54 protein-coding genes and 1 pseudogene (2 of these 55 running past the window's edge) are annotated in these 54851 nt (G+C 70.8%); 19 read left to right on the top strand and 36 right to left on the bottom strand.

Annotation, left to right across the window (positions count from 1 at the left end):
- On the bottom strand, positions 1-53 hold the beginning of the coding sequence (locus tag BT98_RS22805) for a glycosyltransferase family 2 protein (protein ID WP_019461299.1). It extends 961 nt beyond the left edge of the window; 53 of the gene's 1014 nt are visible here — the first part of the coding sequence; it begins with the start codon at positions 51-53; its stop codon lies beyond the left edge, outside the window.
- 217 nt (positions 54-270) lie between these two features.
- Positions 271-630 carry a hypothetical protein gene (locus tag BT98_RS27555; protein ID WP_019461298.1) on the bottom strand — a complete coding sequence of 120 codons (360 nt, stop codon included), beginning with the start codon at positions 628-630 and terminating at the stop codon, positions 271-273.
- 249 nt (positions 631-879) lie between these two features.
- On the opposite strand from BT98_RS27555, the gene BT98_RS28335 reads away from it, so the two are divergent.
- Both BT98_RS28335 and BT98_RS0101315 read left to right on the top strand, forming a co-directional pair.
- Positions 880-1596: an SH3 domain-containing protein gene (locus BT98_RS28335; RefSeq protein WP_019461297.1), complete on the top strand. Its 717-nt coding sequence runs from the start codon at positions 880-882 to the stop codon at positions 1594-1596.
- 375 nt (positions 1597-1971) lie between these two features.
- A complete protein-coding gene (locus BT98_RS0101315) occupies positions 1972-3447 on the top strand; it encodes an ATP-binding protein (protein ID WP_019461296.1) in 1476 nt (491 codons plus the stop codon).
- 21 nt (positions 3448-3468) lie between these two features.
- On the opposite strand, the gene BT98_RS0101310 is transcribed toward BT98_RS0101315, so the two are convergent.
- Positions 3469-3879 (bottom strand): GFA family protein, encoded by a 411-nt coding sequence (locus BT98_RS0101310; RefSeq protein WP_019461295.1) that lies wholly within the window; start codon positions 3877-3879, stop codon positions 3469-3471.
- A 42-nt stretch (positions 3880-3921) separates the two neighbouring features.
- A complete protein-coding gene (locus BT98_RS0101305) occupies positions 3922-4671 on the bottom strand; it encodes an SDR family NAD(P)-dependent oxidoreductase (RefSeq protein ID WP_019461294.1) in 750 nt (249 codons plus the stop codon).
- 237 nt (positions 4672-4908) lie between these two features.
- Between BT98_RS0101305 and rutA the strand changes: the two genes are divergently transcribed.
- Positions 4909-5991 (top strand): pyrimidine utilization protein A, encoded by a 1083-nt coding sequence (gene rutA, locus BT98_RS0101300; RefSeq protein ID WP_019461293.1) that lies wholly within the window; start codon positions 4909-4911, stop codon positions 5989-5991.
- 121 nt (positions 5992-6112) lie between these two features.
- On the opposite strand, the gene BT98_RS0101295 is transcribed toward rutA, so the two are convergent.
- Positions 6113-6775, bottom strand: coding sequence for an isochorismatase family protein (locus tag BT98_RS0101295; RefSeq protein ID WP_019461292.1), 663 nt, complete (start codon positions 6773-6775; stop codon positions 6113-6115).
- Between the two features lie 141 nt (positions 6776-6916).
- Between BT98_RS0101295 and BT98_RS0101290 the strand changes: the two genes are divergently transcribed.
- The 6 genes from BT98_RS0101290 to urtE all read left to right on the top strand — a co-directional run bounded on the left by BT98_RS0101290 (position 6917) and on the right by urtE (position 14103).
- Positions 6917-7912 carry an SDR family oxidoreductase gene (locus BT98_RS0101290; protein ID WP_019461291.1) on the top strand — a complete coding sequence of 332 codons (996 nt, stop codon included), beginning with the start codon at positions 6917-6919 and terminating at the stop codon, positions 7910-7912.
- Positions 7913-8208: 296 nt separating this feature from the next.
- The gene (urtA, locus tag BT98_RS0101285; RefSeq protein ID WP_019461290.1) at positions 8209-9507 is read left to right on the top strand and encodes an urea ABC transporter substrate-binding protein; all 1299 of its coding nucleotides are present in this window, start codon (positions 8209-8211) and stop codon (positions 9505-9507) included.
- Between the two features lie 74 nt (positions 9508-9581).
- The gene (gene urtB, locus BT98_RS0101280) at positions 9582-11159 is read left to right on the top strand and encodes an urea ABC transporter permease subunit UrtB (RefSeq protein WP_026033220.1); all 1578 of its coding nucleotides are present in this window, start codon (positions 9582-9584) and stop codon (positions 11157-11159) included.
- Entirely contained in the window at positions 11156-12283 is a 1128-nt protein-coding gene (gene urtC, locus BT98_RS0101275; protein ID WP_019461288.1) for an urea ABC transporter permease subunit UrtC, read from the top strand. The genes urtB and urtC overlap by 4 nt, the downstream gene beginning before the upstream one ends.
- Positions 12284-12626: 343 nt before the next feature.
- Positions 12627-13409 carry an urea ABC transporter ATP-binding protein UrtD gene (urtD, locus tag BT98_RS0101270; protein ID WP_019461287.1) on the top strand — a complete coding sequence of 261 codons (783 nt, stop codon included), beginning with the start codon at positions 12627-12629 and terminating at the stop codon, positions 13407-13409.
- The gene (gene urtE, locus BT98_RS0101265; RefSeq protein ID WP_019461286.1) at positions 13399-14103 is read left to right on the top strand and encodes an urea ABC transporter ATP-binding subunit UrtE; all 705 of its coding nucleotides are present in this window, start codon (positions 13399-13401) and stop codon (positions 14101-14103) included. Before urtD ends, urtE begins: the two co-directional genes overlap by 11 nt.
- A gap of 19 nt (positions 14104-14122) precedes the next feature.
- Here urtE and BT98_RS0101260 read toward each other — a convergent pair whose 3' ends face one another.
- Positions 14123-14968: a fumarylacetoacetate hydrolase family protein gene (locus tag BT98_RS0101260; RefSeq protein ID WP_019461285.1), complete on the bottom strand. Its 846-nt coding sequence runs from the start codon at positions 14966-14968 to the stop codon at positions 14123-14125.
- A 187-nt stretch (positions 14969-15155) separates the two neighbouring features.
- On the opposite strand from BT98_RS0101260, the gene BT98_RS25830 reads away from it, so the two are divergent.
- Complete coding sequence (locus BT98_RS25830) at positions 15156-15662, top strand: DoxX family protein (protein WP_157223111.1); 507 nt, start codon at positions 15156-15158, stop codon at positions 15660-15662.
- Here BT98_RS25830 and BT98_RS0101250 read toward each other — a convergent pair.
- From BT98_RS0101250 to BT98_RS0101215, 8 genes are all read right to left on the bottom strand, one after another.
- Positions 15656-16087 (bottom strand): VOC family protein, encoded by a 432-nt coding sequence (locus BT98_RS0101250; RefSeq protein ID WP_019461283.1) that lies wholly within the window; start codon positions 16085-16087, stop codon positions 15656-15658. The two genes, BT98_RS25830 and BT98_RS0101250, sit on opposite strands and share 7 nt — an antisense overlap.
- Before the next feature lie 115 nt (positions 16088-16202).
- Complete coding sequence (locus BT98_RS0101245; protein WP_019461282.1) at positions 16203-16541, bottom strand: four-helix bundle copper-binding protein; 339 nt, start codon at positions 16539-16541, stop codon at positions 16203-16205.
- Positions 16542-16635: 94 nt separating this feature from the next.
- Positions 16636-17829, bottom strand: a complete 1194-nt coding sequence (locus BT98_RS22790) for an MFS transporter (RefSeq protein ID WP_019461281.1) — start codon at positions 17827-17829, stop codon at positions 16636-16638.
- Between the two features lie 60 nt (positions 17830-17889).
- Positions 17890-18666, bottom strand: coding sequence for an ABC transporter ATP-binding protein (locus BT98_RS0101235; RefSeq protein ID WP_019461280.1), 777 nt, complete (start codon positions 18664-18666; stop codon positions 17890-17892).
- Positions 18663-19448, bottom strand: coding sequence for an MlaE family ABC transporter permease (locus BT98_RS0101230; protein WP_019461279.1), 786 nt, complete (start codon positions 19446-19448; stop codon positions 18663-18665). The genes BT98_RS0101235 and BT98_RS0101230 overlap by 4 nt, the downstream gene beginning before the upstream one ends.
- A 293-nt stretch (positions 19449-19741) precedes the next feature.
- The gene (locus BT98_RS22785; protein ID WP_019461278.1) at positions 19742-20977 is read right to left on the bottom strand and encodes an OmpA family protein; all 1236 of its coding nucleotides are present in this window, start codon (positions 20975-20977) and stop codon (positions 19742-19744) included.
- Complete coding sequence (locus tag BT98_RS0101220; protein WP_147292446.1) at positions 20958-21857, bottom strand: hypothetical protein; 900 nt, start codon at positions 21855-21857, stop codon at positions 20958-20960. The genes BT98_RS22785 and BT98_RS0101220 overlap by 20 nt, the downstream gene beginning before the upstream one ends.
- 193 nt (positions 21858-22050) lie before the next feature.
- A complete protein-coding gene (locus tag BT98_RS0101215) occupies positions 22051-23556 on the bottom strand; it encodes a replicative DNA helicase (RefSeq protein ID WP_019461277.1) in 1506 nt (501 codons plus the stop codon).
- 271 nt (positions 23557-23827) lie between these two features.
- Here BT98_RS0101215 and BT98_RS0101210 point away from each other — a divergent pair, with 271 nt between their 5' ends.
- Positions 23828-25060, top strand: coding sequence for an acyltransferase family protein (locus BT98_RS0101210; RefSeq protein ID WP_019461276.1), 1233 nt, complete (start codon positions 23828-23830; stop codon positions 25058-25060).
- A 270-nt stretch (positions 25061-25330) separates the two neighbouring features.
- On the opposite strand, the gene BT98_RS0101205 is transcribed toward BT98_RS0101210, so the two are convergent.
- The 7 genes from BT98_RS0101205 to alaS form a co-directional block, all read right to left on the bottom strand.
- A complete protein-coding gene (locus tag BT98_RS0101205; RefSeq protein ID WP_019461275.1) occupies positions 25331-26563 on the bottom strand; it encodes an SAM-dependent methyltransferase in 1233 nt (410 codons plus the stop codon).
- A gap of 350 nt (positions 26564-26913) precedes the next feature.
- A complete protein-coding gene (gene rplI, locus BT98_RS0101200; RefSeq protein WP_019461274.1) occupies positions 26914-27480 on the bottom strand; it encodes a 50S ribosomal protein L9 in 567 nt (188 codons plus the stop codon).
- A 13-nt stretch (positions 27481-27493) separates the two neighbouring features.
- A complete protein-coding gene (locus tag BT98_RS0101195) occupies positions 27494-28366 on the bottom strand; it encodes a hypothetical protein (RefSeq protein ID WP_019461273.1) in 873 nt (290 codons plus the stop codon).
- 49 nt (positions 28367-28415) lie between these two features.
- Positions 28416-28697, bottom strand: a complete 282-nt coding sequence (rpsR, locus tag BT98_RS0101190) for a 30S ribosomal protein S18 (RefSeq protein ID WP_019461272.1) — start codon at positions 28695-28697, stop codon at positions 28416-28418.
- Positions 28698-28703: 6 nt separating this feature from the next.
- Positions 28704-29168 carry a 30S ribosomal protein S6 gene (gene rpsF / locus BT98_RS0101185; RefSeq protein ID WP_027297127.1) on the bottom strand — a complete coding sequence of 155 codons (465 nt, stop codon included), beginning with the start codon at positions 29166-29168 and terminating at the stop codon, positions 28704-28706.
- Positions 29169-29354: 186 nt separating this feature from the next.
- On the bottom strand, positions 29355-30530 hold the full coding sequence (locus BT98_RS0101180; protein ID WP_027297126.1) for a zinc-dependent alcohol dehydrogenase: 1176 nt from the start codon (positions 30528-30530) through the stop codon (positions 29355-29357).
- A gap of 133 nt (positions 30531-30663) precedes the next feature.
- The gene (alaS, locus tag BT98_RS0101175; RefSeq protein ID WP_027297125.1) at positions 30664-33309 is read right to left on the bottom strand and encodes an alanine--tRNA ligase; all 2646 of its coding nucleotides are present in this window, start codon (positions 33307-33309) and stop codon (positions 30664-30666) included.
- Positions 33310-33658: 349 nt separating this feature from the next.
- On the opposite strand from alaS, the gene BT98_RS0101170 reads away from it, so the two are divergent.
- The gene (locus tag BT98_RS0101170) at positions 33659-34660 is read left to right on the top strand and encodes a Bug family tripartite tricarboxylate transporter substrate binding protein (protein ID WP_027297124.1); all 1002 of its coding nucleotides are present in this window, start codon (positions 33659-33661) and stop codon (positions 34658-34660) included.
- A 10-nt stretch (positions 34661-34670) separates the two neighbouring features.
- The gene (locus tag BT98_RS0101165; RefSeq protein WP_027297123.1) at positions 34671-35384 is read left to right on the top strand and encodes an SDR family oxidoreductase; all 714 of its coding nucleotides are present in this window, start codon (positions 34671-34673) and stop codon (positions 35382-35384) included.
- Here the strand turns inward: BT98_RS0101165 and BT98_RS22780 are convergent.
- Both BT98_RS22780 and BT98_RS0101155 read right to left on the bottom strand, forming a co-directional pair.
- Positions 35342-35758, bottom strand: coding sequence for a DUF488 domain-containing protein (locus BT98_RS22780; RefSeq protein ID WP_051544231.1), 417 nt, complete (start codon positions 35756-35758; stop codon positions 35342-35344). The genes BT98_RS0101165 and BT98_RS22780 overlap by 43 nt on opposite strands.
- Positions 35755-36258, bottom strand: a complete 504-nt coding sequence (locus BT98_RS0101155) for an Rrf2 family transcriptional regulator (protein ID WP_027297122.1) — start codon at positions 36256-36258, stop codon at positions 35755-35757. Before BT98_RS0101155 ends, BT98_RS22780 begins: the two co-directional genes overlap by 4 nt.
- Before the next feature lie 78 nt (positions 36259-36336).
- Here BT98_RS0101155 and hmpA point away from each other — a divergent pair, with 78 nt between their 5' ends.
- Positions 36337-37551: an NO-inducible flavohemoprotein gene (gene hmpA / locus BT98_RS0101150; protein ID WP_026032887.1), complete on the top strand. Its 1215-nt coding sequence runs from the start codon at positions 36337-36339 to the stop codon at positions 37549-37551.
- Between the two features lie 386 nt (positions 37552-37937).
- On the opposite strand, the gene BT98_RS0101145 is transcribed toward hmpA, so the two are convergent.
- Complete coding sequence (locus BT98_RS0101145; RefSeq protein ID WP_019463395.1) at positions 37938-39212, bottom strand: NAD(P)/FAD-dependent oxidoreductase; 1275 nt, start codon at positions 39210-39212, stop codon at positions 37938-37940.
- A 303-nt stretch (positions 39213-39515) separates the two neighbouring features.
- Here BT98_RS0101145 and BT98_RS0101140 point away from each other — a divergent pair, with 303 nt between their 5' ends.
- Positions 39516-39893: a DUF427 domain-containing protein gene (locus BT98_RS0101140; RefSeq protein WP_019463396.1), complete on the top strand. Its 378-nt coding sequence runs from the start codon at positions 39516-39518 to the stop codon at positions 39891-39893.
- 6 nt (positions 39894-39899) lie between these two features.
- Here the strand turns inward: BT98_RS0101140 and BT98_RS22775 are convergent, their stop codons facing one another.
- The 10 genes from BT98_RS22775 to BT98_RS0101090 all read right to left on the bottom strand — a co-directional run bounded on the left by BT98_RS22775 (position 39900) and on the right by BT98_RS0101090 (position 48986).
- Complete coding sequence (locus BT98_RS22775; RefSeq protein WP_239371139.1) at positions 39900-40739, bottom strand: creatininase family protein; 840 nt, start codon at positions 40737-40739, stop codon at positions 39900-39902.
- Between the two features lie 39 nt (positions 40740-40778).
- Complete coding sequence (locus BT98_RS0101130; RefSeq protein WP_019462668.1) at positions 40779-42383, bottom strand: ABC transporter substrate-binding protein; 1605 nt, start codon at positions 42381-42383, stop codon at positions 40779-40781.
- Between the two features lie 298 nt (positions 42384-42681).
- Positions 42682-43728 (bottom strand): recombinase RecA, encoded by a 1047-nt coding sequence (gene recA / locus BT98_RS0101125; RefSeq protein WP_019462667.1) that lies wholly within the window; start codon positions 43726-43728, stop codon positions 42682-42684.
- Between the two features lie 199 nt (positions 43729-43927).
- Entirely contained in the window at positions 43928-45514 is a 1587-nt protein-coding gene (locus BT98_RS0101120; RefSeq protein ID WP_019462666.1) for an ATP-binding protein, read from the bottom strand.
- Positions 45515-45659: 145 nt separating this feature from the next.
- Positions 45660-46697: an EscU/YscU/HrcU family type III secretion system export apparatus switch protein gene (locus BT98_RS0101115; RefSeq protein WP_019462665.1), complete on the bottom strand. Its 1038-nt coding sequence runs from the start codon at positions 46695-46697 to the stop codon at positions 45660-45662.
- Positions 46698-46701: 4 nt separating this feature from the next.
- Positions 46702-47475, bottom strand: a complete 774-nt coding sequence (locus BT98_RS0101110) for a flagellar biosynthetic protein FliR (protein ID WP_019462664.1) — start codon at positions 47473-47475, stop codon at positions 46702-46704.
- Positions 47476-47503: 28 nt separating this feature from the next.
- On the bottom strand, positions 47504-47779 hold the full coding sequence (locus BT98_RS0101105; RefSeq protein ID WP_019462663.1) for a flagellar biosynthetic protein FliQ: 276 nt from the start codon (positions 47777-47779) through the stop codon (positions 47504-47506).
- A gap of 41 nt (positions 47780-47820) precedes the next feature.
- Complete coding sequence (fliE, locus tag BT98_RS0101100; protein WP_019462662.1) at positions 47821-48126, bottom strand: flagellar hook-basal body complex protein FliE; 306 nt, start codon at positions 48124-48126, stop codon at positions 47821-47823.
- Positions 48123-48533 carry a flagellar basal body rod protein FlgC gene (gene flgC / locus BT98_RS0101095; RefSeq protein ID WP_019462661.1) on the bottom strand — a complete coding sequence of 137 codons (411 nt, stop codon included), beginning with the start codon at positions 48531-48533 and terminating at the stop codon, positions 48123-48125. Before flgC ends, fliE begins: the two co-directional genes overlap by 4 nt.
- 30 nt (positions 48534-48563) lie before the next feature.
- Positions 48564-48986, bottom strand: coding sequence for a flagellar basal body rod protein FlgB (locus tag BT98_RS0101090; RefSeq protein WP_019462660.1), 423 nt, complete (start codon positions 48984-48986; stop codon positions 48564-48566).
- Positions 48987-49119: 133 nt separating this feature from the next.
- Here BT98_RS0101090 and BT98_RS22770 point away from each other — a divergent pair, with 133 nt between their 5' ends.
- The 3 genes and pseudogenes from BT98_RS22770 to BT98_RS28520 all read left to right on the top strand — a co-directional run bounded on the left by BT98_RS22770 (position 49120) and on the right by BT98_RS28520 (position 51664).
- On the top strand, positions 49120-49368 hold the full coding sequence (locus BT98_RS22770; RefSeq protein ID WP_019462659.1) for a flagellar biosynthetic protein FliO: 249 nt from the start codon (positions 49120-49122) through the stop codon (positions 49366-49368).
- Complete coding sequence (gene fliP, locus BT98_RS0101080; protein ID WP_019462658.1) at positions 49365-50129, top strand: flagellar type III secretion system pore protein FliP; 765 nt, start codon at positions 49365-49367, stop codon at positions 50127-50129. Before BT98_RS22770 ends, fliP begins: the two co-directional genes overlap by 4 nt.
- Positions 50130-50245: 116 nt before the next feature.
- Positions 50246-51664, top strand: a pseudogene (locus BT98_RS28520) (carbohydrate porin).
- Between the two features lie 47 nt (positions 51665-51711).
- Here BT98_RS28520 and BT98_RS0101065 read toward each other — a convergent pair.
- Both BT98_RS0101065 and aspS read right to left on the bottom strand, forming a co-directional pair.
- A complete protein-coding gene (locus tag BT98_RS0101065; protein ID WP_019461938.1) occupies positions 51712-52593 on the bottom strand; it encodes a cell envelope integrity EipB family protein in 882 nt (293 codons plus the stop codon).
- Positions 52594-52624: 31 nt separating this feature from the next.
- Positions 52625-54490, bottom strand: coding sequence for an aspartate--tRNA ligase (gene aspS / locus BT98_RS22760; RefSeq protein ID WP_019461939.1), 1866 nt, complete (start codon positions 54488-54490; stop codon positions 52625-52627).
- A gap of 297 nt (positions 54491-54787) precedes the next feature.
- Here aspS and rnd point away from each other — a divergent pair, with 297 nt between their 5' ends.
- Positions 54788-54851: the start of a ribonuclease D gene (gene rnd / locus BT98_RS0101055; RefSeq protein ID WP_019461940.1), read on the top strand. The gene runs 1121 nt beyond the window's last position; the window shows 64 of its 1185 coding nt (coding positions 1-64); its start codon is at positions 54788-54790; its stop codon lies off the right edge, out of view.

The raw sequence follows: 54851 nt of genomic DNA, 5'->3' as shown, positions 1-54851 counted from the left end.
TGGCTGGTGATAATGACACTGACATGGGACCCCGTGGCCCGGCCCGTGCCCATCCACGCAGCCGCCGTCGCAGCGCCCCCCTGGGAGGCATCTGCGCGGGGGATGGCCAGCCGGTCTTTCATCGGGCCTGCTTTCTGCACCGACCTGCCCTTCTTCCAGAGTAGCGGCCGAAAATTACCCGAAAGCCATATTAAAAAATAGTTCATTCCAATGAAAAGGAGACAGGCGGATGCGTTCCCGCATCCGCCCGCGCTCCGGCCGGGAAGGCGATCAGCGGGCCGGGTTGGCCGCGTTGAACTTGTCGATCAGGGTCGAGGCCGCGGCCACGCAGGCCTGGGTCGACTCGTTCTCGGCGCAGCGGATGCTCATCTCGGTGCCGTTGCGCTCGATCCGGAAGGACGCGGCGCGCGAGGGCGGCGGGCCCATTGGCCGCATCATCGGCGGGCCGCCGCGCCAGCCATGGTGGGGGCCGGGGCCACCCTCGGGCCCGCCCGGGCCACCGGGTCCACCAGCCCCCTGGGGCCGCTCGGCCTGCGGGCCGCCCGGAGGCGGCGGCGGGGTCTGGGCGATGGCCATGCCCGCCGCGCCGAAGAGAGCCAGACCGGCGCCGAGAAGCAGGATCTTCTTCATGGGAAATCCTCACCGTGTTCCTACGGCAGGTCGGCGATTCCCGACCCATCCGTGGAATCGGAAATAAGCACCCTCATCTCTTCTGTCCCGGCCAAAGTTGCGACAGATTGTTTCTGTTCCGTTCTACGTAAACACCCTGGATTTCCCATGCGGCTTTTCGAGGAAATCTTTGCCTTGCTTTCGCCATGCCAGGGAGTTTGCTTCGTCACGACATGAGAGCATGGTCATGCCCAGGATTGAAGCGAAAGCATGCCCACCCGCGTTCATGCCGTCACCTCAAGGGAGCAGCAGACGGTGAAACACCGGATCACGGCCCATACGATGGCGCTGGGTCTCGGACTGGGGCTGGCGCTGGGCGTCGTGGCGCCCGCCTCGGCGGCCCCCGGCTACGCCACCGGCGATGTCAACCTGCGCGCGGGGCCCGGCACCGCCTATCCGCGTGTCGCCACGATCGGCGCCGGGGCACCGCTGGAGATCTTCGGCTGCCTCGACGGCTACAACTGGTGCGATGTCGGCGCCGGCGGCATGCGGGGCTGGGTGTCCGGCAGCTACCTGCAATATGCCTATCAGGGGCGGCGGGTGCTGATCCCGGAATACGGGCCACGCATCGGCGTGCCGATCGTCACCTTCGACTTCGGCGACTACTGGGGCCGCTACTATCGCGGCAGGCCCTGGTACAGCCCACATGACCGCTGGGGTGGCCCGCCCCCGCTGCCCTACCGCCCCGGCCCGCCGCCGGGCCCGCCGCCCGGCTGGTACGGGCACCCAGGCGGCGGGCCCGGTGGTGCGGGCTGGGAACGTCCCGGGCACCCGCCCGGTCCCGGCTATGGCCCCGGGCCCGGTGCCGGCCCCGGTGGCGGCCCCGGCCCTCGCCCCGGCCGCCCACCCGGGCCGGAATGGGAGCGCCATGGCCCCGGGGGACCGGATGGGGAGCGCCGCGGCCCTGGCGGGCCGCCGCCCTACTGATGCGCCCCGCGCGTGGGGCAGGTCCTCGCGCGCGGCAGGCGATCCTGGCTCTTGCCACGCCCGCTCAGGAAAAGGTCCTGGGTTCCGCGCGGTCCGCTCTTGCCCGCTCCCCCTGACGGCCGGCTGCCAAGGGCGGCCCCCCGGGTTGCGCCCAAAGATCACGCCAAGCGGCCATCCCGGGCCGGCGACCTCGCGCCTGGGTTCCGGCCGGCAGTTCCGCCCCTGGCCCGTCCCTGCCCCGACTCTCCCTCCCCGGCTCCATCCGGCCCTGGGCGCCTTACCCCGGCGCGGCTATAAGCGCCCCTCGCCAGCGCCCCGTCCGGCCCCCGCCCCTGGCGCTTTCCCCCCCACCCGGATCGAGGAACCCGTCCCGGCATGACCATCGCGATCGACCTCGGCACCACCACCGCCGGCTCGCCCGCGACCCTCGACCTGGAGGAGCTCCTCGCCACCCGCCTGCTGGTCCAGGGCAATTCCGGCTCCGGCAAGTCGCACCTGCTGCGGCGGCTGATGGAACAGTCCGCCGCCTGGGTGCAGCAGGCGGTGATCGACCCGGAGGGGGATTTCGTCAGCCTCGCCGAGAAGTTCGGCCATCTGGTGATCGACGCCGCCGCCCAGACCGAGCGCGGCCTGCAGGCCGCCGCCGAGCGGATGCGCGAGCACCGGGTCTCCGTGGTGCTGAACCTGGAGGGGCTGGATGCCGAGGGGCAGATGCGCCAGGCGGCGGTCTTCCTGAACGGCATGTTCGAGGTGGACCGCGACCTCTGGTCCCCCGTGCTGGTGGTGGTGGACGAGGCGCAGATCTTCGCCCCCGCCGCCGCGACCGAGGTCTCGGACGAGGCCCGGCGCGCCTCGCTCGGCGCCATGGCCAACCTGATGTCGCGCGGCCGCAAGCGCGGGCTCGCGGGGATCATCGCCACGCAGCGCCTGGCCAAGCTGGCCAAGAACGTCGCTGCCGAGGCCTCGAACTTCCTGATGGGGCGCACCTTCCTCGACATCGACATGCAGCGCGCCGCCGACCTGCTGGGCATGGAGCGGCGGCAGGCGGAGCAGTTCCGCGACCTGCCGCGCGGCAGCTTCGTGGCGCTCGGCCCGGCCCTGTCCCGCCGCCCGCTGCCCATCCGCATCGGCGTGGTGGAAACGCAGACCCGCTCCGCCGGGCCGAAGCTGACGCCGCTGCCCAATGCACCGGAGGAGGTACGGGAACTGATCCTCACCCCGCCGCCCGAGCCCGTCCGCCCCGCGCGCCGCGCGCCGCCCCCGCCCGCGCCGGACATCCTGGCGCAGCTCGCCGCCGCCCGCCCGCCCGCCGTGCACAGCCGCGCCGAGCCCGCCCCGCCCAGCCCGGAGGAGCTGGCGGAGCGCGAGCGCCGGCTGGAGGAGGTGCTGCACGCGCTGCTGGAGGACCCGGAGGCAGCCTTCCGCCCGGTCAGCGTGCTCTATGGCGACTTCCTCGTGCGCTGCCGCATCCGGGCGGTGGCCGGCAAGCCGATGGAGCTGCCGGAATTCCGCGCCCGCCTCGCCGTGGCACGCGCCGGGGTGGATGCCGGCACCGCCGAGAACCCCGAATGGGACGCGGTGCGGAGCCGCGCCGCGGCGCTGCCGGAGGATGTCCAGGGCGTCTACCTGATGCTGGCCCGTGCCGCGCTGGAGCGGCGCCCCTGCCCCTCCGATGCCGCCATCGCCCAGGCCTATGGCACCCGCTCCCTGGGCCGCGCCCGCCGCGTGCTCGCCTATCTGGAGGAGCAGGGCATGGTGGTGCAGCAGCAGGATCGCCAGGGCCGCCGCGTCGCGCTGGTGGAGCTGGGCTGGGAAACCGCGCCGGGCGATGCCAATGCCGAGGCGGCCTGACCGGCCCCCGGCCGCCCATCCCTAACCGCCCGGCCGGCCCTGCGGGAAGCGCGGCAGGCCATCCGCCGCCAGCGCCCAGGGCAGGGCCTGGGAGGTCCAGAGATGCAGCTCGGGCGGCACCACGCCCGGATCGTCCAGCGTCGCGGTGGCGACGTCGATCTCGTCCGGCGAGTCCTCGCTGCGGAAGGTCAGGCCGGTGCCGCAATCCGCGCAGAAGCCGCGCAGCGCGGGCGGGCTGGAACGGTATTCGCGCATCTCTCCGCGCAGCAGCCGGAACTCCTTGAGCCGGACACTGAACCAGGCGACCGGCGAGGCCCCCAGGACCCGGCGGCAATCGATGCAGTGGCAGAGGCTGGCATGGAAAGGCGTGCCCTCCGCCGCATAGCGGACCGCGCCGCAGGCGCAGCCACCTTCCAGGGACAGGGTCGTCATCGGTGACCTCGCGGGCTTATCGGCACGGGAGCGTAGCGCGGTTCAGGCGAGATAGCCGCCCCCATTCACGTGGAACACCTGCCCGGTGATCCATTCCCCCAGGGGCGAGGCGAGGAACAGCGCCATGCCGGCAATATCCTCGGGCCTGCCCATGCGGCCCAGCGGCACGGCGCGGCCCATCTCCGCCAGTTCCTCCTCGGTGTTGCCATGGCGCGGCTGCGCCGTGTCGGTCAGGCCCGGCGCGATGGCGTTCACCCGGATGCGGTGCGACGCCAGGGCGATCGCCATGGAGCGCGTCAGGCCGACCAGTCCGGACTTGCTGGCCGCGTAATGCGCGCCCACCGGCGTGCCGCGCATGGCGGTGGAGCTGAGGTTGACGATCGCCCCCGGCCGCCCCGCCGCGACCATGCGCCGGGCCGCCGCCTGGGCACAGAAGGCGCTGCCCTTGAGGTTGATGTCCAGGGTGCGGTCCCAGACCTCCTCGGTCATCTCCAGGAAGGGCGCGCGCGGGAAGATGCCGGCATTGTTCACCAGCACGTCCAGCGGCCCGAGCGCCTCCTCCGCCTCCGCCACCAGGCCAGCGGATCGTGCCGGCGCGGCGATATCGGCCTGGAGCGCCACGGCGCGGCGCCCCAGTGCCCGGATGGCCTCGCAGACCGCCTCCGCCGCCACGGCATCGTCGAGATAGTTCACTGCCACATCGGCCCCCGCCCCGGCACAGGCCAGAGCGATGGCGCGCCCGATCCCCTGCTGCGCGCCGGTCACCAGCACCACCTGTCCCGTCATCTCCATGGCCGATCCCCTTTCCCGTGCCGCCATCCGCCACGACAGGAGCATGGCCCCGCCGCCCTGGCCATGCCGCCCGGCCCGTTCCGCTGCGTCCGGATTGCGCGTTCTGTCCAATTCCCAGGCATTCCAGACACCTCAAGGACAATAAAAGCCAGAGCTGATGCACCTGCATGCATTCAAACCCCGGGGACGATAGGTCTAGCGTCCCTGCCTCGCCTCGCATTGCGGAAGGAGCGTGCCATGGACCTCGGAGTCTTCATCCCCATCGGCAACAATGGCTGGCTGATCTCCACCACCTCGCCGCAATACATGCCGAGCTTCGACCTGAACCGCGAGGTGGTGCAGAAGGCGGAGCGCTTCGGCTTCGACTTCGCGCTTTCCATGATCAAGCTGCGCGGCTTCGGCGGCCCGAGCGAGTACTGGGACCACAACCTCGAATCCTTCACGCTGATGGCCGGGCTGGCGGCGGTGACGACGCGGATCAGGCTCTTCGCCTCGGTCGCCGTGCTGACCATCCCGCCCGCCATCGTCGCGCGCATGGCCGTCACCATCGACAGCATCTCGCATGGCCGTTTCGGGGTGAACATCGTGTCCGGCTGGCAGAAGGCGGAATACGAGCAGATGGGCATGTGGCCCGGCGCCGAGCATTTCGAGCGGCGCTACGACTACTGCTCCGAATACGTGCAGGTGATGAAGGACCTCTGGAGCACCGGCCGCTCCGACTTCAAGGGCCGCTTCTTCCAGATGTCGGACTGCCGCCTCGGCCCCATCCCGCCCAAGCCGATCGAGATCGTCTGCGCCGGGCAGAGCGGGCGCGGCATGAAGTTCGCCGCCGAATACGGCGACTACAACTTCATCAGCGGCGGCGGCATCAACACGCCGCAGACCGTGGCGCCCTTCGCCGCGAAGCTGCGGGAGCAGAACGCGCAGACCGGCCGCGAGGTCGGTGCGCTGGCGCTCACCATGATCATTGCCGACGAGACGGACGAGGCCGCCATGGCGAAGTGGGAGCACTACAAGGCCGGCGTGGACCTGGAGGCGCTGGACTGGCGCGACACCCAGGCGGCGGCGGATGTGAAGGCGGAGAAGACCTCCACCGTCGGCCGCATGGTGCATGCGCCGGAAAAGCTGCCGACCAACATGCTGCGCCTGATCGGCTCCTACGCCAGCGTGGCGAAGCTGCTGGACGAGATGGCGGAGATCGAGGGGCTGCGCGGCGTCATGCTGACCTTCGACGACTTCCTGGTCGGCATGGAGCAGTTCGGCACCCGCATCCTGCCGCTGATGAAGTGCCGCGCGGAACGTCCCGCCATCGCCGCCTGAGGCAGCCCGGCAGGGGCCTCTTCCCGACCGCGTTGCGCTTCGTGGCCAACCCCGGGGGCAAGGCAGCGCCTTTCCCCCGGGGACGCACGACGCCGGCCGTGATGCGGAACCGGCGGTCGTCTCAGCCCTGCCCGTCGAGCCAGGCGAGGACTTCCGCCACCGGCAGCACATCCGCGTATTTCACCGCCATGTCGTAGAGGCTGGCGAAATGCGGGCTCTCGTGCTTGTCGGCCACGCATTCCTCCGGGACGATCATGCGGAGGGAGCGGGAGAGCCCGTCCACCACGGTCGCGCGCACGCAGCCGGAGGTGGAGCCGCCGGTGACGACCACCGTGTCCACGCCGTGGAAGGCGAGCAGCGAACCGAGGCTGGTCTCGAAGAAGGCCGAGGCCATGCGCTTGTGGATCACCACGTCGCGCGGGGCGATGTGCAGGCGCGGATCGAATTCGGCGCGGGGCGAGCCGTGCCGGATGTTCTGCAGGGAGTCCGGCGTGTTCGTGCGCGTACCCCAGATGCCGCAGTCCTCGCCGCTGTCGAGATAGGCGACATAGGTCCAGACCACCGGCCAGCCGGCGCGGCGGAAGCGGTCCGCGAGGGCATTAGTGTATTCCATCTGGCGCGGATCGGTCTCGTAGGCGGTGCGGAAGCGCGCGGGCTCGGTATAGGCGCGCTGCGGGTCCACGTTCACCAGCGCGGCCTTGCGCCCGAAGCCGAAGCGCGGCCGGGGCGGGGCGGCCTTGAGCGCGAGGTAGATCTCGCGCGCCGTCATGTCCGATCGCTCCATCCCGCAGGGCTCCTGTCCTGGCCGGGGGGCGGGCAATCGCCGTGCCATCCCCGCCCAAGGAAAACGTGGCCGCCCCGCGCCGTTAGACGGGCCAGAGCGACCGGAAGCGAGCGACCGGGAACCGGCAAGAGGATACGGATCATGCGCGACTTGAAGGGGGCGGTGGTGGTGATCACCGGCGCATCCAGCGGCATCGGCCGCGCGGCGGCCCAGGCCTTCGCCGCGGAGGGGGCCAACCTTGTCCTCGCCGCGCGGCGGGAAAGCGTGCTGGACGAGGCGGTGGCGGAATGCGGCCGGCTGGCCCGCCCCCATGGCGCCCGTGCCATCGCCGTGCCGGCCGACGTGACCGAGGCCGGGGCGGTGCGGCGTCTGGCCGAGGCTGCGGTGCGCGAGTTCGGCCATGTCGATGTCTGGATCAACAATGCCGGGGTCGGCGCGGTGGGCGGCTTCGCCGAGGTGCCGGCGGATGCGCATGACCAGGTGGTGCGGACCAACCTGCTGGGCCACATGCACGGCGCCCATGCCATCCTGCCGCATTTCCAGGCGCGGCGGCGGGGCGTGCTGATCAACACCAACTCGCTCGGCGCCTGGGTGCCGACGCCCTATGCGGCTTCTTACAGCGCCAGCAAGTTCGGGCTGCGCGGCTTCTCCGGGGCGCTGCGGGGCGAGCTGTCGCGCTGGCCTGGCATTCATGTCTGCGACATCTTTCCGTCCTTCGTCGACACGCCCGGGCTGAGCCATGGCGGCAACTACGTGGGACGGGAGCTGAGCGCGCCGCCGCCGGTCCACAGCCCCTTCGACGTGGCAGAAGTCATGGTGTCCCTGGCCCGCAACCCGCGCCCCTCGGCCACGGTGGGGAAGGAGGTGCATCTGCTGCGCCTCGCGCAGGCCATGGTGCCGGGGCTGCTGCGCCGGGGCATGGCGCGGCTCATGGAACGGCAGTTCCGCCGCGCCCGTCCGGTGCCGGTGACGGACGGCAATCTCTTCGCGGCGCCGACCCGGAGCGGCGGCTTCCACGGAAGCGCGATCTATGGCGGCCTGCGCCAGCCCTCCGGCGGACACGCGCTCCGCACCGGCCTGATGCTGGGCGGGGCGCTGCTGGTGGGGGGATGGCTGTTGCGCCGCGCCCGGGGCTGAATGACACCTGCCGTCGAAAGCGGCAGAGAAACACCATTTTCCAGGCATTTGACGTTCTTTCAGGCAAACAACATTCCGCGACCGGCCCCTGACGGGTTTCCGGAAAGTGGCACTCCCGTTGCTACACCGTTGCGTGACCGCCGCCACCCGGCGGCGCGCCGGCCTGGCCCATGGAAGCGGCCGGCTGGCGCCATAGCGATCGCCTCTGGGGGAGTTTCCGCATGACGTCCAACCGACAGGCTCCGGGCGAGCCCCGGCCGGAACAGGCCCCCCTGGGTGGGTCGCCGGGTGTGCCGTTGGGCCGGCGCCAGTTCGGCCGCCTCGGCGCGCTGCTGGCTGGCGGCGCCGTACTGGGCGCGCCCGCCATCCTCCGGGCGCAGCCCGCCGGGCCGATCAAGCTCGGCATCCTGCATTCCCTTTCCGGCACCATGGCCATCAGCGAGACGACGCTGAAGGACGTGATGCTCATGCTCATCGAGGAGCAGAACAAGAAGGGCGGCGTGCTCGGCCGCAAGCTGGAGGCGGTGGTGGTCGATCCGGCCTCCAACTGGCCGCTCTTCGCCGAGAAGGCGCGCCAGCTCATCGCGCAGGACAAGGTCGCCGCCTGCTTCGGCTGCTGGACCTCGGTGTCACGCAAGTCCGTGCTGCCGGTCTTCGAGGAGCTGAACGGCATCCTCTTCTACCCCGTGCAGTACGAGGGCGAGGAGTCGAGCAAGAACGTCTTCTACACCGGCGCTGCGCCGAACCAGCAGGCGATCCCGGCGGTGGACTACCTCATGAAGGAAGAGGAGGTGAAGCGCTGGGTTCTCGCGGGCACGGACTATGTCTATCCGCGCACCACGAACAAGATCCTGGAGGCCTACCTCAAGACCAAGGGCGTCGCGCAGGGCGACATCCTGATCAACTACACCCCCTTCGGCCACAGCGACTGGCAGAACATCGTCAGCGAGATCAAGAAGTTCGGCTCGGCCGGCCAGAAGACCGCCGTGGTCTCGACGATCAACGGCGACGCCAACGTCCCCTTCTACAAGGAGCTCGGCAACCAGGGCGTCAAGGCCACCGACATTCCCGTCGTCGCCTTCTCGGTGGGCGAGGAGGAGCTTGCGGGCCTCGACACCGCGCCGCTGGTCGGCCACCTGGCCGCCTGGAACTACTTCATGTCCATCGACAACCCGGACAACAAGGCCTTCATCCAGAAGTGGCAGGCCTTCACCAAGAACCCGAAGCGCGTCACCAACGATCCGATGGAGGCGCACTACATCGGCTTCAACATGTGGGTGAAGGCGGTCGAGGCGGCCGGCACCACCGACAGCAACCCGGTGATCGACGCCATGCTCGGCGTGGCCGTGCCGAACCTGTCGGGCGGCACCTCCACCATGATGCCGAACCACCACATCACCAAGCCGGTGCTGATCGGCGAGATCCAGGGCAACGGCCAGTTCAACGTCGTCTCGCAGACGCCCGGCACGATCGTGGCGCAGGAATGGTCGCCTTATCTGGAGGGCTCCCGCGACCTGATCGCCGACTGGCGCAAGCCGCTCTCCTGCGGCAACTTCAACGTCAAGACCGGCAAGTGCGGCGGCGCGGGCGGCTGATCCCGCGCACCGCCACGGACGGGGCCCGGCGCCCCGTCCGCCTGTCCTTTTCCCGTATCCCTGAGGAGGGCACGATGATCCGGCTCGCCGGCCTCATCCTCCTGCTTCTGGCCCTCATGCTCTCGCCCCTGCGGGCGCAGCCTGCGGGGGCGGATCTGCTCGCTTCCAGCGCCTTCGACGATGTCCGGCGCGGCGTCGAGACCCTCGCCACCTCCGGTACGCCGGAGGCCGCGACCATCCTGGGCGCGCTGGGCGAAGGGCGGCTCTTCGTCCTGCCCGACCGCAGCCTCGCGATCCGCGGCGCCGATGGTACCTATCGCGACGCCGCCGGCGGGCAGCCGGTGACGCCCGCCGGGACCCCGCGCGCGGTCCGCGTCAACAACAGCATCCGCCGCGCCGTCGAGGCGGCGATGGGCGGGCTGCAGCTCATGGCCATGGACAACGGGATCCGCGCCAATGCCGCCGCCGCCGTCTTCCGCGCCCGCGACGCCGCCATCCTGCCGGTGCTGGAGAAGGCCCTCGCCGCCGAGCGCGACCCCGGCGTGCGGCAGGTGATGGAACAGGCCCGCGCCGCCATCCTGCTGAACGACCCGGCGACGCCCGAAGCCGGCCGCCTCGCCGCCATCGCCACGCTGCGCGGCCGGGGCGACATCGATGCCCGTGCCCTGATCGCCGGCCTGTCCAACCAGCCGCCCGCCGTGGCGGAGGCCGCCGCCGCCGCGGTGAAGGCCATCGACTGGAACCTGCGGCTCTGGGGCTGGGCGCAGAACGCCTGGTACGGGCTGAGCCTGGGCTCCGTCCTGCTGCTCGCCGCCGCCGGACTCGCGATCACCTTCGGGGTGATGGGCGTCATCAACATGGCCCATGGGGAGCTGGTGATGCTCGGCGCCTACACCACCTTCCTGGTGCAGGACGCGATCCGCGCCCATGCGCCCGGCCTGTTCGGCGCCTCGCTCTTCATCGCCGTGCCGCTCGCCTTCCTGGTCACTGGCGCGGTCGGCGTGGCCATCGAGCGCGGGCTGATCCGCTTCCTCTACGGCCGCCCGCTGGAAACGCTGCTCGCCACCTTCGGCCTGTCGCTGGTGCTGCAACAGGCGGTGCGCTCCGTCTTCGGCCCCACGAACCGCGAGGTCGGCACCCCCGCCTGGATGAGCGGCGCCTTCGAGCTTGGCGGCCTCACCATCACCATGAACCGCCTCGTCATCATCCTCTTCGCCTTTCTGGTGATCGCGGCGCTGATGGCGGCCTTCCGCTACACCTCGCTCGGCCTGCGGATGCGGGCAGTGACGCAGAACCGGCGCATGGCGGCGGCGATGGGCATCCGCACGCCCTGGATCGACGCGCTGACCTTCGGCCTGGGTTCCGGCGTCGCCGGCATGGCGGGCGTGGCGCTGAGCCAGATCGACAACGTCTCGCCCAATCTCGGCCAGGGCTACATCATCGACAGCTTCATGGTCGTGGTCTTCGGCGGTGTCGGCAATCTCTGGGGCACCGTCATCAGCGCCCTCACTCTCGGCGTCGCCAACAAGTTCCTGGAGCCGCTGGCGGGCGCCGTGCTGGGCAAGATCGTGGTGCTGCTGGCCCTGATCCTGTTCATCCAGCGCAAGCCGCGCGGCCTCTTCCCGGTGAAGGGGAGGTTTGTCGAATCATGAGCCGCATCGCGAGCATCCTCACCCTCACCCTCCTGCTGGGCGGCGCCGCGCTGATGGCGGCGCTGAACCTGCTGACCGACCCCGGCAGCGCCTGGCACGTGCCGACCTATGTGGTCTCGCTCACCGGGAAGTATCTCTGCTACGCGATCCTCGCCCTCTCGGTGGATCTCGTCTGGGGCTTCGCCGGCATCCTGAGCCTGGGCCACGCCGCCTTCTTCGCCCTCGGCGGCTATGCCATGGGCATGTACCTGATGCGCCAGATCGGGGCGCGCGGCGTCTATGCCAACGCGAACCTGCCGGACTTCATGGTCTTCCTGAACTGGGATTCGCTCCCCTGGTACTGGTGGGGCTTCGGCTCCTTCCCCTTCGCGCTGCTGATGGCGCTGCTCGTGCCCGGCCTGCTCGCCCTGGCCTTCGGCTGGCTCGCCTTCCGCTCGCGCGTCACCGGCGTCTATCTCTCGATCATCACCCAGGCGCTGACCTACGCCCTGCTGCTCGCCTTCTTCCGCAACGACATGGGCTTCGGCGGCAACAACGGCCTCACCGACTTCAAGGACATCCTCGGCGTCCCGCTGCAGCTCGACGGCACCCGCTGCGCCCTGTTCCTGGCCTCCGCCATCGTGCTCGCCGGCTGCTTCCTGCTGTCGCGCTGGCTGGTGCGCTCGCGCTACGGCAAGGTGCTGATCGCCGTGCGCGACACGGAAAGCCGCACGCGCTTCCTGGGCTACCGGCCAGAGGCCTACAAGCTCGTCGCCTGGACGGTCTCCGCCGTCATGGCCGGGCTGGGCGGCGCCCTCTACGTGCCGCAGGTCGGCATCATCAACCCGGGCGAGTTCGCCCCCGCCAACTCGATCGAGGCCGTGGTCTGGGTCGCGGTCGGCGGGCGCGGCACGCTGGTCGGGCCGATCCTGGGCGCCATCCTGGTCAATCTCGGCAAGACCGTCTTCACCGGCGCCTTGCCCGAACTCTGGCTCTTCGCCCTGGGCGGCCTCTTCATCCTCGTCACCCTGTTCCTGCCGCGCGGCATCGTCGGCCTCTTCGCCCGGCGCCGCTCCGGCGGCGTGCCCCTGCCGGCGGAACCGTCCTCGCCCGCCGAGGCGGCGGCGCGGGAGGCGGCCTCGTGAGGAGCGTCGTGTTCAGGCCCCGGGCGGGAGGCTCCGCCTCCCCCCGGTCCCCCCTCCGCTGGGGGAATAGTATTCCCCCAGACCCCGCCAGGAGTTTTCCGGCGCTGGCGGACAGGTGGGTCGCGCCGGAGGGCCTCGCCCTCCGGCGAATGGCGGTGCCGCCCGCGCGGCCAATCCTATCGTCCCAGGCTTCCACCTTCCCACCGCTGGAACACACCGCCCGCGCCCTTCCACCCGCACCCACTCCTGGCGGGGTCTGGGGAGACACTGTCTCCCCAGCGGGAGAGGGTCCGGGAGAGGGCGGCGCCCTCTCCTGGCCACGGCAACACGCCGGAACCACACCATGATCATGGCCAGCACGACCCCTGCCGGGCGCCCCGCCACGAGAACCGGCGCCTTGCTCTATCTCGACGGCGTCAATGTCAGCTTCGACGGCTTCCACGCACTGCGCGACCTTTCGCTGGTGCTGGAACCGGGCGAGATGCGCGCGGTGATTGGCCCGAACGGCGCCGGCAAGACAACGATGATGGACGTCATCACCGGCAAGACGCGCCCCGACACGGGCGATGTCCTGTTCAACGGCACGACCGACCTGACGGGGCTGGACGAGCCCGCCATCGCGCGGCTGGGCATCGGGCGGAAGTTCCAGAAGCCCACGGTCTTCGAGCCGCATACGGTGCGCGACAACCTGCTGCTCTCCCTGGCCGGGCCGCGCGGCCCGCGCTTCGCCCTCCTCGCCCGGGAAACGGCGGAGGAACGGCGGCGGATCGAGGAGATCCTCGCCACCATCCGCCTGTCGGAACATGCCAACCGCGTCTCCGGCAATCTCAGCCACGGCCAGAAGCAGTGGCTGGAGATCGGCATGCTGCTGGCGCAGGAGCCGCAACTCCTCCTGGTGGACGAGCCCGTGGCAGGCATGACCGATGCCGAGACGGCGCAGACGGCGGAGCTGCTGCGCGAGATCAACCGCACCCGCTCCGTCGTGGTGGTGGAGCACGACATGGATTTCGTCCGCGCCCTTGGCGTGAAGGTCACCGTGCTGCACGAGGGCCATGTGCTCTCGGATGGCTCTATCGACCATGTCAGCAGCGATCCGCGCGTGATCGAGGTGTATCTTGGCCGCTGAGCTCCGCGTCGAGGATGTCTCGCTGCATTACGGCGCGGCGGTGGCGCTGCGCGGCGTTTCGCTGGAGGCGCGGCGTGGCGAGGTGACCTGCCTGCTCGGCCGCAACGGCGTCGGCAAGACCTCGCTGCTGCGCGCCATCACCGGGGCGCACCCGGTCTCGCGCGGGAAGATCCTCTGGGAAGGGCAGGACATCACCCGCCTGCCGCCCTATGAGCGCGCGCGGCGCGGCATCGCCTGGGTGCCGCAAGGGCGCGACATCTTCCCGCTGCTGACAGTGCGGGAGAACCTGGAAACCGGCTTCGCCGCCGCGCCCAAGGGGCAGAAGACGATCCCCGAGGATGTCTTCGCCATGTTCCCGGTGCTGAAGACCATGCTGCATCGCCGCGGCGGCGACCTCTCGGGCGGGCAGCAGCAGCAGCTCGCCATCGGCCGCGCCCTGGTGATGCGCCCGCGCCTGCTGGTGCTGGACGAGCCGACCGAAGGCATCCAGCCTTCCATCATCAAGGATATCGGCCGCGCCATCGCCCTGCTGCGCCAGCGCGGCGACATGGCGATCCTGCTGGTGGAGCAGTATTTCGACTTCGCCCACGAGCTCGGCCAGCATCTCGCGGTGATGGACCGGGGCAGCATCGTCCTCGCCGGGGCGCGTGATGCGCTGGACCGCGAGGACGTGCTGCGCCGCGTCTCGGTGTGACGGTGCCGGGTGGCGGTGGCTAATCCGCCGCCACCACCTTCTGCTCCTGCTCGCCGAGGCCCTCGATGCCCAGGCGCATGCTCTGCCCGGGCCGCAGGAAGACCGGCGGCTTGCGGCCCATGCCCACGCCCGGCGGCGTGCCGGTGGTGATGATGTCGCCCGGATGCAGGGTGATGAACTGCGAGGCATAGGAGACGATCTTGCGCACGTCGAAGATCATGGTGCGCGTCGAGCCGTCCTGCATCCGCTGCCCGTCCACCTCCAGCCAGAGGGCGAGGTTCTGGGGATCAGGAATCTCGTCCTGGGTCACCAGCCAGGGGCCGACCGGGCCGAAGGTATCGGCGCCCTTGCCCTTGTCCCAGGTGCCGCCGCGCTCGATCTGCCACTCACGCTCGCTGACGTCGTTGCAGATGGTGTACCCGGCCACGTGGTCCATCGCCGCATCCGGGGAGACGTTCTTCGCGCGGCTGCCGATGACGATGGCGAGCTCGACCTCCCAGTCCGTCTTCACGCTGTTGCGCGGGATCACCACCTCGTCGTTCGGCCCTTGCAGCGAACCGAGCGACTTCAGGAACATGATCGGCTCCTTGGGGATCGGCGCCCCGGTCTCCGCCGCGTGGTCGGCGTAGTTCAGGCCGATCGCCAGGAAGTTCCGCGTCCCGGCCACCGGCGTGCCCAGGCGCGGGCTGCCCGGCACGGCGGGAAGGCCGGCGGCATCCAGCGCGGCGATCCGCGCCAGGCCCTCGGGCGACAGGGCCTCGCCGGCGAGGTCGGGCACCACGCCCGACAGGTCGCGCAAGGTGCCGTTGCCGTCGAGCAACCCGGGCTTCTCGGCCCCGGCCGGGCCATAGCGGAGCAGCTTCATCGCGTGTGTCCCCCTCTTCGTGCCGCGCAACTTCCCCCGCTGGCCCGGCGAGGGCAAGACATCCCGGCCTGAACTTGCTGGCCCGCGCTCCATTGCCCGCCTCTCGCCGGATGGCTTATGTTGCGAAGCGAAAACAAGGACGGAGCGGGCATTGCGGTTCGGCTGGGCGTTTTCCCGGTGGCCTGCGGTGGAACGCTGGCTGCGCCCCTGCCTTGCCCTCTTCTTCGTGGCGGCGGGGGGCGCGAAGCTGCTGGGGATGCCGGAGGACGGCGAATTGTTCCGCCAGCTCGGCTATGCGCCCTGGTTCATGTGGCTGACCGGAGCCGTGCAACTGCTGTCCGGCCTGGGCCTGCTGCGTTCCGCAAGCGCGGCCGTCGCGGCCGCCATCCTCGCGGCCAGCTTGGCGGGCGCGGCAGGCAGCCTCCTGTCCAGCGGCGATCCGTGGATGCTGCCGGTGCCCCTGGGCCTGCTCCTGTTGCTTCTGGCCGTCGGCTGGCACAACGCGCCCGTCTGGCTGCGGCAGCACCACGCCCCTTCGGCGGGCCTGGAAGGCGGCGATCGCCCCGGCATGGGCAACGGGTTCCTGCCCGGTGGGCCGGGACTCGCCGGCAATGCGGCCCTCGGCAGCCTCGCCCCTGGCGGCCCCGGCCAACAGAACCAAGGGCGTTCCTACAAGCCTTGGGCGGATCAGTAGTTCTTCCAGAGGCCGGGCGTGGCCAGTTCCACCAGATTCCCGTCCGGGTCGCGGAAATAGACGCTCCGCCCGCCCTTCGGCCAGGACACGCCACCTTCCAGGGGGATGCCGTGCCGGGCCAGCCGCGCCACCCAGGCGTCCAGATCCTCCGGTGCGATGGAGAAGGCGAAATGGATCCGGCCCATGGCGTCGTGGGGCGGGATCATGCCACCCGGCAGGATGGCCGGCTCCGTGGCGGCGCCACGCCGGAACAGCAGCAGCACGCTGCCGGGCCCAGCCGGATAGGCGACCAGCCGGTCGTCGAGGAACATCGGCTCCAGGCCGAGCACCGCCTCGTAGAAATGCCGGGCCCGGCCCAGATCCTCGACATAGAGGCCGGTCTCCAGCACGCTGCCGAGGGGCGGCACCTTGTCCTGCTCCGTCATGGGCCTCCTTTCCTCGATCTCCGTCCGCCTCGGGTCAGTCCGTCACGGGCCGGTCTTCTGCCGGACCATAACAGCCTCTCGCCGGAAGGAACGCCGCCCTTGCGGCGGGGGTGTCTCAGGCCGCCATGCGGCCGCATTCCTCCGCGCAATTGCGGCAGGTCTCGGCGCAGTGGCGCATATGCTCGTCCGCCTCGGAATGGTTGCCGCAGGCCTCGGCGCATTCCCGGCAGATCTCCGCGCATTCGCGGCAGAGATGCGCCATGTGGCGGGAGCCGCGGATCATGAAATCCGCCGCCGTGAGGCAGATCTGCGCGCAGTCCATCATGATCCGCATATGATCCAGCGCGGCATGGCTGCCACCCTTGCCCAGGCAATGGGTGATGCAGCTGAGGCAGGTCCGGTGGCAGTCCAGGCAAGCCTGGATGCAGGCTTCGAGCTTCGGATCGGTCTTCATCGCACACTCCCGTCGTTACGGCCGGTTAGCGCCCTTCCCCCAGGGGAAAGTTTCGCCGAACCGGCCTCCACGCGGGCCGGAGATGCAGAAGGCGCTATGCCTCCCCATCCCGCCGCACCGCGCGGCTGCGCCAGGCGATCGCCAGGCAGGTCAACACCAGCAGGCACAGCGCCAGGCGCAGCCCGGAAAGCTGCGCCAGGAAGCCCAGCAGCGGCGGTCCGCCCAGCAGCCCGCCATAGCCCATGGTGGCCACCATCGCGACGCCCATGCCCGGCGATACGCCCGGGATGCGCCCCGCCGCGCTGAACAGCACGGGAAAGACATTGGACAGGCCCAGCCCGACCAGCACCAGCCCGGCGATGGCGACCTCCGGGCGCGGCACCGCCAGCATCAGCACGAAGCCCGCCGCCGAGAGCAGCGCCCCCAGCCGCAGCACGGATGCGCCACCCAGGCGCCGCACCACCGCGTCGCCGCCCAGCCGCCCCGCCGTCATGGCCAGGGAGAAGCCGGCGAAGCCCAGCGCCGCCACGCCGGCCGGGGCCGCCGCCTCCACCGCCAAGTACAGCGCCGACCAGTCCCCCACCGCCCCCTCCGTCACCAGGGCGAGCAGCGCGATCAGCCCGAGGCCGAAGGTGGCGCGGTTCGGCAGGGCAAGTCCGTGTCCGCCCTCCTCCGGGGCCGCCGGGGCATGGCCCCCGGCATGATCCCTCCGCACCCGCAGCCAGGGCATGGCCAGCAGCACGCAGGCCGCCACCAGCGCCCCGGACACGGCGAGGTTCAGCGGCGCCGCATGGCCAGCGGCGAGCAGCAGCCCCGCCAGCCCCGCCCCGGCCAGCCCGCCCAGGCTGAAGGCCGCGTGGAAGGAGGACATGATGGCGGCGCCCCAGCCGCTCTCCACCACCGTCGCATGGGTGTTCATGGAAACGTCCATCACCCCGTTGCCCGCCCCCAGCAGCACCAGCCCGAGCACCAGCGTGACCAACCCGCCCGCCTGCGGCACCAGCGCCAGCACCAGGGCGAACAGGAGGCCGGAGGCCACGGTCAGCCGGTCGCTGCCCCAGCGCGCCGAGACCTGCCCGGTCAGCGGCATGGCCAGGATGGCGCCGATGGCCATGCCCAGCAGCGCGAGGCCCAGCGCCGCGTCGGACAGGCCGAGGCCCAGCTTGATCGAGGGGATGTTGCCGGCCCAGGCGCCATAGCCGAAGCCGTTGGCGAAGAAGACCAGGGTGGTGGCCAGCCGGGGGCGCGCATCGCGCGCCCGGGCCGCGGCGAAAGGGGCCTCGGGCATGCAGGACTTCTCCCCGGCCGCGCCGTCACGGGAGGCGGCGAGGGCGCCGCCCGTCCCCCGCTACCGGCGCAGCTCCATCTTGATCGGACCCTCGCGATCGCCCCGGGCGAACTGGTCCACCATCGCGTTGCCGGTCTCGCCCAGCGTCGCCGCCGGGCCGGTCCAAACCATCCGCCCCTGATAGATCATCGAGGCCTGGTCGCCGATCCGGCGGGCGCTGTGCATGTCATGGGTGATGGTGATGGCGGTGGCGCCGAGGCGCTTGACGCAATCCACGATCAGCCCGTCGATCACCGCGCCCATGATCGGGTCGAGTCCGGTGGTCGGCTCGTCGAAGAACAGGATGGCGGGCTGCGAGGCGATGGTCCGGGCCAATGCCACGCGCTTCTGCATGCCGCCGGACAGTTCGGAGGGGGACAGGTCCCCCACGCTGCCGGCCAGCCCGACCTGGGCCAGCACCTCGGCCGCCTTGTCGCGCGCCCTGGCCCGGGTGATGCGCTTCTGCTGCAACAGCTTGAAGCAGACATTCTCCCAGACCGGAATGCTGTCGAAGAGCGCGCCGTTCTGGAACAGCATGCCCATGCCGTCCAGCACCGCGCGCCGCTCCGACCGGTCCATGGCCAGCAGGTCCCGCCCGTCCAGCTCGATGCGGCCGGAATCCGGCTGTATCAGGCCCAGGATGCACTTGATCGTGACCGACTTGCCGGAGCCCGAGCCGCCCAGGATCACCATGGACTCGCCCGGCATCACGTCCAGGTCCACGCCGTCCAGCACCTTCTTGGCGCCGAAGGCCTTGTGCAGCCCGCGCAGGCGCAGCTTGGGGGTGGCGCCGCTCATCGGGTGAAGAAGGCCTGGGTCAGAATGTAGTCCAGGAACAGGATCAGGATCGAGGATGACACCACCGCCGAGGTCGTGGCCCCGCCCACCCCCTCCGCGCCGCCGCGCGAGGAATAGCCGCACCAGGTGCCCATCAGCGCCACGACGAAGCCGAAGGCCGCCGCCTTGATCAGGCCGGAAACCACGTCGAAGGCCTGCAACGCGTTCAGCGTGTCGCGGATATAGGACTGGGACACGAAGCCGAGATTGTAGGTGGCCACGATCCAGCCGCCCATCACGCCCAGCGTATCGGCCACCGCCACCAGCAGCGGCATGGCCAGCGTCGCGGCCAGCAGGCGCGGCGCCACGAGGTACTTCATCGGGTCGGTGGACAGGGTGGTCAGCGCGTCCACCTGGTCCGTCACGCGCATCGTGCCGATCTCGGCGGCGAAGGAGGCACCGATCCGGCCCGCCACCATCAGCCCGGCCAGCACCGGCCCCAGCTCGCGCGTCAGCGAGATCACCACCACCGTGGCCATGGCGCTCTGCGCGTTGAAGCGGGAGAAGCCGGTATAGGACTGCAAGGCCAGCACCATGCCGGTGAAGATCGCCGTCAGCGCCACCACCGGCAGGGAGAAATAGGCCACCTCCACGAAGGCGCGGCCGAATTGCCGCAGGTGGTAGGGAGGCCGGAAGAGGTGCGACACGCCCTCCAGCGCGAAGAGCGCGACCGACCCCACCGTCCGGCACAGCCCCAGCACCATCGCGCCGAGCCGCGCCACCGCATCGAGAAGAAGATTCAAGCCGACCGCCGATCCTGCAAACAAGCCGCCATCCGCGAGAGCGTTGTGGAAGCCCGTCCCAGGGGGCTCCCAGGGGGCGGGCCTGTGGGGGCAAGGTCGTCCGGTGCCGCCCAGGGAACCGTCCAGATAGCCGCCCCCTCGCCGCACCGCAATGGCGACCGTCTTCCGGCGGCGGCCCCGGCGGATCACAAGACCCTGGCCGCCCCTCCCCCGCACGGCCCTTGGCGGCACCGCCGGAACGGCGCGTCTCCCTGGGCCGCCGCGACAGCAACGGCCGAAGGCGAGGCGCCCGGTCAGGATGGCGGCACGGTGCAGGCCACCGGGCGGAACTCCACCCTCCGGTCCAGCAGGTCGCTGGCATCGTCCGCGCCGCTGCCGATGATCGGCTCGCTGGCCCCGGCGCCCCGGCTGGCCAGGCGGCCGCCCAGGCCCGGCTGCATGGCGACCAGCCGGTCCCGCACCCGCTCCGCCCGTTGCTGCGACAGGCGCAGATTGGCCTCGGCCGGGCCGCTGGGGCTGGCATGGCCGATCACCTCCAGGCAACCCGGCCCGGCCGCCGTCTGCCGGGCGATCTCGCGCAGCCACATCTCATAGGCGCCGCTCACCGCCGGGTCGCGCCAGAATTCCGCCGAGCCCGGCCGGAAAACGAAGCGCACCGAAAGCCGTCCGCTGGCCAGGCCCAGCTTGACCAGCCCCCGGAAGGCGGCCTCCGCCCCCAGCGGCTGCCGCAGCGCCCGGTTGGCCAAATAGAGCCCGTTATAGACGCGGATCTGCTCGCCCCCCGGCAGGCGGCTCGCTTCCTCATAGGCTGCCAGCGCCTGCCGGTAGCGCCCGGCCTCGTAGGCGCGGATGCCGTCGTTCACCAGCGCGGCCACCCGGAGCTGCCGCAGGTATTCCGGGTCGATGGGGTCGCCGATCCGGCTGCCCACGGTGCGGGCATAGCCCTCCGCCCCCTGTTCCGGCACCCAGGCGGGACTGTTGCGGAAGAAGGGCGTGGGGCGGAGGTTCACCCCGTCCGGCCAGGTCCAGACCTCGGCCTGGGACACGATGCGGCCGCTGCGCAGGTCGCCGATCACCGCCCGGATGCGATAGCCACCGGCCCGGCCGCCCTCCGCCTCCGGAACGGGCGCCAGGGCGCCGAGCAGCACCAGGGGCTGCCGCGCGAGGCCGGCCGCGCCGAAGGACAGAAGCTCGACCTGCGGATAGGAGCGCCGGAGCTGCGCGGCGATCTGCGCCTCGATCGGGCGCGTGGCCTCCACCGGCATACCGCTCCCCTGGTCGATCCAGGGGTCCACCATCATCGGATAGCGCCCGCCCGCATCCGGCGCCCCGAGCTGGGCATTGGCCAGCAGGGAGACGGTAAGGGCCGGGACCGCCCGGCTGAAGGGCAGGGCGATCCGTGCCGGCCCGGTGGACGGTGCGGCGGGTGGCGCGCTGGCGCAGCCCGCCAGCCAGGGCAGCGCCATCACCAGCACCAGCGCCAGCACGCGGGACAGGGCGCGGCGCCGCTCAGCCCGGGCAGTGGCCACGCAGGAAGCTCCGATCGGCAAAACTCAGCCCCTCCCCCAATTGCCCGCGCAGGATGATCGAACGGCAACGCGCCGGATTCGCTGCGGCGGCGCGCAGGCTGGTCGGCTCGGCGCGCAGGGGCCGCGGCGGCGGCTTCGCGGCCCCCCGTTCCATTGGCAGGACCGGCGGAGAAGCAGGCGGCGGGAGGGGCAACGCCTGCATGGCGAGCGCCGGCGCCAGCTCGTCGGAGGCCGGCGCCTCCCCCGCTGCCCCGGCGGGCGCCCGGCTCTCCGGGGATGCCACCAATGGAGATGCCGCCGATGGGGCTTCCGGCAGCGGCGCGACTTCTGCCCCATCCCCCACCGCGGAGAAACCCGGAGGCGGCGGCCCCGCCATCGCCGTCCGGAAGGGCTGGGTCCCGTCCGGAGGGAGAGCTGGCAGTTCCGGCGGCAGCGCGGCGGCCATCGGGGGCGAATCGCCGCCTGCCTCGATCCCGGCGCGGCGCATCTCGATCCGGGACAGTCGATCCAGGGACTGGCGGCGCAACGCGCTCAGCGCCTCCAGCCGCCGCGCCGCGGCGTCATCCACCGCCCGGGCCTCGCCATAGGGCCGCAGAACCGACAGCACCCCGTTCAGCATCCGGTCCATGGCCTGGTCGATCTGTGCCAGCCCTTCACGGATCTGTGCGCCCTCACGCTCCAGCGCCGGCAGGGAATCCGGCAGGGGCGCATCGGCGGGCGGCAGGTCGGGGAGCGGTTCAGGCCCCGCCCCGACCACGGCCGGTTCCCGACCGGACACAGGCCCAGGCGGCGCGGCAGGTTCCAGAAAATCCATGAAGCCCGCCCGGAACAGGGCAAGCAGCATCATGGCCAGCAGGCCACCCATCAGGATTCGCCGCATTCCTCCCGCCTCCCATGCCTTGGCCTGGGTGATCGCCGGACGGATCGTTCCGGGCCCGGCCGCACCACCATCGGGGGAGCGGGGAATTCATGCAAATCGCCGTTGGGCGAGGCCCGCGGTGCGGGGCACCACCCCCCCCGGTTCAGCCCCGGAACCGGGGCCAGGGACCGGGAGGGGGGTTCAGCCCGGCCGGTCACCCGCCATGCGGGTCGTCATGCACCATGTCGAGGTCGCCGAAGCGGGTGAACTCGCCCTCGAAGAACAGCGGGATGGTGCCGGTGGGGCCGTGGCGCTGCTTGGCGATGATCAGCTCGGCCTTGTTGTGCGCGCGTTCCATATCCTGCTGCCACTTGTCCATCGCCTCGGCGTATTTCTCCGAGTTGTCGAAGTTCAGCTGCTTGGGTGCGCGCTGCGCCAGGTAGTACTCGTCGCGATAGACGAACATCACAACGTCGGCATCCTGCTCGATCGAGCCGGACTCACGCAGGTCCGCCAGTTGTGGCCGCTTGTCCTCGCGCGACTCGACCTGCCGGGAAAGCTGGGACAGGGCGATCACCGGCACCGACAGTTCCTTGGCGATGGCCTTCAGCCCCTGGGTGATCTGCGAGATCTCCAGCACGCGGCTTTCCGGCCGAGACCCGGCGGCGGGGCGCATCAGCTGCAGGTAGTCCACCACGATCATGTCCAGCCCGCGCGTGCGCTTGAGCCGGCGGCAGCGAGTGCGCAGCGCCGAGATGGTGATGGCCGGCGTGTCGTCGATGAAGATCGGCAGCGTCGCCAGCTCGCGCGATGTCTCCACGAAACGGTCGAAGTCGCGCTGCGAGATCTCGCCGCGCCGGATGCGGTCGCCCGAGATCCGCGAATTCTCCGACAGAAGACGGGTGGCGAGCTGGTCGGCGCTCATTTCCAGCGAGAAGACCGCCACGCCGCCCTTGGGCACGGCGTTGGGATTTTCCGCCTGGGCCTCGCGCAGGATGGCGCGGGCGGCGCCGAAGGCGATCTTGGTGGCCAGCGCCGTCTTGCCCATGGCCGGGCGCCCGGCCAGGATCAGCAGGTCCGACGGGTGCAGCCCGCCCATCTTGGCATCCACGTCGCGCAGGCCGGTGGAGAGGCCGGAGACGCCGGAGCCGTTGGTGAAGGCCTTCTCCGCCATCTCCACGGCGCGGACCATGGCGCGCTCGAAGGTGATCAGCGCACCCTCGTTGCCGCCTTCCTTGGCGAGATCGAAGAGCGCCTGCTCGGCGGCCTCCAGCTGCTCCTTGCCGTCCAGCTCGGCCTCGACCCCGAAGGCGCGGTTCACCACCACCTCGCCCAGGTCGATCAACTGCCGCCGCAGCCAGGCGTCGTGGATGACCTTGGCGTATTCGCCGGCATTGATGATGCCCACCATGGCGGAAAGGAGCTGCGCCAGGTAGGCCGGGCCGCCCACCTCGTCGAGCTGGCCTGAATGCTCGAACTCGGCCCGCAGCGTCACCGCGTCGGCGAGCTGCCCCGCCTCGATTCGCCGTTGGATGGAGGCATAGATCCGGCCATTCACCGGATCGGCGAAATGCTCCGATGCCAGGAATTCCGAGACCCGCTCATAGGCCTTGTTGTTGGCCAGAAGGGCCCCCAGCAAGGCCATCTCCGCCTCCAGATTCTGCGGAGGCAGGCGCTGGGACAGGCCCAGCAGGCCGCTGTTCTGGTCGAGCGCGTTCATCCCGCCAGTCTAGCCTCTTTCCGTTTCCGCCGTCCCCTCCCGCGCCGCTGTGGACAAGTGTGGATTCTGGGGATGATCCATGGAACCCATTGAAAAAGTTCTTTTATCCTGGAGAATGAGAATGGCTGGCGGTCCGGGCCAAGCCACCCCGGCCGTCCCAGCCTCACCGCTGGCCTCACTGCTGGCCTCACTGGGGCGTGAACGGAAAGCGGGCCGCCCCTGGCGCTCCAGGGGTCCACGCCCCCGCCCCCGGATGCTAGCCCCCTCCCCCATGGCTGACTTCTACCCGCTGCCGCCCTTCTTTCTCGGAATGGGGCTGCTCCTGGCACTGGCCGCCACCCCGCTCTGCCGCCCGGCGGATGCCCCGCCGGGACAGGCGGCCAGCCGCATGCCGGCCCTGGACGGGCTGCGCGGCATCCTCGCCCTGGCGGTCTTCTTCCACCACGCCGCCATCTATCCCCGCCTCCTGGCCGGACAGGGCTGGGGCCTGCCGCCAGCCCATGCCTATGCGGTGATGGGCAAGGGGGCGGTGGGGATGTTCTTCATCATCACCGGCTACCTCTTCTGGGCCAAGCTGCTGCGGAAGGAAGGGCGTCCCTCCTGGCTGGCTCTCTATGCCGGGCGCCTTTTCCGCATCGGCCCGCTCTACCTCGTCGTCATCCTCGCCATGCTGGCCCTGCTGTTCGGCCGGGATGGCGGGGAGCTGCGGGAGCCCGCCACCCAGGTCGCCGGCCAGGTGGGCGAATGGCTGCTGCTCGGCGCCGGCAACCGGCCCGACGTGAACGCCCATGCCGGCACCAACCTGCTCACCGCCGGCGTCACATGGACCCTGCAATACGAGTGGATCTTCTATGCCAGCCTGCCCCTGGCCGCCCTGCTGGCCCGCACCGGGCGGCGGGAGACCTGGCTCACCCTGGCGCTGCTGCTGCTCTGCCTCGCCTGGGCGGGCGGGCATCTGGGGCCATGGGCCGGGGCGGACGAGCCCGGCTTCGTGACGCTTTTCCTGATCGGGATGAGCTGCGCCTCGCTGGAGGCCCGCGGTCTCGGCCGCACGCTTTCGGGCCCCGGCACCTCCCCCCGGGCCGACCGTGCCGCCTCGGTGCTGGTGGTGGGGCTGGTCGCCATCTGGTTCGGCGCCGTGCCCCTGCCGAACGACGCCATCGCCCTGGCCGTCATGGGACTGGTCTTCTGGCTGGTCCGCTCCGGCTGCACCGTCTTCGGCCTGCTCACCCTGCGCGCCACGCGACGCCTCGGCGATGCCAGCTACGGTATCTACCTCCTGCACGGGCTGGTGCTGGCCCTGGCCTTCGCCTTTCCCTGGGTGAAGCAGGCCGCCGCCACCCCGCTCGGCTTCTGGTCGGTGGTGATCGCCTGCGGCATCCCGCTCATCGCCCTGGCCACCCTGCTCCACGCCCTGGTGGAACAGCCCGGCATCCGGGCCGGCCGCCGGGTCGCCCGCTGGATCGGCAATCGGCGCTTCCGGACCGCTCCGGCGAAAGGCTGAGGTGGCGCGGCCTCCCGGCTACGTTCCTCCTTGTGGCCGGCCTCGTGGGAGAGGCGCCGCCTCTCCCACACCCTGTCCGCGCGGATGGCAACGGCAATCCGCCGGAGAGCATGGCTCTCCGGCGCGATCCGGCCACAGGGAGAGCCAGCTCATCGGGTCCAGGGCCCGCAGGGTCCTGGCGGACAGGGGGTCCGGGGCGAAAGGCAGCGCCTTTCCCCCGGGAACAGAGCAACGCCGGACCACAGCGGCCAGGGAAAGCCGCCTGTGACGTCAGGCCAGTTGCGCCCTGATCCCCTCCGGCATCGGCTGATGTTCCGCCTCGTACATGTAGTCCCGCGACAGCGGCAGGGCATCGACGCTGCGGGTGAGCTGAAGCTGCCAGTTCATGTGCCCCATCCGCCGGAAGGCGAGTTCGGAACCGACGAGGTAGAACTCGAACATGCGGCAGAAGCGTTCGTCGTAGAGGGACTGGATGGTGTCCCGGTTCGCGGCGAAGCGGCGGCGCCAGTGGGCCAGCGTCTTGGCATAGTGCAGGCGCAGGATCTCGATATCCGTGGCCCAGAGCTTCTCCTTCTCCACCGCCGCCATCACCTCGCTCAAGGCGGGCGAGTAGCCGCCGGGGAAGATGTACTTGGCGATCCAGGGGTTGGTGGAACCCGGCCCGTCGGCCCGGCCGATCGCGTGGATCAGCGCCGCGCCGTCCTCCTTCAGGATCTCGCGCACCTTGCGGAAGAAGGTGCGGTAGTGGCCGACGCCCACATGCTCGAACATGCCCACCGAGACGATCCTGTCCATCGGCCGGTTCCAGGCGCGGTAGTCCATCAGCTCGAAGCGGACACGGTCGGCGAGCCCGGCCTCCTCGGCCCGCTTGCGTGCCTCCGCCAGCTGCTCGGTGGACAGGGTCAGCCCGGTCACGCGGGCACCGTATTCCTTCGCCAGGGTCAGGGCCATGCCGCCCCAGCCGCAGCCGATGTCCAGCACCTCCAGATCCGGCTGGTCCAGCTTCAGCTTGGCAGCGATGTGGCGCTTCTTGAGAAGCTGCGCCTCCTCCAGCGTCTCGTCCCCCTTCGGGAAATAGGCGCAGGAATACTGCCGGTCGCGATCCAGGAAGAGGCTGTAGAGCCGGCTGTCGAGATCATAGTGGTGGGCGACGTTGCGACGGGAGCGTCCGGCCGGGTTGAGCTGGTCGAAACGGCGGCGCAGCCACCGGACCCGTTCCAGAACCATCTCGGCCCCCGGCGGGGTCTCGATGTAGTTCATGGCCAGCACGTCCATCAGCTCGAAGAGGCTGCAGCCCGCGGGCTCGATCTGCCCGTCCATGAAGGATTCGCCGACGCCCAGGCCCGGGTTCAGCACGATGCGGCGGATTGCCGCCATGTCGTTGATCCGCATCCCGGCTTCGGGGCCGGGTTCGCGCCCCTGGAAGACCGTGGTCCGGCCTCCCGGTTCGTGCAGCACCAGACGTCCTCGTCTGATCATCCGCGACAGCATTGCATGCAGCATCGCCGCATATCCTCCGCTGGCATGTGTACCGATGGCGGAAGCTGAAGACGCCGAGGCATGGCTGTCCAGCACCCGGTTGCATGGGACCATGGCACCACTGTCGCCTGAAAGGCACGATGAGATAAATTTAATGCAACATGCAGGCTAACTATTTCTGTACCGAAAGTTTAACGCACTGTTTCATGACACTTTTTCGTCAGGAAACATGAAAAACCCTGTCTCTGACAGTTTCGGGACGGGTCTTCCCGCACACGCAAACATGAAAATGGCGGCGTTGCCGCCGCCATTTTCAGCCGAGGGACTCCAGCGCCCGCCCAGGGCAGTCACCCGGGCGGTTGCACGAGGGGCCGTTACTCGCGGGCGGCGCCCAGCTCGGACAGCTCGGCGGCCAGCTCGGCCTCCAGGCTCTCCTCCTCGGCCTGCTGCTCGGCGTGCAGGTCCTCGCCACGGGCCTGCTTGTCGGCCTCTTCCACGGTGCGGGCGACATTCACCGTCACCGGGAAATCGACCTCCGGATGAAGGGCGACATGCACGATGTGCAGGCCGGTGTCCTTGATCGGGTGCTGCAGCAGCACCTGGTCGCGGCCCACCGTCAGGCCGGCATCCTTGCAGGCATCGGCGATGTCGCGGGAGGTGACGGAACCGTACAGGTTGCCGCCCTCGCCCGCCTGACGGATCAGGGTCACGGAGAGCCCGTCCATGCGCTCGGCGACGCGCTCGGCCTCCTCGCGCCGCTTGAGGTTCTGGGCCTCGAGCTGCGAACGCTCCTCGTCGAAGCGCTTGAGGTTGGCGGCATTGGCGCGGATCGCCTTGCCCTGGGGGAGCAGGTAGTTGCGGGCGTAGCCCGGGCGGACGGTCACGCGCTCGCCCATCTGGCCGAGATGCGGGACCCGCTGCATCAGGATGACTTCGATCATCGGGTTTGTTCTTTCAGGATTGAGGGGGCTTGCGCCCGAACTGTTCGAACAGGCCGAGGCCGACCACGAGGGCCGCGGCCGGAACGGAGAAGAGGACAAGAACGAGATAGAAGAGCACCAGCACCGGACCGCGTGCCCGCCTGTGCACCGCCGCCAGCCCCTGCAGGAACAGGGGCGTCAGCAGTGCCGTCGCCACCACGCTGGCCATCAGCCCCGGCGCCATCCAGGCGGCGGCGAGCGCCGCGACCGGCAGCACCGGGTACCAGGAGGGCAGCCGGGCCGAGGACCAGTCGGGGGCCGGGCGCAGCGCCAGCCGCCGGCGGGACAGCCAGGCCTGGGCGCCGATGCCGCAGAGCATCAGCGGCAGGGCCAGCGCCGCGCTGGCGAAGGCGATGCCCATGCGCACCAGCGCCGCGACGGTGGCATCGTCGGCGGTGATTGCGGCCTCCTGCAGCACCGGCTTGATCTGGTCCACGATCGCCTGCTCCAGAACCTCCCCGGTGACGAGGAGGGAGGCGACGCCGGTGATCGCGGGCCAGATGCCCAGCAACGCCAGGGGCAGCGACAACTCCAGCCGGTCCGGCCGTCGCAGCGCGGCGGCGAGGATGGTCACCGCCGGCAGCGCTGCCACCAGCAGGAAGACCACCGCGCCGTGGAAGCCCACCACCAGCAGTAGCGCCAGCGCGGCCAGGGCCGCCCCCAGCGCCGCCGAGAACTGTCCCAGCGAGAGCCCCGCCAGGAAGAGCGGTAGCGACGACGCCCAGAGCAGCAGCGTGCCGAGCGGCAGGCCACGGAAGGCCCAAAGGCAGGCGGCCGCGCAGGCAAAGCCCGCCGCGCCGCCCGCCAGGATCCGCGGGTCGTTCAGGACACCAGCCGTGGGGCGCATCGCCGCCACCTTTCCCTATCCCGTTCCGTTCTCTGTTCCGTGCCGTCCGTCAGTCGTTGATGACGTAGGGCAGCAGCGCCAGGAAGCGGGCGCGCTTGATGGCGTTCGCCAGCTCGCGCTGCTTCTTGGCGGAGACCGCCGTGATGCGGGAGGGCACGATCTTGCCGCGCTCGCTCAGGAAGCGGCTCAGCAGGCGCACGTCCTTGTAGTCGATCTTCGGCGCGTTCGGGCCGGAGAAGGGGCAGGACTTGCGGCGGCGATAGAACGGACGGCGGGCGCCGACGGCCGGGCGGCGGGCGGCGGGCGTCATGTCGGTGTTCGTGTCGGACATCGTGTCTTACTCCTCGCCCTGCGGCTGCTCGATCTCGTCGCGCGGACGCGCACGGAATTCCTCGCGGTCGTCGCGGTCGCGGCGGCCCGAGGAGAAGCGGCCGGCCGGGCGCGGGCCACGGAAGCCACGGTCGCGCTCACGATCCTCGCCACGGCGGGCCAGGATGGCGGAGGGCTCGTCCGTGATCTCTTCCACGCGCAGCGTCATGTGGCGCAGCACGTCCTCGTTCAGGCCGAGCTGGCGGGCGACTTCCTGCTCGACGGCGGGGGCGCAGTCGAGGCCGAGGAGCATGTAGTGCCCCTTGCGGTTCTTCTTGATGCGGTAGGCGAGGCCACGGAGGCCCCAGTACTCGCGCTTCTTCACCTCGCCGCCAGCCTCGGTCAGGATGGCGGTGACCTGATCGGCCACGGCCTCGACCTGCTGCTGCGTGAGCTCGTTACGTGCGATCAGCACGGTTTCGTAAAGCGGCATGAATTCTCCCTGCGGATGTCTCAGCCCATGGCCGTCATGGCGGGATGCCATGGGCGCGAACAGGCATAGCCGGGCGCGATGCCTCACGCCCGGCAGGGTGCGGCGCGTTTAGACGGGTTTGCGCGGGAAGGGAAGGCGAATCCGCCCCCTCCCCCGCGAGCCAGCCATGCGGGCCGGCAGGTGGTGTCAGCCGTGGGGCCTGAACACCACCTTGATGCAGTTGTCCTTCTTCTCGCGGAAGGTGTCGTAGAGGTCCGGTCCGTCCTCCAGGCTGCTGGAACGGTGGGTGATGATGAAGGAGGGGTCGATCTCCCCCTTCCGGATCCGCTCCAGCAGGGGCTTCATGTAGCGGTGCATATGGGTCTGGCCCGTCCTCATGGTCAGGCCCTTGTTCATGAAGGCCCCCATGGCCACCGGGTCGAAAGCCACATAGACCCCCGGCACGGACACGATGCCCCCCGGACGGCAGGCCAGGATTGCCTGGTTCAGGGCGAAGGCGCGCTCCATGCTGATGGTCTTGCTCATCACCGCCGAGGCGACCTTCTGCACCAGCGTGTCGGCGCCATGGCTTTCCATGCCGACCGCCTCGATCACCGCGTCGGGGCCCAGCCCCTTGGTGAGCTCCAGGATGCTCTCCTGCACCTTGCCCTCGGCATAGTCGATCACCTCGGCCCCGGCCTCCCGCGCCATGGCGAGCCGCTCCGGCACCGTGTCGATGGCGATCACCCGCGCCGCGCCCAGCAGGAAGCACGACTTGATGGTGAGGATGCCGACCGGGCCGCAGCCCCAGACGGCGATGGTCTCACCGCCTTTGATGTCGCAATGGTCGGCAGCCATGTAGGCCGTGGGGAAGATGTCGGAGAGAAAGAGCACCTGCTCGTCCGACAGATCCTCCGGCACCTTCAGATGGGTCACGTCGGCATAGGGGATGCGCAGATACTCCGCCTGCCCGCCCGGGAAGCCGCCGGTGATATGCGAGTAGCCGAAGAGCCCGGCGGTGGCGTAGCCGAACTGCTCCGCCTGCATCTTGCCGTTGGGGTTGGTGCGCTCGCAGAGGCTCCAGTTGCCCCATTGGCACTGCCGGCAGGCGCCGCAGCAGATGGTGAAGGGCACCACGATCCGGTCGCCGACCTTCAGCGCCGTGTTCTCCTTGCCGACCTCGACCACCTCGCCCATGCATTCATGGCCGAGCACGTCGCCCTTCTCCATGGTCGGGACATAACCGCCCATCAGGTGGAGGTCGGAGCCGCAGATGGCGCAGGCCGTCACCTTGATGATGGCATCGCGCCCGTCCTGGATCTGCGGATCGGGCACGGTCTCGCAGCGGATGGTGCCGCGGCCCTGCCAGGTGAGTGCCTTCATGACCGGTTCTTCCCGAATGACGTGGACCGGCCAGAAACGTTCCGGGGCGGTGCGCTGTTGCGTACCGCCCGATCAAGTCATTCGTGAAAACAAGGATCTGGACGTTATAACATCGCCCTCGGCCTGCTGCCGGTCAGGCGGCCACGGCCTGCCGCACCGCCGCCAGCGCCTCGTTGGCCTTGCCGGCCTCCGGCCCGCCCGTCTGCGCCATGTCCGGCCGCCCGCCGCCGCCCTTGCCGCCCACGGCGGCGGAGGCGGCGCGCACCAGTGCCACGGCATCGGCCCGGCCCTTCGCCGCCTCGCCGATGCCGACCACGATGCTGGCCTTGCCCTCGGCGGTGGAGACCAGCGCCACCACATCCGCCGTGCCGCCCTTCAGGATGGCATCGGCGATGCCCTTCAGGTCCTTGGCCGGGGTGTCGCCCAGGTCGCGCAGCGCAAGGCGGAGGCCGTTCACCTCCTCCACCTCGGCGGCGGCCCCGCCGGTGGCCAGCTTCTTGCGCAGCTCGGCCACGTCGCGCTCCAGCCTGCGCCGCTCCTCCAGCAGGGCGGTGACGCGGGCCGGCACCTCGGCGGTGGTGCTCTTCAGCGCGGCGGCGGCGTCGCGCAGCGTGCGCTCGGCGCCCTCGACCAGGGTCAGGGCGGACTGGCCCGTCACCGCCTCGATGCGGCGGACGCCAGCGGAAACGGCACCCTCGGAAACGATCTTGAACAGGCCGATATCGCCGGTGCGGGCGACATGCGTGCCGCCGCAGAGTTCCAGCGAATAGACGCCGTGCTTCTCGGTGGCGGCGGGGTCCTCGCCCATGCCGACCACGCGGACCTCGTCGCCATACTTCTCGCCGAACAGCGCCATGGCGCCCGCCTCGACCGCCGCCTCGGGCGTCATCAGCCGGGTGGTCACGGCGGTGTTCTGGCGGATGCGGGCATTCACCTCGCCCTCGACCCAGGCGAGATCCTCGGGCGTCATCGGCGTGGGCTGGGAGACGTCGAAGCGCAGCCGGTCCGGCGCGTTCAGCGAGCCCTTCTGCGCCACATGCGTGCCCAGCCGCCGCCGCAGCGCCTCGTGCAGCAGGTGCGTCGCGGAGTGATGGGCGCGGATCTCGCCGCGGCGGGCATGGTCCACCTCCGCCTGCACCGCCTGGCCGGGCTTCGCCTCGCCATGCGCCACGGTGCCGAGATGCACGAAGAGGCCCAGCTTCTTCTGCGTGTCGCGCACCACGATGCGCGCGCCATCGGCGGCGGTGATCAGCCCGGTGTCGCCGACCTGGCCGCCGCTCTCGGCATAGAAGGGGGTCTGGTTCAGGATCACCGCGACCTCGGTGCCGGCCGGGGCGGCATCCACCACCTTGCCGTCCGCGACCACGGCCAGGATCTCGGCCTCGGCGCTCTCGGTGGAGTAGCCGAGGAACTCGCTGGCGCCGATCTGCTCCTTCAGGTCGAACCAGAGCGTCTCGGTGGCGGCCTCGCCCGAGCCGGCCCAGGCGGCGCGGGCACGGCGCTTCTGCTCGGCCATGGCGGCCTCGAAGCCCTCGACATCCACCGGGCGGCCCTCGGCGCGCAGCGCGTCCTGTGTCAGGTCGAGCGGGAAGCCGAAGGTGTCGTAGAGGCGGAAGGCGACCTCGCCCGGCAGGGGCTGGCCCTCGCCCAGCCGGCCCGTCTCCTCGGCCAGCAGGCCCAGGCCGCGGTCCAGCAGGGTGCGGAAACGCGTCTCCTCCAGCCGGAAGGTCTCCTCGATCAGCGGCTGCGCGCGCACCAGCTCCGGATAGGCGGCGCCCATCTGGCGCACCAGCACCGGCACCAGCTTCGCCAGCAGCGGCTCGCGCGAGCCCATCATCTGGGCATGGCGCATGGCGCGGCGGAGGATGCGGCGGAGCACGTAGCCGCGCCCCTCGTTGGAGGGCAGCACGCCGTCGGCGATCAGGAAGGAGCCGGAGCGCAGGTGGTCCGCCACCACGCGGTGGCTGGCCTTGAAGGGTCCGTCCGCCGCCTGCCCCACCAGCTCGGCGCTGGCGGCGATCAGGGCGCGGAAGGTGTCCGTGTCGTAGTTGTCGTGCACGCCCTGCAGGATCGCGGCGAAGCGCTCCAGCCCCATGCCCGTGTCGATCGAGGGGCGGGGCAGCGGCGCGCGCACGCCCGGCGGCCCTTCCTCGTACTGCATGAAGACGAGGTTCCAGATCTCGATGAAGCGGTCGCCATCCTCGTCCGGTGAGCCCGGCGGGCCGCCCGGGATGGAGGGGCCGTGGTCGTAGAAGATCTCGGAACAGGGGCCGCAGGGGCCGGTATCGCCCATCCGCCAGAAATTGTCGGAGGTCGGGATGCGGATGATCCGCTGGTCCGGCAGGCCGGCGATCTTGCGCCACAGCGCCGCCGCGTCCTCGTCCTCGGAATAGACCGTGACGAGCAGCTTCTCCTTCGGAAGGGCGAAGTCCTTTGTCAGCAGGGTCCAGGCATGGGTGATCGCCTGTTCCTTGAAATAGTCACCGAAGGAGAAGTTTCCCAGCATCTCGAAGAAGGTATGGTGCCGGGCGGTGTAGCCCACGTTGTCCAGGTCGTTGTGCTTGCCGCCGGCGCGCACGCATTTCTGTGCCGTGGTCGCCGTGGAATAGGGCCGGCGCTCCTGCCCCGTGAAGACGTTCTTGAACTGGACCATGCCGCTGTTGGTGAACATCAGCGTCGGGTCGTTGCGCGGCACGAGCGGCGAGCTCTCGACCACCTGGTGCCCGTTGCGGGCGAAGTAGTCCAGGAAGGTGGCGCGGATGTCGTTGCTGCTGGTCATCGGCCGGCGCTGGTCTTCTCGGGCAGGGAATGGAACCCCTGCGGCATAGCGCGGCACGGCGCCCGGCGCAAAGGGGCGGCCACTTTTCCCCGCCACGGCCCCGCCTGCGCACCGCGCCTCCCCGTCCGGAGGCACCCCGGAATCCCCCTCCCGGATCGGGCCGTGCAGCCCCTCGCGGCAGCCCCTCGCGCACGGGGAACCCTCCGCCAGCGGAGGGGACCAGCGGCGGGGGAACGGGCCGGGAGCGGGGGTGACAGTGCCGCCCGCCTGTCGGATGATCGCCGCAGCAACGCCCCCGGCCCGGCCTCTCCCAGGTCCGGAAGCAAGAGGGCGGCGGGAGAAGACATCCATGCCCCATCCGACCCGGCGCCTCCTGGGTGCCGCCGCCCTGGCCGCCCTTCCGGCCCTTGCCCTGCCCGGCCGGCCCGCGCTGGCGCAGGCAAAGCCGGCCACGCCCTGGCCCGAGCGGACGACCCGCATCGTCGTGCCCTTCCCCCCGGCCGGCACCACCGACATCCTGGCGCGCATCCTGGCCGACCGGCTCGGCTCCAGGCTCGGCGTGGCGGTGGTGGTCGAGAACCGGGCGGGCGCGGCCGGGGTGATCGGCAGCGAGGCCGTGGTGCGCGCCGAACCGGACGGCACCACCCTGCTGATGACCACGATCGGCACGGGCGCCATCAACTACGCCCTCTACGGCAAGACGCTGACCTTCAAGCCGCAGGACCTCGTCGCCGTCTCCAACATGGCGAAGCTGCCGAACGTCATCATGGTGCCCGCCACCTCGCCGCTGAAGACGCTGCCGGACTTCGTCGCGGCGGCACGGAAGAGCCCGGGCATGACCTTCGCCAGTTCGGGCAACGGCACCAGCCTGCACCTGACCGGGGAGCTGCTGAAGCTGGAGGCCGGGATCGACCTGACCCATGTGCCCTATCGCGGCGCCGGGCCGATGATCACCGATGTCATCGCCGGGCGGGTGGACATGGCGGTGGACAACCTCCCCTCCTCGCTGGGCCATATCAAGGATGGCCGGCTGCGCGCGCTGGCCGTCACCAGCGCCGAGCGCAGCCCGGCCCTGCCGGAGGTGCCCACCACCACCGAGGCGGGGCAGCCGGGGGTGCAGGCCCTGGCCTGGTTCGGCATCCAGGCCCCGGCCCGGATGTCGCGCCCGCTGGTGGACCGCCTGGCCACGGAGATCCGCGCCGCGCTGGCCGAGCCGGCCACCATCGCCAAGGTGCGGGAGCAAGGCGCCGAGCCGGTGGGCGACACGCCGGAGGAGTTCGAGGCCTTCATCGCCTCCGAGATCACGCGCTGGGGCGAGGTCGTGCGGAGGGCCAAGGTGACGGTGGACTGAGCCGATGCCCATGCCGAGGGAACGTGTCCTGGTCACCGGCGGTGCCTCCGGGATCGGGCGTGCGGTGGCGGAACGCTGCCGCGAGGACGGCTACGAGCCGGTGGTGATCGACATCGAGGGCGAGGAAGGGGACGGCATCCTGCGCGCCGACCTGTCCGACCCGGCGCAGACCGCCCGGGCGCTGGAACAGGCGCTGCGGGCCGGGCCGATCACCCGGCTGGTGAACAATGTCGGCGTGGTCCTGCCCGGGCCGGTGGAGGAGCAGGACCTCACCACCCTGGACCGCGCCGTGGCGCTGAACCTGCGCTGCGCCCTGCAATGCCTGCAGGCGCTGCTGCCGGGGATGAAGGAGGCCGGCTTCGGCCGGGTGGTGAACGTCTCCTCCCGCGCCGCGCTCGGCAAGGAATGGCGCAGCGCCTATGCCGCGACCAAGGCCGGGCTGATCGGCATGACGCGGGTCTGGGCGCTGGAACTCGGCCCCCGGGGGATCACCGCCAACGCGGTCGGCCCCGGCCCGATCCGCACCGCGCTGTTCGACCGCGCCAACCCGCCCGGCAGCGAGCGGACCCGCGCCATCACCGAGAACATCCCCGTCCGCCGCATGGGCCGGCCGGAGGACGTGGCGCAGGCCGTGTCCTTCCTGCTCGACGCGCGCAGCGGCTTCGTGACCGGGCAGGTGCTCTATGTCTGCGGCGGCATGACGGCGGGCGCGGCGGGGGTCTGACCCCGCCCGCCCCGGGCGCAGATCTCCCGCAGCACCACGGCGTTGTTGTGGGCCACGTCCCGCGCCCCGAAGAGCAGCGTGACCCGCCGGTGCCGCGCCACCTCGGCCCGCAGGCTTTCCAGGGCGGGGCTGCCGCGCAGCTCCGCCCGGTAGCGGGTGCGGAACTCCGTCCAGCGGGCCGGGTCGTGCCCGAACCACTGGCGCAGCGCGTTGCTGGGCGCGACTTCCTTCAGCCACAGGTCGATCCAGGCTCCGTCGCGCCGCAGCCCGCGCGGCCAGAGACGGTCCACCAGGATGCGGAACCCGTCCGCCTCCTCCGGCGGATCATAGACCCGCCGGATCCGGACCTCCGGCACGACCCGGCGCCCGGTCATGCCGGAGGAACCTCCGCCAGCGCTTCCGGGGAACCATCCCCCGGCGCGCCCTCCATCCCCAGCCTCTGACGCAACACGGGGGCGGTCGGGCCCAGCATGTCGCGCAGCGTCCGCCCGTCCAGCACCGCCATGAAGGCACCCAGGGCCTCGGCCAGCGCGCCTTGGAGGCGGCAGGCCCCCGAGATGGCGCAACCCACGCCCGGCAGCGGCGTGCCGTCCGGGGCGAAGCAGGTGACCAGGGCCAGGTCCTCCTCCGTCGCCCGCACCACGTCGCCGATGCGGATCTCCTCCGGCGGACGGGCCAGGCGCAGCCCGCCGCCCCGCCCGCGCAGCGTCTCCACGAAACCCGCCTGGCCCAGCCGGTGCACCACCTTGGTCAGGTGGTTCTCGGAAATCCGGTAGGCCTTCGCGATCTCGGCGATGGAGACCAGCCGCTGCGGCCGCAGACCCAGGAAGATCAGCGTGCGCAGCGCGTAGTCGGAATGCAGGGTCAGGCGCATGGATAAGATGTATTCCCTTTACACCTTTTTGCCAGGAGATTATAAGATGCATATCGAATGCACCTTATGGAGCTGGCCATGCCCAGGCCCCTCGGCGAGAACACCATCCGCATCGTGAAGGCGACCGTGCCGGCGCTGGAAGCGCACGGCCTGGCCATCACCCGACGCATGTACGAGCGGATGTTCCAGAACCCGGAGATCCGCGACCTGTTCAACCAGTCGCACCACGGCGAGACGGGCTCCCAGCCCCGCGCCCTGGCGGCGGCGGTGCTGGCCTATGCGCAGAACATCGACAATCTCGGCGTGCTCGGCCATGCGGTGGAACGCATCGCGCAGAAGCATGTCGGGCTGAACATCCTGCCCGAGCACTACCCGCACGTGGCGACCTCGCTGCTCGGCGCCATCCAGGACGTGCTGGGCGAGGCGGCGACGCCGGAGATCCTGACCGCCTGGGGCGAGGCCTACTGGTTCCTGGCGGAGCTGCTGATCGGGCGCGAGGCCGAGATCTACCGCGACCAGGCCATGGCGCCCGGCGGCTGGAGCGGCTGGCGCGACTTCCGCGTCGCCGAGAAGCGGGAGGAGAGCGGGATCGTCACCTCCTTCGTGCTGGAGCCGGTGGATGGTGCCCCGGTGGTGCGGCACCGTCCCGGCCAGTACCTGACCTTCTGGCTCGACCTGCCGGGCCAGCATCCGCTGAAGCGGAACTACAGCATCTCCTCCGCCCCCGACGACCGGCGCTACCGGATCAGCGTCAAGCGCGAGCCGATGGGCGTGGTGTCCAACTGGCTGCACGACGTGGTCCAGGCGGGCACGGTGCTGAAGGTGGGCGTGCCGGCCGGCGAGTTCTTCCTGGAGACCCGCCAGCAAGAGCGTCCGGTGGTGCTGCTGAGCGGCGGCGTCGGGCTGACGCCGATGCTGAGCATGCTGGAAAGCATCGCGGCGGAACGGCCGGATCTGGAGGCGCACTACATCCACGGCACGCGCAACAGCGGCACCCACGCCATGGGCGCCCGCACGCGGGAGCTGGCGGCTGAAAACCCGCGCATCCACGTCACCACCTTCTACGAGGCGCCGCATTCCCATGACGTCGCCGGCCGCGACTACGACGTGGCCGGCTGCATCAGCCCGGAATGGCTCCTCGCCAACACCCCGGCGCGGGAGGCGGACATCTTCCTTTGCGGCCCACGTCCCTTCCTGCGCCTCTTCGTGAACGGGCTGGCCCAGGCCGGCGTGCCGGCGGACCGCATCCACTACGAGTTCTTCGGCCCGGCCGACGAACTCCTGGCCGCCTGAGGTCCGGCCCCTCCCCACGGACGGCCGTTCCCACGTTCCGCTCCGTGGCAGCCCCCCGGGGGAGAGGCCCTGCCTCTCGCCCCGGACCCCACTCCGCCGGGGACCGAGGCCGGTCCCCGGACCCCGGGCTTTGGTTGTCGCTGATGGTAATCGTCAGCCTGACGCCCGACCCCTGGGAGCAGGCGGCACCGTGGGGCTCCCGAGCAGAGAAAAACACCCTGTCCGCGCTCGTGGCACCGGCAGTCCGCCGGAGAGCGATGCTCTCCGGCGCGATCAGGCGCCGGCAGGGGCCAACTCATCGGGTCCAGGGCGCGCAGCGTCCTGGCGGATGGGGGGCCGGGGGTGAAGGCAGAGCCTTCCCCCCGGGACAGAGCAACGCCGAGGGTTCAGGACCAGGCGTCCTTCAGCCGGTAGTACGCGCCGACGAGGGGCATGAACCAGGGCGGGCCGAAATGCCCGGGCACCGGCTTCCAGTCCAGGCCGCGCAGGGGGTTGGCCTGTGGCTCCCCGGCCATGACGCGGGCCATCTGCTGGCCCATATGCACCGACATCTGGGTGCCATGGCCGCTGTAGCCCATGGCGTAGAACAGCCCGTCCTGCTCGCCCGCGCGCGGCAGGCGGTCGGCGGTGAGATCGACGATGCCGCCCCAGCAGTAATCGATGCGAGGCCGGTCGAGCTGCGGGAAGGTGCGGTGCAGCCCGGCCTGCAACACCCGGCCGCTCTTCGTGTCGGAACTGGGCGAGGACAGCGCGAAGCGCGCCCGCCCGCCCCAGATCAGCCGGTTGTCGGGCGAGATACGGAAGTAGTTTCCGACATTCAGCGTCGTGGTGGCGGTGCGACGCGTCGGCATGATGGAAGCGAGCTGCGCCGCCGCCAGCGGCTCGGTGGCGATGATGAAGCTGCCGATCGGGATCACGCGCCGGCGAAAGAAGAAGGGCATCCGCGGGCTGTAGCCGGTGGCGAGCAGAACCTGCGATGCCTCCAGCACTCCGCGCGGCGTGGTGATGCGGTGCGCCGTGCCGTTCAGCCGCTGCAGCGCGGTCATCGGCGCATCCTCGAAGATCACGGCACCATGGCGCTTCGCCGCATCCGCCAGGCCGGCGCCGAAGCGGCCCATGTGCATCTGCGCGCTCTTCCGGTAGAGCAGCCCGCCGAAGAAGGCGTCGGAGCCGACCTCGTCGCGGATGCGCTCGCGCGGCACCAGCGCCGTCTCGGCATCCACCTCGCGGTTCAGCAGGTCGAAGCCGCGCGCGATGGATTCGTAATGCGCCGGCCTGGCCGCCAGCTTGATCTTGCCGCCGCGGCGGAAGTCGCAGGCGATCTGCTCTTCCCGCACGATGCGTTCCACCGTGTCCACCGCATCGTCATAGGCGCGGTACAGCGCCCGCGCCGCCTCCAGCCCCAGCCGCGCGGCCAGGCCACCGATGTCGTGCGCGGTGCCGTTGTTCACATGGCCGCCGTTGCGGCCCGAGGCCTGCCCGGCGACCTTCCCGGCCTCCAGCACCACCACGCGCGCCCCGCGTTGCGCCAGGGCCAGCGCGGCGGAGAGTCCGGTGAAGCCGCCGCCGATCACGGCCACATCCGCCCGCCCTTCCACTGGCCTCATGGCCGCCCCGGCGAAGGGGGTGGCGGTGTCCTGCCAATAGGACAACAGCTTCATCGCCCGGCCCCCGCGCCGCCACGGGCACGATCCGCCTTGCCGGCCCGCCATCGCCTGGACCGGTTCCCTGCCTGTTCCACCGGGCTCGCGCTCCTGCCATCCGGCTCTGCGTCGTGACACCCGCGGGCGGCGCCGAATCGCCCCGGCCGTCATGCCAGAAATGTGCCGGAATTCCTCGCCCACGCCACGCGGCACGGGAAGTGCAACCGGGCTTTGCTTTCCCGCGACACGCCCCCAGATGCCGGTGCAGGGCACGATCGCGGGCCAACGGCCCTCCGTGCCCCCGGCAGGAGGAAACGCGCCATGACGCTCCATGATTCCCGCAAGCTTCCCGGACCGGACCATCCCATCGCCATCGAGCCCAACCCGAAGAGGGTGCAGGTTCGCGTTGCCGGGCGGGTGATCGCCGACAGCCGCCAGGCTCTGGTGCTGCGGGAGACCAGCTATCCGCCGGTGCAGTACGTGCCACGCAGCGACGTGGACATGGCGACGCTGGAACGCAGCCGCCACGCGACCACCTGCCCCTACAAGGGCGAGGCCAGCTACTTCACCCTGAACCACGCCGGGACGCGGGTGGAGAACGCGGCCTGGAGCTACGAGCGCCCCCACCCGGCCGTGGCCGCCATCGCCGGGCACCTCGCCTTCTATCCCGACCGGGTGGAGAGCATCGAGGAGAGCTGAGGCTGCCTAACCCACCGCGCCGGCCGTGTTCCCGGACGTATCCCCCTGGCCCCGGCCCGGCGCCCAGACATCGTCCGGCGCGGACCAGAGGTCCCGCTGCCGCGCCGCCTCCGCCACCTCCGCGGCCAGGATGTCGAGGATCGCCTCGCCCTTCTCCGCCGTGCCGGCGCGTGGGTCGCCGATCGTGCCGGTGACGGGCGCGCGCTCGGAGAAGCTCCAGAAGCGACTGTAGCCCGCGCGGCCCGCCACGGCGGGCGGCGCCTGCCGCACCGCCTCCTCCAGCCTGTCGCGGCGCACCAGGTCCGGCGTCATCGCCAGCATCAGCGAGGTCTCGGCCTCGCAGGCATGGTGCACGCCGTCCTGCCGCTCCAGCAGCGGGCCGATCGCCGCCTGTGCCACCGCCCAGGGCGTGCTGGCCACCACCGCGAGGCCGAATTCATGCGCCAGTTCCCGCGCCGCCACCGCCAGCGGGTCGACATTGCCGCCATGGCCGTTGACGATCAGCAGCCGCCGGAAGCCCAGTGCCCGCAGGCTGCGGGTGACGCCGCGCAGCACGCCGTGGAACTCCGCGAAGTTCAGGCTGATCGTGCCGCCGAAGGGCAGGTGGTGCTCGCTCATCCCCGTCCACATGCCCGGCAGGACCAGGGCGGGCGGCGCGCCGTCCAGCAGCCGCGCGGCGCGGAGGGAAACCTCGCTGGCGGTGCGCGTGTCGGTGATCACCGGCAGATGCGGCCCATGCTGCTCCAGCGACCCCACCGGCAGGATCGCCAGCGCCTCCGGCCCCGCCGCCACGGCGCGGATCTCCGGCCCTGTGAGCCGCGCCCATTCCACCTCGCGCATCATCATCCCTTTCCTGAACGGAAGGCCGGATGGTGTCCCGGCCGATCAGCGCGGCGCGACATCCATCGCCCGCGTCATCTCGTCGGCGCGCGGCGTGTGCTTCAGGTTGTCGCGCATGGCCCAGACATTGACCTGCGTGTGCAGCGGGATCCAGGCGACGTCCCTGACCGCGACACGCACGGCCTGCTGCCAGAGCTGCTCGCGCTTCTCGTCATCCACCGTGACCAGCCCCTGCTCCACCAGCCTGTCGTATTCGGCGCTGGAATAGCCCGCCTGGTTCACCGTGCCCCAGCCGCGGCTGACGTCGCGCGTGCCCAGCAGGCCACGCAGGCCGGACGAGGGCTCGCCCGTGCTGTTGCTCCAGCCGCCAAGCGTCACCGAGAAGTCCCGCCGCGCGCTGCGCTGCGCGTTCACCGCGAAGGGCACCGTGTCCACCTGCGTCTTCACCCCGACGCGCGACCACATCTGCCCGATGGTCTGCGCGATCTGCGCGTCGTTCACATAGCGGTCGTTGGAGGCGTTGAGCTGGATGGTCAGCCCGTTCGGGAAGCCCGCCTCCGCCAGCAGCGCCTTCGCCCGCGCGGGGTCATAGGGCGGCGGCTTGATGTCGGGCGCATAGCCATAGGTGCCGGGCGGCATGAACTGCCCCGTCGGCACTGCGGCGCCGGACATGATGCGGTCCGCGATCCCCTGGCGGTTGATGGCGATGCTCAGCGCTTCCCGCACCCGGTGGTCGAGAAGGGGATTCCGGTCCAGCTTCTCCCCATTCGGGCCGAAGACATAGGGGCTGGGCGCGTCGCTGCGGAAATCCGTGCGCAGATAGATCGAGCGCAGGCTGGTGGCCTCGGAGATCGCGATATGCGGCTCCTTGCGGATGCGCGCGATGTCGGAGGTCGGCACCGCGTCGATGATCTGCACGTCGCCCGCCTGCAGCGCCGCCACCCGCGCGCCGTCATTCGGGATGAAGCGGTAGTTCACCCGCGCCCAGTGCGGCTTGCTGCCCCAGTAGTCCTCGTTGCGCAGGAAGACAGCGCGGTTGCCGCTCTGGTAGCTCTCCAGCCGGAAGGGACCGGTGCCGATCGCGTTCCTGCCGTTGTTGAAGTCGCCCGTGGAGGGGTTCGGCCCCAGCCCGTGCCAGATGATCATCACCTGCGACATGTCCGCCACCATCAGCGGGTCCACCGCATGGGTGTGGAAGCGGACCGTGTGGGGATCGACGATCTCCACCCGCGCGATCGGCTTGGTGTAGAGCGCGTAGGAGCCGGGGCTGTTCACCACGGTCGGCACGCGGTCGATGGTATAGGCCACGTCCTCGGCGGTGAAGTCCTGGCCGTTGTGCCACTTCACCCCGCGTCGCAGCCTGAACTCCCAGGTCGTCTCGTCGATCGCCTGCCAGGATTCCGCCAGTCCCGGCAGCGGCTTGCCTTCCGGCGAGCGGTCTACCAGCGCCTCGAAGACGTGGTTGCCCAGAGCGATGTTCGGGGTCAGCGTGTAGTAGTGCGGATCGACGGAGTTCGGCGGCGCCGCCAGCCCCATCTCCAGCGTGGGCCCGGCCGGCTGCGCCAGGGCCTGGGGCGGCTGGAAGGTGGTGGCGGCGGTGAAGGCGGCCAGCACCAGCATGGCCGGCAGGATGCGCGGCGTGACGAACATCGGCGATTCTCCCGACAGGGAAAGTGCCGGCCGGAAGTCCCGCCCGCTGCTCTCCCGTTTCTGCAATGCCGTATGCCGCGACCCTGCCCCGGCCCACTCTCGCGGTGGGGTCCGGCGCCGGCCAGTGCAGCAACCCGGCACCGGATCGTCAACCGTTCTTCCCGGACCGGACAGCGCCGCCACCGGGACAGCCGGCCAAAGGCCGCGCAGCCGCGCCGGCCCGAAACGGAAAGGGGCCGCCCCCTTGCGGGATGCGGCCCCTTTCCGATGCTGCGCTGCGGGGAAAACCCGCCCGCCGTCACTCCGCGGCGGCGGCCGCTTCCTCGCCTTCGCTTTCCGGCGCCGTCAGCATGGTCTCGGCCACCTGGCCGGCCTGGGCGCGGATGCGCTGCTCGATGGAGGCGGCCATCTCCGGGTTGTCGCGCAGGAACTGCTTGGCGTTCTCGCGGCCCTGGCCGATGCGCTGGCTGTCGCAGGAGAACCAGGCGCCCGACTTCTCGACCACCCCGGCCTTCACGCCCAGGTCGATCAGCTCGCCGACCTTGGAGATGCCCTCGCCATAGAGGATGTCGAACTCGACCTGCCGGAAGGGCGGGGCCATCTTGTTCTTCACCACCTTCACGCGGGTCTGGTTGCCGATGACCTCGTCGCGGTCCTTGATCTGGCCGATGCGGCGGATCTCCATGCGCACCGAGGCATAGAACTTCAGCGCGTTGCCACCCGTCGTCGTTTCCGGGTTGCCGAACATCACGCCGATCTTCAACCGGATTTGGTTGAGGAAGATCATCATGCAGTTCGAGCGCGAGATCGAGCCGGTCAGCTTGCGCAGCGCCTGGGACATCAGGCGGGCGTGCAGGCCGACATGGCTGTCGCCCATCTCGCCCTCCAGCTCCGCCCGCGGCACAAGCGCGGCAACACTGTCGATCACCAGCACGTCGATGGCGCCGGAACGCACCAGCGTGTCGGCGATCTCCAGCGCCTGCTCGCCCGCGTCGGGCTGCGAGATCAGCAGGTTGTCGATATCCACGCCGAGCTTCCTGGCATAGCCAGGGTCAAGCGCGTGCTCGGCATCAATGAAGGCGCAGGTGCCGCCCTTCCGCTGGGCCTCGGCGATGGCATGCAGCGCCAGCGTCGTCTTGCCCGAGGATTCGGGGCCGTAGATCTCGATGATCCGCCCCTTCGGCAGCCCTCCGATGCCCAGCGCCACGTCGAGGCCCAGGGAGCCTGTGGACACAGTCTCGATATCGGCCATGTCCTGCTTGGCGCCCAGCCGCATGACCGAGCCCTTGCCGAAGGCGCGCTCGATCTGGCTCAGAGCCGCGTCCAGTGCCTTGTTCTTATCCATACTGCCCCCGATCGCCCCATACTGGGGCGGATGATCTGCCACCGAGGGTCGAGGACCGGGGGGCTTCCGCCCGGATCGCGCCGACCAATTCCGTCTTCGGGAGCCTAGAGCGGCTCCCCACCTCGCGCCACAGCCCAACGGAATGGCCCGTGGGTGGGTGCGCTTTTCGTTCCCTATATGTTCATGTTGGGCGGAAATTTCAACCGCTTTCCTCCACCACCCGCGTCAAACGTTGCCGCAACGTCTCGACCAGCGCCGCCGGGCGGTAGGGCTTGGCCAGGAAGCCTGTGATATCGGCATTCCGGCCGCCTTCTTCCAGCGCCTCCCGCTCCATCAGGTGCTCGGAATAGCCGCTCACCAGCACGGCCGGCAGCGACGGCAGGCGGCGGCGGATCTCCCGCAGCAGCGACACCCCGTCCATGCCGGGCATAGCAACGTCGGAGACCAGGATATCCGGCGCGAACCCCCCCGCCAGCAAGTCCAGCGCCTCCTCCCCATCCCCGGCGGCACGCACCTCCATCCCCTCCCGCCGCAGGACCTGTTCCGCCAGGCGGCGCAGCGGCGCCTCGTCCTCCACCAGCAGCACGCGCTGCCCGGCCAGCCCCTCGCGCCGCGCCTCCGCGGGGATGGACGCGGCGCCCCCATTCTCCGCCCGCGATGGAAGCAGCGCCGCCTCCTGGTGGCGGGGCAGGTAGATCCGGAAGCTGGCCCCCTCCCCCGGTCGTGACACCACCTGAAGCACGCCGCCCGACTGGCGGACGATGCCGTGCACCGTGGCAAGGCCCAGCCCCGTGCCACCTTCCGCCGAGCGCGTGGTGAAGAAGGGCTCGAAGATCCGCCCCAGCACGCCGGGCGGGATGCCCGGGCCGTTGTCGGAAACCGACAGCATCACCCAGCGGCCCGGCGGCAGCAGGTCCGGGATGCCCGGCTCGGCCTGCAAGGCCAGCCGCGTGCCCGTGGCGATGGTCAGGCAGCCCTCCGCCTGCGGCCGCCTCGCCATGGCCTGCATCGCGTTGCTGGCAAGGTTCAGCACCATCTGATCGAGCTGCACCGGATCGGCCAGGATCGCTCGCCCCGGCGCATCCAGCTGCCAGCGCAGTCCGACGCGCCGCCCCGTCATGGTACGCAGCAGGGGCTCCAGCCCCGTCACCGCCTCGTCCAACAGGACCACGCGCGGCAGCAGGGGCTGCCGCCCGGCCAGGGCCAGCAGGCGCCGGACCAGTGCGGCGCCACGGTCAGCGGCCGCGAGCAGCGCCTCCAGCGCCGCGTTGCGTTCCGCTCCATCGGCCTGGGCTTGGAAGCGCAGGTCCTCCGCCGAGGCGACGATGATGGCGAGGATATTGTTGAAGTCGTGTGCCACGCCGCCGGCGAGCTGACCGAGGGCGCGCAGCCGCTCCCCCTCCTCCGCCTGCCTCCGGAAGCGGTGGTGCTCCGCCAGATCCTGCAGCAGAAGCAGTCGCTGCCCGCCCGGAAGGAAGCGCAGGCGGCACGAGACCGGCCGCGGCTCCCGCCCCTCCCCGCCTTCCAGCATCCCCTCCAGCGGCACCAGCCCACCTCCGGCCAGCCAGGCGGCGAAGCGGACGGGCGAGGAGAAGAGCCGCGCGGCCGGCAGGTCCCGGCCCAGCGGCAAGGCAGCCAATGCGCGAAAGGCCGGGTTGGCCGCACGGACCGCCCCCTGCTCGTCGAGCAGGGCCACCGCCTCCTGGATCGCGCCGCACAGGGTCTCGATGGCACTTTCCCAGCCCTGGCCCGCCGCGGCCGGCCGAACCGTCTTCCAGGGAATCACATCCGGCCCTGTTCTGATTGCGGGACGATCATGATCAAATGGCCGTTATAAGCGCAATAGTTACATTACATCATTCAAACATAATCTTGGGTTGTGCCCATGCCGCCGCAGTGGGTGCGCCGGCCGAATGGGTGGCGAAGCGCCCTCAGCGCCCGCCGCGCCGGCGCCAGACGAAGGCGATGATCTCCGCCACCGCCGCATAATGGTCGGGCGGGATCTCCCGCCCCAGTTCCAGCTTGTAGAGCGCCCGCGCCAGGGGCGGGTTGGGCACCAGCGGCACGCCTGCCTCCCGCGCCGCCTCGCGAATCCGCCCCGCCATGGAATCCATCCCCTTGGCCACCACACGCGGAGCGCCGGAATCCTTCTCATAGGCCAGGGCCACCGCGTAATGCGTGGGATTGGTCACCACCACCGTGGCCCTGGGCACCGCCGCCATCATCCGGCGCCGCGAGGCCTGTTGCCGCAACTGCCGCTGCCGCGCCTTCAGGTGCGGGTCGCCCTCGCTCTCCTTGTGCTCCTCCTTGAGGTCCTCGCGGCTCATCCGCATGCGGCGGAGGTGCCGGAAGCGCTCCCAGCCGAAATCCCCCAGCGCCACGAGGCCGAAGGCCAGCACCGCCGCGGTGGCGAGGCCCCGCATCTCCTCGCCCGCCACCGCGAGCAGTTGTGCGGGTGAGGCCTGCATCACCGAACGCAGCCGCGTGGGATCGTCCAGGTTCCACCACAGGGCCAGCCCGACCAGCCCCAGCTTCAGCAGGGCCCGCAGGAGCTGCCCCGCCCCCTCCACCCCCAGGACGCGCTTCACCCCGGCCAGTGGGGAAAGCCGCGAGAGCTGCGGCACCAGCCCCTTGGCGCTGAACAAGCCGCCAGTCTGCAACAGCGTGGCCGCCACCGCCCCCAGCGCCGCCGCCGCCGCCACCGGCAGCACCGCCAGCAGGGCATCCCGTCCCAACCCGGACAGCGCCTCCGCCGGCAGCACCGCATGGCTGCGGGAGAGCAGGGCCTGCAGGCTGCGCAGCATCGACATGCCCGCCGCCGGCAGGGCCAGGCTGGCAGCCAGCACGGCGCAGGCCAGCGAGGCGAAGCCCGCCATCTCCCGCGATACGGCGACCTGCCCTTCCTCGCGCGCCTTCTGAAGGCGCCGCGGCGTCGGGGCCTCCGTCCTGTCCTCGGCCTCCTCGCTCATCCCGTCACAGCCCCGGCAGCCCGGCCCAGGAAGCGGCCAGCGCCGCCAGGAAACTGTCCAGCAACGGCCGCGCCACCAGCCCCAGCAGCACCATCCCGCCCAGGATCTGCGCCGGGCTGACCAGGATGTTCACCTGGAGCTGCGGCGCCACGCGGGCGAGCAGCCCGCTGGCGAGGTTCACCAGAAACAGGCCGAGCAGGAAGGGCGAGGCCAGCCGCAGCGCCAGGGCGAGCATCGCAGCCCCGGCTCCGGCCATGTCCGCCGCCGCCGCGCCGGCCGGCCAGGGCGCGCCGGGCGGCAGCACCTCGTAGCTGTCGGCCAGGGCGCGCAGGGGCTGTGCGTAGAGGCCGGTGGAAAGCACCAGCACCGCCGTCGCCAGGCTGCCCAGCCGCCCCAGGATCGCCGTCTGCGCCCCCATCTGCGCATCCGGGGCCAGCACCGAGGCGAGGCCCATCGCAAGGGCCACGATCTGGAAGGCGACGGACAGCGCCATCGCCACCACCCGCGCCAGGCCGCCGATCCATAGCCCGACCAGCAGCTCCGTCACGACCAGCCGCAGCGTGCCGGGAATGTCCTCCGGCTGCGGTGGAAGCTGCCCCGCCAGGAGTGGCAGCAGCAGCGGCACCAGCGCCAGCGCCACGGCGAGGCGGATGCGCACGGGCACGTCCGCCTCCCCCAGCCCCGGCGCGATCATCGCCGCCGCACCCAGCCGCGACAGCAGCAGCACCGACTGGAAGGCCAGCACCGGCAGGGAGCGCAGCAGCTCGGCCTCGGTCACGGCGGGCTTTCCCCGTCCCTCGCCTGGCTCAGTGCGCGCCGCCCAGCGCCACCATCTGGTCGAACAGCGTCGCGGCATAGTTCTGCAACGCATCGACCATGAAGGGGCCCAGGACCAGCAGCGCGCCGCCGCAAACGGCCAGCTTGGGCAGGAAGGCCAGCGAGGCCTCCTGCACCTGCGTCATGGCCTGGAACAGCGCCACGACCAGCCCGACCAGCAGGATGCCGCCCAGCAGGGGCGCGGCCAGCTGCACCGCGACCCACATGGACTCCCGCAGCGCGGCGGACAGGATCTCGCTTTCCACGATGTTCTCTTCCCTTCTGGAAAGGGGGGGAAGCGGATGCGTCAGATCGGCATCCGCATGATGTCCTGATAGGCGCTCACCATCCTGTCGCGCAGCGCCACGGTGGTCTGCAGCGATAGCTCCGCCTTGGAGACGGCGAGGACCACGTCGGTGACGTTGCCCTGTCCGCCGAGCGCCTGGGCCGAGGCCGCGTCGGCGCGGTGGCTGAGTTCCACCGCCCCGTCCATCGCCTGCCGCAGGGCCGCGCCGAAGCCGGACAGCGGGTCGCCCCCGGCCTCCGCCGCGCCCGGGCCGCCGGCGCTGCGATAGGCGGTGATGGCGAAATTCGCGGAAACCGGATCGCTCATCCGCGCAGCGCCTCAATCGTGCGGGACAGCATGCCGCGCGAGGTTTCCATGACGCTGAGATTGGCGCTGTAGGAGCGCTGGGCCTCGCGCATGTCCATCATCTCCACGAAGCTGTCCACGTTCGGCACGGAGACGTAGCCATTGGCATCCGCCGCGGGATGCGAGGGCTCGTATCGCTTCGGCAGTTCGCCATTGTCGCGGCCGACGCGCGAGACGCTGACGAGGTCCGTGCCGCTGGCGCGGTCGAGATGGTTGGCGAAGCTCACCGTCTTGCGGCGATAGGGTTCGGCGCCCGGCGTCAGGCCGGTGCTGTCCCGGTTCGCGATGTTCTCCGCCACCACCCGCAGACGCGTGGCCTGGGCATTCATGCCGGCGGCGGAAATCCGCAGCGCGCTGTCGAGATCCAAAGCCTTCTGCTCCTCTCAGCGGCCCAGGGCTCAGCGCCCCAGGGCTGTCTTGAACATGCCGAGCCAGGATCGGCGCAGCCCCGTCGCGAGCTGGTGCGCCGTTTCCGTGTCGGCGACCTTCATCGCCTGCTCCTCCAGCGACACGGCATTGCCGTCCGGCGTCTCCTCCACGGCGCGGCGCTCCGCACGCACCCGCGCCGGGCCGCTGCCGGCGCCCGGCGGCTGAAGATGGCGGGCATTGGTGCGCGCGAGCGCCGGGCCACCCTTGCTGGCCAGGAGATCGGCGAAGGGCGTGATGTCGCGGGCGCGGTAATGCGGCGTGTCGGCATTGGCGACGTTCTGCGACAGCACGGCCTGGCGCTGGTCGAGCCATTTCAGCCGCTGCTCGGACAGGGCGATGGGGTCCCGCCCGAGCGGGCCCGTGGCGGCGGTGTCGCGTCGCGTCGGTTCCATGGCGCGCAGCCTAGGCGGGAGGAGATGAAGACTCCGTCAACGCCGCCCGGCAGGCGCGCAACCCGCCGTTAAGGCATCGCCGCCAGAATGCGCCTCCGGAACTCCCCCCGCAGGCAAAAGGCCGCGCAAGACAATGCCTCCCTCCCTCTCCCCCTGGCTGCCCGCCCTGGCCGCGCTCGGCGCGGTGCTGCTGCTGCTCTGGCTGCTGGCGCGCGGCGCGCGGCTGACCGGCCTCGCCGCGCCCTCCGGCAAGCGCCTCGGCGTGCAGGAGGTGCTGGCGCTCGACACGCGCCGCCGACTCGTCCTGCTGCGCGTGGACGGGCGGGAGGTCCTGCTGCTGACCGGCGGCCCGCAGGACAGCGTGCTGGGCTGGCTGCCATGAGCCGCGCCCCGCTCTTCGCGGCGGCCCTCGGCGCCGCGCTGCTGCTGGCTGGGCCCGCTTTGGCGCAGTCGGTCTCGCTCGATCTCGGCCAGGCGGGGCAGCCCGGCGCCACCGCGCGCCTCGTGCAGCTCACCGCGCTGATCGGCCTGCTGTCGCTGGCGCCGTCGCTGCTGGTGATGGTCACCGCCTTCGCGCGCATCACCATCGTGCTGAGCCTGCTGCGCAGCGCCATCGGCGCGGCCAACGTGCCGCCGAATCCGGTGCTGATCGGCCTGTCGCTCTTCCTTACCTTCTTCGTCATGCAGCCGGTGGTGGAACGCGCCTGGGAGGACGGCATCCAGCCGATGGTGGAGGGAAGGATCGGCGAGATGGAGGGGCTGGAGCGTTCCGCCGAACCCTTCCGCAGCTTCATGGCCGCCAATGTGCGCGAGGGCGACCTGTCGCTCTTCCTCGACCTTGCCGGCCTGGCGCCGCCAGGGGGGGATGCCGGAAAGACGCCCGGAAAGGCGATCGAGGCGCCCTGGCGGGCGCTGGTGCCCGCCTTCATGGTCAGCGAACTGCGCCGAGGTTTCGAGATCGGCTTCCTGGTCTTTCTGCCCTTCCTGGTGATCGACCTCGTGGTGGCCTCGCTGCTGATGTCGCTGGGCATGATGATGCTGCCGCCCAGCGCCGTGTCCCTGCCCTTCAAGATCATCTTCTTCGTGATGGTGGATGGCTGGCGGCTGATCTCGGAAAGCCTGGTGCAGGGCTTCGCGAACTGACGGCGAATCATTTGTTCACCGAATGAGAATCGGTCTTAACGTTGGGTGTTGCGTCGCCCTTGCCTGCCGGGAAGGTAGGGCTGTACAGAATGTTATAATATAACCCAGGAAGTCCTATGTCCCCCTGCCTTCCCGCCCTCCATCGCCGGAGAGCCAGCCTGTCGCGGCTCTCCCTGCCACCGCTCCTGACCGCCCTGTTTCTCGCCGGCACCACGGCCGCTCCCGCCCGTGCGGACGATGCGCCGGGGCAAGAGACGCCGGGGACCAGGGAGCCGGCCTGCGAGGACGGGGCGAGCCTCACCCCCGGCGCCTGCCTGGAAGGGCAGGTGCTTCTGGACAGCTTCGCCAACACCCGGGGTGGCGTGCATCGCGGGGTCGCCGCGCTCGGCCAGCTCTCGCTGGGGACGGATCTCGATCTCGGCACGCTGGCGGGCTGGCAGGGCTGGACCGCCCGCGCCTCGGCCTATGGCATCGTCGGACGGCAGCCCTCGCCCAGCCTGATCGGCAGCCTCAGCTCGCTCAGCAACGCGGAGGCCGTGCCTACCTTCCGCCTGTCCGAGCTCTGGGTGCAGCGGGAGGTCGAGGGAATCGGTTCCCTGCGCATCGGCCAGATCGCGGCGGATACCGAGTTCTTCACCGCCGCCGCGGCAGGCAGCCTCACCAACGGCACCTTCGGCTGGCCGATGGGCATCTCCTAAGCCCTGCCCTCGGGCGGGCCGGGCTATCCCTTCGCGGCGCCGGGCATCCGCCTCACGCTGGGCGATCCGGAGGGCGGCAACGGCTTCCGGGCGGCAATCATGACCGGCGACCCGGGCGGCAAGTACGGCGCCGGCACCGATCCGCAGCGGCACAACCGCTACGGCACGAACTTCTCCTTCGCCGGCGGCACCTTCTACATCGCCGAGGGCGTGGTGGGCGCGGCGGCACCGGAGGACAGCAAGCAGCGCCCCTGGGTGGCGAAGCTGGGCGCCTGGTACCACAATGGCGGCTTCGACGATCAGCGTGGCGATCCCGGCATCTATTTCGCCGAGCCCACCAGCACCAATGCCTCGGTCGATCCCCTGACCAATGGCGGCGTGCCGCGCAAGCCGAACAACTACGGCCTCTACACGGTGGGGGAGGTGACGCTATGGCGGGGCGCGGCGTCGAACCTCGCCAGCTTCGCCCGCCTGTCCTTCACGCCCGGCGGGCGCAACCTGTTGGACTTCTACGGCGATGCCGGCCTCGCCTGGCACGGCCCCTTCGGGCGGAAGGACGATACGGCCTCGATCGGCCTCGCCTATGCCCAGACGGGCGCCGCCGGGCGCGACCTGGACCGGGCGCTGCGCGCGCTCACCGGCCTGCCGCCGACCCGGAACCGGGAAATGGTGCTGGAGGCGAACTACGAGGCCGCCGTCACCGACCACCTCGCGATCCGGCCCGGCGTGCAGTGGATCTCCCACCCCGATGCCGGCATCCCGGACGAGCGCTACCGCGACGATGCGCGGCTGCGTGACGCGGTGGTGCTGGAACTGCGCCTCGCCGCCAAGCTCTGACCGGGACGGGCCGCCGGCCGGCGGCCCTCCCCGGGATCAGGCGGGGATCAGCAGCGGCTCGGAACGGGGTCCAGCTTCTCCAGGGCCCCGTTCAGGGTGAACTCGCCGAAATCCATCTTCATGTCGTCGGCCACGCCATTGGCGTAGTAGCGAAGCCCCACCTCGTAGTCGGGCGAGGCGGCGCCGCCGGCATCCTTGCCGTCCGGCTTGCCGAAGAAGGCGATGCGCATGCGGCCGCTTCCCTGGTTGGCCAGCAGCGGAAAGCGTGGCTTCTCCTGGGGCTTGCCGTCCCAGTTCAGGATGAAGGTGGTGCTGTCCTGCGATCCGTCCTCGCTGGTGCCGTCCATCAGCGGGGCGAGCATCATGCGGCGGCCTTCCACCGCCGTGTCGATCGCCTTGATGGTGTGCATCATCGGAAAGAGCGTACCCGGCGGCATGCGGGCCTCGCTGGCCTGCGGCTGCTCGTAGCGGATGGTGCCCGAGCCGTCGGCCTCACGCGTCGCCTCGCCAACCACGCGCTGGCTGACCGCCCCGCCGCTGCTCTGGGTCATGGAGAAGCGGAGGGTATGGCCGTCCTTGCTCTCATAGGTCGAGTAGTCGGAGGCCGTGTCGATCTGCTGCCCGTCCCGGTTCAGGATGCGCAGGTTCAGCCGCTGGCGGGTGGTCCAGCCGTCGCAGGCGTCGAGCACCTCGAACAGCATGGCTCCCTGCACCCCGGCGACGTCGCTGTTCTCCCGCGTCTTCTCCAGGGTCAGTCGATAGGCCGCCCGGTGCGCCGCCATGTCCTGCACCCCCGGCAGATGGGCCGTGGCCGCGGCCGGGGGCTTCGGCGCCTGCGCCCCGGCCGGAAGGGCGACCAGGAGGCAGGGAGCCGCCAGCAGGGCCAGGGCCCCGAGGGGGGCGAGGCGCAGAACGGGGCGCAGACGCATCAGGCGGTTCCTTCGTACAGCATCTGCCAATCTAGGCCTTCGCCGCGCCGCCGGAAGCCTCCGCCGTGTCCTTCGATGTTTCCTTCTGTGTCTCCCCCTGGCCGGCGGGCTTTCCGGCGGGCTTGGCGGGCGGCAGGTCGAGCCTGATCGACAGCTCCTTCAGCCGAGCCGGCTCCACCGGGGCCGGGGCGTGCATCATCAGGTCCTCGCCCTGCTGGTTCAGTGGGAAGAGGATGACCTCGCGGATGTTCGGCTCGTCGGCCAGCAGCATCACGATGCGGTCGATGCCCGGCGCCGAGCCGCCATGCGGCGGAGCGCCGTAGCGGAAGGCGTTCAGCATGCCGCCGAAGCGGTCCTCGACCTGCTCGGCGGTATAGCCGGCGATCTCGAAGGCCCGGATCATGATGTCCGGCCGGTGGTTGCGGATGGCGCCCGAGGACAGCTCGATGCCGTTGCAAACGATGTCGTACTGGAAGGCCTTGATCTCCAGCGGGTCCTTCGAGTTCAGCGCGTCGAGCCCGCCCTGCGGCATGGAGAAGGGGTTGTGGCTGAAATCGACCAGCCCCGTCTCCTCGTTCAGCTCGTACATCGGGAAGTCGACGATCCAGCAGAAGCGGAACTCGTCCTTGGCGATCAGCCCCAGCTCCTCGCCCAGCTTCGTCCGCACCTTGCCGGCGAACTTGGGCGTCTCGTCCTTCTTGCCGGCGGCGAAGAAGACCGCGTCGCCCGGCCGCAGGCCACAGGCCTCGCGGATCGCCTCGACGCGCGCGGCCTCCAGGTTCTTGGCGATCGGCCCCTTGGCGCCGTCGGCCGCGAACTGGATGTAGCCCAGCCCGCCCGCGCCCTCCGCGCGCGCCCATTCGTTCAGCTTGTCGAAGAAGCCGCGCGGGTTGCCCGCCGCGCCCGGCGCCGGGATGGCGCGCACGATGCCGCCCCCGGCCACCACCTTGGCGAAGAGGCCGAAGCCGGAATCGCGGAACTGCTCGGTGACGTCGGTGATCCGGATCGGGTTGCGCAGGTCCGGCTTGTCGGAGCCGTATTCCAGCATCGCGGTGTCGTAGGCGATGCGCGGAAAGGGCGCGGGCGTGACCTTGCGCCCCGCCCCGAACTCCTCGAACACGCCGTGCATCACCGGCTCGATGGCGGCGAAGACGTCCTCCTGCGTGACGAAGCTCATCTCGAAGTCGAGCTGGTAGAACTCGCCCGGCGAGCGGTCGGCGCGCGCCGCCTCGTCGCGGAAGCAGGGCGCGATCTGGAAATAACGGTCGAAGCCCGCCACCATGGCGAGCTGCTTGAACTGCTGCGGCGCCTGCGGCAGGGCGTAGAACTTGCCCGGATGGTTGCGCGCGGGCACCAGGAAGTCGCGTGCGCCCTCGGGGCTGCTGGCGGTCAGGATCGGCGTCTGGAACTCGGTGAAGCCCTGATCGATCATGCGGCGGCGGATGGAGGCGATGACGCCCGCGCGCAGCATGATGTTGCGGTGCTGCTTTTCCCGCCGCAGGTCGAGGAAGCGGTAGCGCAGGCGCAGGTCCTCGGGGAATTCCTGGTCGCCGGCCACCTGGATCGGCAGCACCTCGGCGGCGGACTGGACCTCCAGCTCGCGCACCCGCAGCTCGATTTCGCCGGTCGGCAGCTTCGGGTTCACGGTGGAGCCCTCGCGCATCACCACCTCGCCGGTCAGCGTCACCACGCTCTCGGGGCGCAGCGCATCGGCGGCCTCGAAGACCGGCGAGCCCTGGGCCACGACGCACTGGGTGATGCCGAAATGGTCGCGCAGGTCGATGAAGAGCAGGCCGCCATGGTCGCGCTTGCGGTGCACCCAGCCCGAGAGCCGGGCGGTCTTGCCGGCATCGGCGGCGCGAAGGGCGCCGCAGTTGTGGGTGCGGTAGGCGTGCATGGGAGGAAAACCCTGGATCATTCGAGAAGGGGTGGCAGGAAGGGCGGCGGGGCGCGCCCTGTCAAGCCTCCCCGCCACCGCCGCCGCCGGGAAAGCCGGGCGGCAGGCCTGCCCCCCCGCCCCGGCAGTCCCCTCCGGCTCCCGTGGCGGCGACCATCGGCCGCCCCGGGGACTGCCCCCAGGCCATCCGTTGCCCCGCGCCGGACCGGTGTCCCCGCCCGGCCCCCATGCCGGAACCGCAACGCTTCCTGCCGATGCCCGGTGGACCTCGCCCGGGACCGCTCCTAGAAGGAGCCGATGAGCCGCCGTTCCACGCCGCCGGACCCCGCGCCCGTCCTGGTCACCGACACCGACGCCCTCG

It is taken from the genome of Roseomonas mucosa ATCC BAA-692 (genome assembly GCF_000622225.1).
GTDB classification, from domain to species: Bacteria; Pseudomonadota; Alphaproteobacteria; order Acetobacterales; family Acetobacteraceae; genus Roseomonas; species Roseomonas mucosa.
This window is presented reverse-complemented; position numbering and strand designations above follow the sequence as displayed.

Excerpts from the sequence above, each read along its gene's own strand:
- urtC (WP_019461288.1), top strand. The coding sequence starts at position 11,156 with ATGAGCCGCATCGCGAGCATCCTCACCCTCACCCTCCTGCTGGGCGGC.
- BT98_RS0101295 (WP_019461292.1), bottom strand. The coding sequence starts at position 6,775 with ATGGAGCGATCGGACATGACGGCGCGCGAGATCTACCTCGCGCTCAAG.
- BT98_RS0101155 (WP_027297122.1), bottom strand. The coding sequence starts at position 36,258 with ATGCGCCTGACCCTGCATTCCGACTACGCGCTGCGCACGCTGATCTTC.
- BT98_RS0101205 (WP_019461275.1), bottom strand. The coding sequence starts at position 26,563 with ATGCTGCATGCAATGCTGTCGCGGATGATCAGACGAGGACGTCTGGTG.
- fliE (WP_019462662.1), bottom strand. The coding sequence starts at position 48,126 with ATGAGCGATCCGGTTTCCGCGAATTTCGCCATCACCGCCTATCGCAGC.
- rplI (WP_019461274.1), bottom strand. The coding sequence starts at position 27,480 with ATGATCGAAGTCATCCTGATGCAGCGGGTCCCGCATCTCGGCCAGATG.
- BT98_RS0101245 (WP_019461282.1), bottom strand. The coding sequence starts at position 16,541 with ATGAAGACCGATCCGAAGCTCGAAGCCTGCATCCAGGCTTGCCTGGAC.
- BT98_RS0101115 (WP_019462665.1), bottom strand. The coding sequence starts at position 46,697 with ATGAGCGAGGAGGCCGAGGACAGGACGGAGGCCCCGACGCCGCGGCGC.
- BT98_RS0101145 (WP_019463395.1), bottom strand. The coding sequence starts at position 39,212 with ATGAAGCTGTTGTCCTATTGGCAGGACACCGCCACCCCCTTCGCCGGG.
- BT98_RS0101090 (WP_019462660.1), bottom strand. The coding sequence starts at position 48,986 with ATGGAACCGACGCGACGCGACACCGCCGCCACGGGCCCGCTCGGGCGG.
- rpsR (WP_019461272.1), bottom strand. The coding sequence starts at position 28,697 with ATGTCCGACACGAACACCGACATGACGCCCGCCGCCCGCCGCCCGGCC.
- hmpA (WP_026032887.1), top strand. The coding sequence starts at position 36,337 with ATGCCCAGGCCCCTCGGCGAGAACACCATCCGCATCGTGAAGGCGACC.
- BT98_RS22770 (WP_019462659.1), top strand. The coding sequence starts at position 49,120 with ATGCCTCCCTCCCTCTCCCCCTGGCTGCCCGCCCTGGCCGCGCTCGGC.
- BT98_RS22780 (WP_051544231.1), bottom strand. The coding sequence starts at position 35,758 with ATGACCGGGCGCCGGGTCGTGCCGGAGGTCCGGATCCGGCGGGTCTAT.
- BT98_RS0101310 (WP_019461295.1), bottom strand. The coding sequence starts at position 3,879 with ATGACGACCCTGTCCCTGGAAGGTGGCTGCGCCTGCGGCGCGGTCCGC.
- rpsF (WP_027297127.1), bottom strand. The coding sequence starts at position 29,168 with ATGCCGCTTTACGAAACCGTGCTGATCGCACGTAACGAGCTCACGCAG.
- rutA (WP_019461293.1), top strand. The coding sequence starts at position 4,909 with ATGGACCTCGGAGTCTTCATCCCCATCGGCAACAATGGCTGGCTGATC.
- alaS (WP_027297125.1), bottom strand. The coding sequence starts at position 33,309 with ATGACCAGCAGCAACGACATCCGCGCCACCTTCCTGGACTACTTCGCC.
- BT98_RS0101290 (WP_019461291.1), top strand. The coding sequence starts at position 6,917 with ATGCGCGACTTGAAGGGGGCGGTGGTGGTGATCACCGGCGCATCCAGC.
- BT98_RS0101215 (WP_019461277.1), bottom strand. The coding sequence starts at position 23,556 with ATGAACGCGCTCGACCAGAACAGCGGCCTGCTGGGCCTGTCCCAGCGC.
- BT98_RS0101130 (WP_019462668.1), bottom strand. The coding sequence starts at position 42,383 with ATGTTCGTCACGCCGCGCATCCTGCCGGCCATGCTGGTGCTGGCCGCC.
- BT98_RS0101140 (WP_019463396.1), top strand. The coding sequence starts at position 39,516 with ATGACGCTCCATGATTCCCGCAAGCTTCCCGGACCGGACCATCCCATC.
- recA (WP_019462667.1), bottom strand. The coding sequence starts at position 43,728 with ATGGATAAGAACAAGGCACTGGACGCGGCTCTGAGCCAGATCGAGCGC.
- BT98_RS0101305 (WP_019461294.1), bottom strand. The coding sequence starts at position 4,671 with ATGGAGATGACGGGACAGGTGGTGCTGGTGACCGGCGCGCAGCAGGGG.
- BT98_RS0101220 (WP_147292446.1), bottom strand. The coding sequence starts at position 21,857 with ATGCGGCGAATCCTGATGGGTGGCCTGCTGGCCATGATGCTGCTTGCC.
- BT98_RS0101180 (WP_027297126.1), bottom strand. The coding sequence starts at position 30,530 with ATGAAGGCACTCACCTGGCAGGGCCGCGGCACCATCCGCTGCGAGACC.
- BT98_RS22775 (WP_239371139.1), bottom strand. The coding sequence starts at position 40,739 with ATGATGATGCGCGAGGTGGAATGGGCGCGGCTCACAGGGCCGGAGATC.
- BT98_RS0101165 (WP_027297123.1), top strand. The coding sequence starts at position 34,671 with ATGCCGAGGGAACGTGTCCTGGTCACCGGCGGTGCCTCCGGGATCGGG.
- BT98_RS0101170 (WP_027297124.1), top strand. The coding sequence starts at position 33,659 with ATGCCCCATCCGACCCGGCGCCTCCTGGGTGCCGCCGCCCTGGCCGCC.
- BT98_RS27555 (WP_019461298.1), bottom strand. The coding sequence starts at position 630 with ATGAAGAAGATCCTGCTTCTCGGCGCCGGTCTGGCTCTCTTCGGCGCG.
- BT98_RS0101250 (WP_019461283.1), bottom strand. The coding sequence starts at position 16,087 with ATGACGGAGCAGGACAAGGTGCCGCCCCTCGGCAGCGTGCTGGAGACC.
- urtD (WP_019461287.1), top strand. The coding sequence starts at position 12,627 with ATGATCATGGCCAGCACGACCCCTGCCGGGCGCCCCGCCACGAGAACC.
- BT98_RS0101235 (WP_019461280.1), bottom strand. The coding sequence starts at position 18,666 with ATGAGCGGCGCCACCCCCAAGCTGCGCCTGCGCGGGCTGCACAAGGCC.
- BT98_RS0101210 (WP_019461276.1), top strand. The coding sequence starts at position 23,828 with ATGGCTGACTTCTACCCGCTGCCGCCCTTCTTTCTCGGAATGGGGCTG.
- fliP (WP_019462658.1), top strand. The coding sequence starts at position 49,365 with ATGAGCCGCGCCCCGCTCTTCGCGGCGGCCCTCGGCGCCGCGCTGCTG.
- BT98_RS0101315 (WP_019461296.1), top strand. The coding sequence starts at position 1,972 with ATGACCATCGCGATCGACCTCGGCACCACCACCGCCGGCTCGCCCGCG.
- urtB (WP_026033220.1), top strand. The coding sequence starts at position 9,582 with ATGATCCGGCTCGCCGGCCTCATCCTCCTGCTTCTGGCCCTCATGCTC.
- BT98_RS28335 (WP_019461297.1), top strand. The coding sequence starts at position 880 with ATGCCCACCCGCGTTCATGCCGTCACCTCAAGGGAGCAGCAGACGGTG.
- aspS (WP_019461939.1), bottom strand. The coding sequence starts at position 54,490 with ATGCACGCCTACCGCACCCACAACTGCGGCGCCCTTCGCGCCGCCGAT.
- BT98_RS22790 (WP_019461281.1), bottom strand. The coding sequence starts at position 17,829 with ATGCCCGAGGCCCCTTTCGCCGCGGCCCGGGCGCGCGATGCGCGCCCC.
- BT98_RS0101195 (WP_019461273.1), bottom strand. The coding sequence starts at position 28,366 with ATGCGCCCCACGGCTGGTGTCCTGAACGACCCGCGGATCCTGGCGGGC.
- BT98_RS0101065 (WP_019461938.1), bottom strand. The coding sequence starts at position 52,593 with ATGCGTCTGCGCCCCGTTCTGCGCCTCGCCCCCCTCGGGGCCCTGGCC.
- BT98_RS0101260 (WP_019461285.1), bottom strand. The coding sequence starts at position 14,968 with ATGAAGCTGCTCCGCTATGGCCCGGCCGGGGCCGAGAAGCCCGGGTTG.